The organism is Streptomyces sp. HNM0645 (assembly GCF_030056615.1).
GTDB lineage: Bacteria > Actinomycetota > Actinomycetes > Streptomycetales > Streptomycetaceae > Streptomyces > Streptomyces marianii.
In genome coordinates this window covers 169,699-227,119 of sequence record NZ_JASHLT010000002.1, presented here as the reverse complement: position 1 = coordinate 227,119, position 57,421 = coordinate 169,699, and the positions used below count along the sequence as shown (strand labels likewise).

General features: G+C 72.7%; 47 protein-coding genes and 1 pseudogene (2 of these 48 running past the window's edge). 28 read left to right on the top strand and 20 right to left on the bottom strand.

Annotated features, from left to right (window positions below):
- Window positions 1-459, bottom strand: partial view of a hypothetical protein gene (locus QMZ92_RS02190; protein WP_283295494.1) — the 5' portion only. The gene continues 222 nt to the left of window position 1, outside the view; only the first 459 of its 681 coding nucleotides appear in the window; its start codon is at window positions 457-459; its stop codon lies off the left edge, out of view.
- 163 nt (window positions 460-622) lie between these two features.
- On the opposite strand from QMZ92_RS02190, the gene QMZ92_RS02185 reads away from it, so the two are divergent.
- The 6 genes from QMZ92_RS02185 to der all read left to right on the top strand — a co-directional run bounded on the left by QMZ92_RS02185 (window position 623) and on the right by der (window position 5,707).
- Window positions 623-1,075, top strand: a complete 453-nt coding sequence (locus tag QMZ92_RS02185) for a YidB family protein (protein ID WP_283295493.1) — start codon at window positions 623-625, stop codon at window positions 1,073-1,075.
- Window positions 1,076-1,275: 200 nt separating this feature from the next.
- A complete protein-coding gene (aroH, locus tag QMZ92_RS02180) occupies window positions 1,276-1,638 on the top strand; it encodes a chorismate mutase (RefSeq protein ID WP_283295492.1) in 363 nt (120 codons plus the stop codon).
- The gene (locus QMZ92_RS02175; protein ID WP_283295491.1) at window positions 1,635-2,720 is read left to right on the top strand and encodes a prephenate dehydrogenase; all 1,086 of its coding nucleotides are present in this window, start codon (window positions 1,635-1,637) and stop codon (window positions 2,718-2,720) included. The genes aroH and QMZ92_RS02175 overlap by 4 nt, the downstream gene beginning before the upstream one ends.
- Before the next feature lie 143 nt (window positions 2,721-2,863).
- Window positions 2,864-3,544, top strand: a complete 681-nt coding sequence (gene cmk / locus QMZ92_RS02170) for a (d)CMP kinase (RefSeq protein WP_269731202.1) — start codon at window positions 2,864-2,866, stop codon at window positions 3,542-3,544.
- 53 nt (window positions 3,545-3,597) lie between these two features.
- Entirely contained in the window at window positions 3,598-4,185 is a 588-nt protein-coding gene (locus tag QMZ92_RS02165) for a lysophospholipid acyltransferase family protein (RefSeq protein ID WP_283295532.1), read from the top strand.
- A gap of 73 nt (window positions 4,186-4,258) precedes the next feature.
- Window positions 4,259-5,707 carry a ribosome biogenesis GTPase Der gene (gene der / locus QMZ92_RS02160; protein ID WP_283295490.1) on the top strand — a complete coding sequence of 483 codons (1,449 nt, stop codon included), beginning with the start codon at window positions 4,259-4,261 and terminating at the stop codon, window positions 5,705-5,707.
- Between the two features lie 177 nt (window positions 5,708-5,884).
- Here the strand turns inward: der and QMZ92_RS02155 are convergent, their stop codons facing one another.
- Both QMZ92_RS02155 and QMZ92_RS02150 read right to left on the bottom strand, forming a co-directional pair.
- Window positions 5,885-6,178, bottom strand: a complete 294-nt coding sequence (locus tag QMZ92_RS02155; protein WP_502961972.1) for a hypothetical protein — start codon at window positions 6,176-6,178, stop codon at window positions 5,885-5,887.
- 115 nt (window positions 6,179-6,293) lie between these two features.
- Entirely contained in the window at window positions 6,294-7,127 is an 834-nt protein-coding gene (locus tag QMZ92_RS02150) for a DUF8842 C-terminal domain-containing protein (protein ID WP_283295488.1), read from the bottom strand.
- 342 nt (window positions 7,128-7,469) lie between these two features.
- Here QMZ92_RS02150 and QMZ92_RS02145 point away from each other — a divergent pair.
- From QMZ92_RS02145 to QMZ92_RS02135, 3 genes and pseudogenes are all read left to right on the top strand, one after another.
- Window positions 7,470-8,752: pseudogene (locus QMZ92_RS02145) on the top strand (glycosyltransferase).
- Window positions 8,749-9,063: a hypothetical protein gene (locus QMZ92_RS02140; protein ID WP_283295487.1), complete on the top strand. Its 315-nt coding sequence runs from the start codon at window positions 8,749-8,751 to the stop codon at window positions 9,061-9,063. The pseudogene QMZ92_RS02145 and the gene QMZ92_RS02140 overlap by 4 nt, the downstream one beginning before the upstream one ends.
- Before the next feature lie 200 nt (window positions 9,064-9,263).
- Complete coding sequence (locus QMZ92_RS02135) at window positions 9,264-10,229, top strand: helix-turn-helix transcriptional regulator (RefSeq protein ID WP_283295531.1); 966 nt, start codon at window positions 9,264-9,266, stop codon at window positions 10,227-10,229.
- Here QMZ92_RS02135 and ctaD read toward each other — a convergent pair.
- On the bottom strand, window positions 10,180-11,904 hold the full coding sequence (gene ctaD, locus QMZ92_RS02130) for an aa3-type cytochrome oxidase subunit I (RefSeq protein WP_283295486.1): 1,725 nt from the start codon (window positions 11,902-11,904) through the stop codon (window positions 10,180-10,182). The genes QMZ92_RS02135 and ctaD overlap by 50 nt on opposite strands.
- 477 nt (window positions 11,905-12,381) lie before the next feature.
- Between ctaD and QMZ92_RS02125 the strand changes: the two genes are divergently transcribed.
- Window positions 12,382-12,597: an I78 family peptidase inhibitor gene (locus tag QMZ92_RS02125; RefSeq protein ID WP_283295485.1), complete on the top strand. Its 216-nt coding sequence runs from the start codon at window positions 12,382-12,384 to the stop codon at window positions 12,595-12,597.
- Between the two features lie 121 nt (window positions 12,598-12,718).
- Here QMZ92_RS02125 and QMZ92_RS02120 read toward each other — a convergent pair whose 3' ends face one another.
- Window positions 12,719-13,795, bottom strand: a complete 1,077-nt coding sequence (locus QMZ92_RS02120) for a phosphatase PAP2 family protein (protein ID WP_283295484.1) — start codon at window positions 13,793-13,795, stop codon at window positions 12,719-12,721.
- Window positions 13,796-14,206: 411 nt separating this feature from the next.
- Here QMZ92_RS02120 and QMZ92_RS02115 point away from each other — a divergent pair, with 411 nt between their 5' ends.
- Both QMZ92_RS02115 and QMZ92_RS02110 read left to right on the top strand, forming a co-directional pair.
- The gene (locus tag QMZ92_RS02115; RefSeq protein ID WP_283295483.1) at window positions 14,207-15,931 is read left to right on the top strand and encodes an MFS transporter; all 1,725 of its coding nucleotides are present in this window, start codon (window positions 14,207-14,209) and stop codon (window positions 15,929-15,931) included.
- Window positions 15,932-16,089: 158 nt separating this feature from the next.
- Window positions 16,090-17,280, top strand: a complete 1,191-nt coding sequence (locus QMZ92_RS02110; protein ID WP_283295482.1) for an acyl-CoA dehydrogenase family protein — start codon at window positions 16,090-16,092, stop codon at window positions 17,278-17,280.
- 39 nt (window positions 17,281-17,319) lie between these two features.
- Here the strand turns inward: QMZ92_RS02110 and QMZ92_RS02105 are convergent, their stop codons facing one another.
- On the bottom strand, window positions 17,320-17,754 hold the full coding sequence (locus QMZ92_RS02105) for a cell division protein SepF (RefSeq protein WP_283295481.1): 435 nt from the start codon (window positions 17,752-17,754) through the stop codon (window positions 17,320-17,322).
- A gap of 289 nt (window positions 17,755-18,043) precedes the next feature.
- Here QMZ92_RS02105 and QMZ92_RS02100 point away from each other — a divergent pair, with 289 nt between their 5' ends.
- From QMZ92_RS02100 to QMZ92_RS02090, 3 genes are all read left to right on the top strand, one after another.
- Window positions 18,044-19,282, top strand: a complete 1,239-nt coding sequence (locus QMZ92_RS02100) for a DUF5685 family protein (protein WP_283295480.1) — start codon at window positions 18,044-18,046, stop codon at window positions 19,280-19,282.
- A 1,083-nt stretch (window positions 19,283-20,365) separates the two neighbouring features.
- Window positions 20,366-21,271 carry a S1 family peptidase gene (locus tag QMZ92_RS02095; RefSeq protein ID WP_283295479.1) on the top strand — a complete coding sequence of 302 codons (906 nt, stop codon included), beginning with the start codon at window positions 20,366-20,368 and terminating at the stop codon, window positions 21,269-21,271.
- 446 nt (window positions 21,272-21,717) lie between these two features.
- The gene (locus QMZ92_RS02090; RefSeq protein WP_283295478.1) at window positions 21,718-22,197 is read left to right on the top strand and encodes a hypothetical protein; all 480 of its coding nucleotides are present in this window, start codon (window positions 21,718-21,720) and stop codon (window positions 22,195-22,197) included.
- Between the two features lie 150 nt (window positions 22,198-22,347).
- Here the strand turns inward: QMZ92_RS02090 and QMZ92_RS02085 are convergent, their stop codons facing one another.
- A complete protein-coding gene (locus tag QMZ92_RS02085) occupies window positions 22,348-23,280 on the bottom strand; it encodes a DUF4231 domain-containing protein (protein ID WP_283295477.1) in 933 nt (310 codons plus the stop codon).
- A gap of 205 nt (window positions 23,281-23,485) precedes the next feature.
- Here QMZ92_RS02085 and fxsA point away from each other — a divergent pair, with 205 nt between their 5' ends.
- The 5 genes from fxsA to fxsT all read left to right on the top strand — a co-directional run bounded on the left by fxsA (window position 23,486) and on the right by fxsT (window position 32,054).
- Window positions 23,486-23,650, top strand: coding sequence for an FxSxx-COOH cyclophane-containing RiPP peptide (fxsA, locus tag QMZ92_RS02080; protein ID WP_502961966.1), 165 nt, complete (start codon window positions 23,486-23,488; stop codon window positions 23,648-23,650).
- Window positions 23,651-23,700: 50 nt separating this feature from the next.
- Window positions 23,701-25,923, top strand: coding sequence for a radical SAM/SPASM protein FxsBH, inactivated beta-hydroxylase extension form (fxsBH, locus tag QMZ92_RS02075; protein ID WP_283295475.1), 2,223 nt, complete (start codon window positions 23,701-23,703; stop codon window positions 25,921-25,923).
- Window positions 25,904-26,680: an AAC(3) family N-acetyltransferase gene (locus QMZ92_RS02070; RefSeq protein WP_283295474.1), complete on the top strand. Its 777-nt coding sequence runs from the start codon at window positions 25,904-25,906 to the stop codon at window positions 26,678-26,680. The genes fxsBH and QMZ92_RS02070 overlap by 20 nt, the downstream gene beginning before the upstream one ends.
- A gap of 81 nt (window positions 26,681-26,761) precedes the next feature.
- A complete protein-coding gene (fsxC, locus tag QMZ92_RS02065) occupies window positions 26,762-28,138 on the top strand; it encodes an FxsC protein (protein WP_283295473.1) in 1,377 nt (458 codons plus the stop codon).
- Window positions 28,122-32,054: an FxSxx-COOH system tetratricopeptide repeat protein gene (fxsT, locus tag QMZ92_RS02060; protein WP_283295472.1), complete on the top strand. Its 3,933-nt coding sequence runs from the start codon at window positions 28,122-28,124 to the stop codon at window positions 32,052-32,054. The genes fsxC and fxsT overlap by 17 nt, the downstream gene beginning before the upstream one ends.
- Before the next feature lie 156 nt (window positions 32,055-32,210).
- Here fxsT and QMZ92_RS02055 read toward each other — a convergent pair whose 3' ends face one another.
- Entirely contained in the window at window positions 32,211-33,098 is an 888-nt protein-coding gene (locus QMZ92_RS02055; RefSeq protein ID WP_283295471.1) for an alpha/beta fold hydrolase, read from the bottom strand.
- 415 nt (window positions 33,099-33,513) lie between these two features.
- Here QMZ92_RS02055 and QMZ92_RS02050 point away from each other — a divergent pair, with 415 nt between their 5' ends.
- Window positions 33,514-34,599 (top strand): S1 family peptidase, encoded by a 1,086-nt coding sequence (locus QMZ92_RS02050; protein ID WP_283295470.1) that lies wholly within the window; start codon window positions 33,514-33,516, stop codon window positions 34,597-34,599.
- Window positions 34,600-34,815: 216 nt separating this feature from the next.
- Here the strand turns inward: QMZ92_RS02050 and QMZ92_RS02045 are convergent, their stop codons facing one another.
- Window positions 34,816-35,964 carry an AI-2E family transporter gene (locus QMZ92_RS02045; RefSeq protein WP_283295469.1) on the bottom strand — a complete coding sequence of 383 codons (1,149 nt, stop codon included), beginning with the start codon at window positions 35,962-35,964 and terminating at the stop codon, window positions 34,816-34,818.
- A gap of 403 nt (window positions 35,965-36,367) precedes the next feature.
- Here QMZ92_RS02045 and QMZ92_RS02040 point away from each other — a divergent pair, with 403 nt between their 5' ends.
- The 3 genes from QMZ92_RS02040 to QMZ92_RS02030 all read left to right on the top strand — a co-directional run bounded on the left by QMZ92_RS02040 (window position 36,368) and on the right by QMZ92_RS02030 (window position 42,137).
- Complete coding sequence (locus tag QMZ92_RS02040; RefSeq protein WP_283295468.1) at window positions 36,368-39,982, top strand: DNA polymerase III subunit alpha; 3,615 nt, start codon at window positions 36,368-36,370, stop codon at window positions 39,980-39,982.
- 134 nt (window positions 39,983-40,116) lie between these two features.
- Window positions 40,117-41,073, top strand: coding sequence for a DNA polymerase Y family protein (locus QMZ92_RS02035; RefSeq protein ID WP_283295467.1), 957 nt, complete (start codon window positions 40,117-40,119; stop codon window positions 41,071-41,073).
- Between the two features lie 206 nt (window positions 41,074-41,279).
- Window positions 41,280-42,137, top strand: a complete 858-nt coding sequence (locus QMZ92_RS02030; protein WP_283295466.1) for an esterase/lipase family protein — start codon at window positions 41,280-41,282, stop codon at window positions 42,135-42,137.
- A 180-nt stretch (window positions 42,138-42,317) separates the two neighbouring features.
- Here the strand turns inward: QMZ92_RS02030 and QMZ92_RS02025 are convergent, their stop codons facing one another.
- Together QMZ92_RS02025 and QMZ92_RS02020 are read right to left on the bottom strand one after the other, a co-directional pair.
- Window positions 42,318-43,328, bottom strand: coding sequence for a lytic polysaccharide monooxygenase auxiliary activity family 9 protein (locus QMZ92_RS02025; protein WP_283295465.1), 1,011 nt, complete (start codon window positions 43,326-43,328; stop codon window positions 42,318-42,320).
- Between the two features lie 331 nt (window positions 43,329-43,659).
- On the bottom strand, window positions 43,660-44,157 hold the full coding sequence (locus tag QMZ92_RS02020; protein WP_283295464.1) for a levansucrase: 498 nt from the start codon (window positions 44,155-44,157) through the stop codon (window positions 43,660-43,662).
- Window positions 44,158-44,408: 251 nt separating this feature from the next.
- Between QMZ92_RS02020 and QMZ92_RS02015 the strand changes: the two genes are divergently transcribed.
- Window positions 44,409-44,975 carry a hypothetical protein gene (locus QMZ92_RS02015; RefSeq protein WP_283295463.1) on the top strand — a complete coding sequence of 189 codons (567 nt, stop codon included), beginning with the start codon at window positions 44,409-44,411 and terminating at the stop codon, window positions 44,973-44,975.
- Between the two features lie 90 nt (window positions 44,976-45,065).
- Window positions 45,066-46,250 carry a methyltransferase domain-containing protein gene (locus QMZ92_RS02010; RefSeq protein ID WP_283295462.1) on the top strand — a complete coding sequence of 395 codons (1,185 nt, stop codon included), beginning with the start codon at window positions 45,066-45,068 and terminating at the stop codon, window positions 46,248-46,250.
- On the opposite strand, the gene QMZ92_RS02005 is transcribed toward QMZ92_RS02010, so the two are convergent.
- Window positions 46,231-46,725 carry a ribonuclease FAU-1 family protein gene (locus QMZ92_RS02005; RefSeq protein WP_283295461.1) on the bottom strand — a complete coding sequence of 165 codons (495 nt, stop codon included), beginning with the start codon at window positions 46,723-46,725 and terminating at the stop codon, window positions 46,231-46,233. The genes QMZ92_RS02010 and QMZ92_RS02005 overlap by 20 nt on opposite strands.
- Complete coding sequence (locus QMZ92_RS02000; RefSeq protein ID WP_283295460.1) at window positions 46,706-47,629, bottom strand: GNAT family N-acetyltransferase; 924 nt, start codon at window positions 47,627-47,629, stop codon at window positions 46,706-46,708. Before QMZ92_RS02000 ends, QMZ92_RS02005 begins: the two co-directional genes overlap by 20 nt.
- Before the next feature lie 99 nt (window positions 47,630-47,728).
- Here QMZ92_RS02000 and QMZ92_RS01995 point away from each other — a divergent pair, with 99 nt between their 5' ends.
- Window positions 47,729-48,103: a GntR family transcriptional regulator gene (locus QMZ92_RS01995; protein WP_283295459.1), complete on the top strand. Its 375-nt coding sequence runs from the start codon at window positions 47,729-47,731 to the stop codon at window positions 48,101-48,103.
- 84 nt (window positions 48,104-48,187) lie between these two features.
- On the opposite strand, the gene QMZ92_RS01990 is transcribed toward QMZ92_RS01995, so the two are convergent.
- From QMZ92_RS01990 to QMZ92_RS01975, 4 genes are all read right to left on the bottom strand, one after another.
- Window positions 48,188-49,282, bottom strand: coding sequence for a DUF5925 domain-containing protein (locus tag QMZ92_RS01990; RefSeq protein ID WP_283295458.1), 1,095 nt, complete (start codon window positions 49,280-49,282; stop codon window positions 48,188-48,190).
- Between the two features lie 95 nt (window positions 49,283-49,377).
- Window positions 49,378-50,166 (bottom strand): polysaccharide deacetylase family protein, encoded by a 789-nt coding sequence (locus QMZ92_RS01985; protein WP_283295457.1) that lies wholly within the window; start codon window positions 50,164-50,166, stop codon window positions 49,378-49,380.
- A complete protein-coding gene (locus tag QMZ92_RS01980; protein ID WP_283295456.1) occupies window positions 50,163-51,188 on the bottom strand; it encodes a glycosyltransferase family 2 protein in 1,026 nt (341 codons plus the stop codon). Before QMZ92_RS01980 ends, QMZ92_RS01985 begins: the two co-directional genes overlap by 4 nt.
- Window positions 51,185-52,060, bottom strand: a complete 876-nt coding sequence (locus QMZ92_RS01975; RefSeq protein WP_283295455.1) for a glycosyltransferase family 2 protein — start codon at window positions 52,058-52,060, stop codon at window positions 51,185-51,187. The genes QMZ92_RS01980 and QMZ92_RS01975 overlap by 4 nt, the downstream gene beginning before the upstream one ends.
- Window positions 52,061-52,846: 786 nt before the next feature.
- Between QMZ92_RS01975 and QMZ92_RS01970 the strand changes: the two genes are divergently transcribed.
- A complete protein-coding gene (locus tag QMZ92_RS01970) occupies window positions 52,847-53,656 on the top strand; it encodes an SGNH/GDSL hydrolase family protein (RefSeq protein ID WP_283295454.1) in 810 nt (269 codons plus the stop codon).
- Here the strand turns inward: QMZ92_RS01970 and QMZ92_RS01965 are convergent.
- The 3 genes in view from QMZ92_RS01965 to QMZ92_RS01955 are tightly spaced (at most 57 nt apart) and all read right to left on the bottom strand, a layout consistent with a single transcriptional unit that may run on beyond the window.
- Window positions 53,626-55,353, bottom strand: coding sequence for a serine/threonine-protein kinase (locus QMZ92_RS01965; RefSeq protein WP_283295453.1), 1,728 nt, complete (start codon window positions 55,351-55,353; stop codon window positions 53,626-53,628). The two genes, QMZ92_RS01970 and QMZ92_RS01965, sit on opposite strands and share 31 nt — an antisense overlap.
- Window positions 55,354-55,410: 57 nt before the next feature.
- Entirely contained in the window at window positions 55,411-57,375 is a 1,965-nt protein-coding gene (locus QMZ92_RS01960; RefSeq protein ID WP_283295452.1) for an urease accessory protein UreH domain-containing protein, read from the bottom strand.
- On the bottom strand, window positions 57,372-57,421 hold the 3' portion of the coding sequence (locus QMZ92_RS01955) for a tetratricopeptide repeat protein (RefSeq protein WP_283295451.1). Its footprint extends 1,267 nt past the window's final position; the window shows 50 of its 1,317 coding nt (coding positions 1,268-1,317); the start codon falls outside the window, past its right edge; its stop codon occupies window positions 57,372-57,374. The genes QMZ92_RS01960 and QMZ92_RS01955 overlap by 4 nt, the downstream gene beginning before the upstream one ends.

The window sequence follows — 57,421 nt, the reverse complement described above, 5'->3', positions numbered from 1 at the left end:
CGGATGGCCGGCGTTCTGGACCGTGACTGTTCCGTCGACCCGGTCCTCGTTCACGGTGCCGTCGAGCGTCGCCCCGGTCTTGCTCCGCAGCCGCATGCTCCCGTCCGCGGCCACGTCGCCGCGCAGCCACGCCTCCTGGGTGCGGCCGTCGCAGTAGTACGCGACCGCCTTCCCCTTGCGCAGCGTGATGGCGACGGAGGCCCGGTCGTCCTGGGTGCGCCCCGCGTACTTGGCGTCCGGGGGCGGCGTCGGGGACGGCGACCGGACCGCGGGCACCCTCGGCTGCACGGGCGGACTGGCCGGCGGGGTCGTCGCGGCAGCCGGGCTCGGGGGCGGGCTCACGGCCGACCGGTCGAGCGAGGTGGGAGCGGGTTCTCCGGTCGTGGCGTTGAACGACAGCATGAACAGGCCGAGCAGTAGTCCGGTGAACAGCGTGATCAGCGGCCCTGCGCGCTTCATCGGCGCCTCCCGCGGGGACGACCGGGCAGTGGGATGTCCATGCAAGCCGAGGTCACAGCCCGTGTCCAACGGGGCCACGCTCGGTGGTAGCCCGAGTGGCGGCGGGTGTCGCCGTGGGTGACATTGACCGTTGTCCACCATTTCCCGCGCGAAAGGCAGGACCATGGCGGGTAACGATCTCGGCGGCCTTCTGGGCGGTCTCCTCGGCGGCGGGCAGGGCGGGTCCTCCGGCGGGAACGTCCTGGGCGCGCTCATCGGCGCGCTCGCCGGTGACGGCAAGGCCGGACCGACGGGAGCGGCGGGAGTGGCCGCGGGCGGGGTCGACGGCAATCCGCTCGGCGCGCTGCTCGACGTGCTCGCCCGGTCCGGTCTCGCGGACCGGGCGCAGTCCTGGATCGGCACGGGACAGAACCAGCAGGTCAGCGGCGTGCAGATCGCCCAGGTGCTGCCGAAGGAGACCCTCGACAAGGTCGCCCGCGACACGGGAGTGACACCCCGGCAGGCAGCCGACCGGATCGCAGAGTCCCTGCCGCAGGCCGTCGTCAGGCTGACCCCGTCCGGGCAGCTGCCGCGGGGCGCCTCACTGGAGGAGATCATCCGGCAGCAGCGGATCTGACGGGGCGGAGCCCTCTCGCCGGTCCGCGGCGGCCGCGCCCCGCGTCTCGCGGGCCGGTCGCCCCGGTCCCGCGTCAGGGCGGCTGACCGGTGCCGCGTCTGCCGGGGTCCGCCCCGGCAGGCCCTGCCCGGCGCGGCACTAGGCTGATCGGAGCATCCGCGAATCTGTGGCCGCGGAGCGAGGCGCAGGAGGAGCACGAGGTGGCGGTACGAGCCGTCCGGGGAGCCGTCCAGCTGGAACGGGACGAGGCCGGGCACATGGAAGAGCAGGTCGGTGAACTGCTCTCCGCCATCCTGGAGCGCAACGGGCTCACGGCGGACGACCTGATCAGCATCTGGTTCACGGCCACGCCGGATCTCCACAGCGACTTCCCGGCCGCCGCCGCTCGCGGCCTCGGCATCGTCGACGTTCCCCTCATCTGCGCCCAGGAACTCGACATCGCCGGAGCGATGCCGCGCGTCGTGCGCATACTCGCCCACATCGAGTCCGACCTGCCCAAGTCCCGGATCGCGCACGTCTACCTCGGTGCCGCCGCCGCCCTTCGCAAGGACATCGCCCAGTGAGAACCGCCCTCGTCATCGGAACCGGCCTGATCGGCACCTCGGCGGCCCTCGCGCTCGCCGGGCGCGGGGTCACCGTCCACCTCACGGACCACGACCCAGCGCAGGCGAGGACCGCGGCCGCGCTCGGCGCGGGCACCGACGAGCCCCCCGAGGCCCCCGTCGACCTCGCTGTCGTCGCCGTGCCGCCCGCCCACGTGCCCGCGACGCTCGCCGAGGCCATGCGCACCGGGATCGCGCGCGGCTACCTCGACGTCGCCAGCGTCAAGGGCGGGCCGCGGCGCGAACTGGAGGCGCTGGGCGTCGACATGTCGGCGTACATCGGCACGCATCCCATGTCCGGCAAGGAGCGGTCCGGGCCGCTTGCGGCCACCGCCGATCTCTTCGAAGGGCGGCCCTGGGTGCTCACGCCGACCCGGGAGACCGACACCGAGGTGCTGAACCTGGCGCTGGAGCTGGTCGCGCTCTGCCGCGCCGTCCCCGTCGTGATGGACGCGGACGCCCACGACCGCGCGGTCGCGCTGGTCTCGCACACGCCCCAGCTGATCTCGTCCATGGTCGCTGCGCGGCTGGCCGACGCGGACGAGACGGCCGTACGCCTGTGTGGGCAGGGCATCCGCGACGTGACCCGGATCGCGGCCTCCGACCCCCGGATGTGGATCGACATCCTCTCCGCCAACCCCGGACCCGTCGCCGACGTCCTCGCGGGCGTCGCCGCGGACCTGGGCGAGACGGTGCGCGCCCTGCGCGCCCTGCAGTCCTCCGACGAGGACAAGCGGCGCGAGGGGGCGGGCGGGGTCGAGGACGTCCTGCGCCGCGGCAACACGGGCCGCGAAAGGGTCCCCGGCAAGCACGGCGCCGCCCCGGCCGTGTACGAGACCGTCGCCGTCCTCATCAGCGACCGGCCGGGTGAGCTCGCCCGCATCTTCGCCGACGCGGGCAGCGCGGGCGTCAACATCGAGGACGTCCGTATCGAGCACGCGACCGGGCAGCAGGCGGGTCTGGTCCAGCTCATGGTGGAGCCCTCGGCCGCCCCCGTGCTGGCGGCGGCGCTGCGGGAGCGGGGCTGGGCGCTGCGCCAGTGATCCCTGGGGCGGTTGCTTCCCGGGCCCTGTCGGCCGGTCCGGGAAGCGGTGCATGGGGCCCCTCGCGCACTCGGTAACCTTGTGCAGGGCACCTTGGCATTCCGGCCTGCCCGCACACCAGCTTCAGGAAGGTCTCCGACACCGTGGAATCCGTGATCGTCGCCATCGACGGCCCCTCCGGCACGGGCAAGTCGAGCACCTCCAAGGCGGTCGCCGCAGAGCTGGGTCTCAGCTACCTGGACACCGGCGCCCAGTACCGGGCGATCACCTGGTGGATGCTGACCAACGGCGTCGACGTGGACGACCCGGCGGCCGTCGCCACCGTCTGCGACAAGCCGGTGATCGAGTCCGGCACGGATCCGCTCGCCCCGACGATCAGCGTCGACGGCGCGGACGCCTCCGGCCCGATCCGTACCCAGGACGTGACCTCCAAGGTGAGCGCCGTCAGCGCGGTCCCCGAGGTGCGCGCCCGGATCACCGAGCTGCAGCGGACCATCGCCGGGGCCGCCGAGAAGGGCATCGTGGTCGAGGGCCGGGACATCGGCACCACAGTCCTCCCCGGCGCCGATGTGAAGATCTTCCTCACCGCCTCCCCCGAGGCCCGCGCGGCCCGCCGCAGCGGGGAGCTGAAGGGCAAGGAGGCGAGTGATGTCGCGTCCACCCGCGAGGCGCTGATCAAGCGGGACGCAGCAGACTCCAGCCGGAAGACCTCCCCGCTGGCCAAGGCGGACGACGCCGTCGAGGTCGACACCACCGATCTCACGCTCAAGCAGGTCATCGAGTGTGTCGTCGCTCTCGTTGAGGAGAAGCGGGCCGCGAAGTGACCGTTCCGTCCGCGAGAGGCGCCGCCGTCGGCCGGGGCATCGGCATCGGCCTCATGAACACGCTGTGGCGGCCCCGGGTGCTCGGCGCGTGGCAGGTGCCCGCCACCGGTCCGGTGATCCTCGCCGTCAACCACGCCCATTACATCGACGGGCCCATGCTCATGGGCACGTCGCCCAGGCCGGTGCACTTCCTGATCAAGAAGGAGGCGTTCGTCGGCCCCCTCGACCCGTTCCTGATCGGGATCGGGCAGCTGAAGGTGGACCGTTCGAGCCCGGACCGGACCGCCGTGACCAACGCCCTCGGTGTGCTGGAGAGCGGCGGCGTCCTCGGGATCTTCCCCGAGGGCACCCGGGGCGACGGCGACTTCACCTCGATCCGCGCCGGACTCGCCTACTTCGCCGTGCGCTCCGGGGCGCCGATAGTGCCGGTCGCCGTGCTGCGGAGCAGCGAGCGCGGAGGACGGCTGATACCGGCGCTGCCCCCGTTGCGCAGCCGCTGCGACGTCGTCTTCGGCGAGCCCTTCGAGCCCGGCGACGGCAGCGGGCGGCGCACCCGCAAGGCGCTCGACGAGGCGACCGTACGCATCCAGGAACGACTCACCGCCCACCTGGGAAACGCCAAGCGCCTCAGCGGCCGCTGAGCGAGACTTCAGTAGTGAGCCGCGGCCGCACGGGCCCGGTTCACCGACCACGAATGAACGAGGAACGGACTTCATGAACGACCAGCACGACCACGGGGCACTCGGCGACACCGAGTACACGGAGTTCATGGAGCTCGCCGCGGAGGAGGGCTTCGACCTCGAGGACGTCGAAGGCGCCATCGAGGAGGCCGGCCACGGCCCGCTGCCCGTCCTCGCCGTCGTCGGCCGTCCCAACGTCGGCAAGTCGACCCTGGTGAACCGCTTCATCGGGCGCCGCGAGGCCGTCGTCGAGGACAAGCCCGGGGTCACCCGTGACCGGGTCACCTACGAGGCCGAGTGGGCGGGCCGCCGTTTCAAGGTCGTCGACACCGGTGGCTGGGAGCAGGACGTCCTCGGCATCGACGCATCCGTGGCCGCCCAGGCCGAGTTCGCCATCGAGGCCGCCGACGCCGTCGTCTTCGTCGTCGACGCCACCGTCGGCGCCACCGACACCGACGAGGCCGTCGTGAAGCTGCTGCGCCGTGCGGGGAAGCCCGTCGTGCTGGCTGCCAACAAGGTCGACGGCCCGTCCGCCGAAGCAGACGCCGCCATGCTCTGGTCCCTGGGTCTGGGCGAGCCGTTCCCGGTGTCCGCGCTGCACGGCCGTGGCACCGGCGATCTGCTCGACGAGGTCCTCAAGGCCCTCCCCGACGCCCCCGCCCAGACCTTCGGCACCGCCGTTGGCGGCCCGCGCCGTATCGCTCTCATCGGCCGTCCGAACGTCGGGAAGTCGTCCCTGCTGAACAAGGTGGCGGGCGAGGAGCGGGTCGTCGTCAACGAGATGGCCGGCACCACCCGCGACCCCGTCGACGAACTCATCGAACTCGGCGGTATCACCTGGAAGTTCGTGGACACCGCGGGCATCCGCAAGAAGGTGCACCTCCAGGAGGGTGCGGACTACTACGCCTCGCTGCGCACCGCGGCCGCCGTCGAGAAGGCCGAGGTCGCCGTCGTACTGATCGACACCAGCGAGTCCATCTCGGTCCAGGACCAGCGGATCATCACCATGGCCGTCGAGGCGGGCCGTGCGCTCGTGATCGCGTACAACAAGTGGGACACCCTCGACGAGGAGCGCCGCTACTACCTGGAGCGCGAGATCGAGACGGAGATGCAGCAGGTCTCCTGGGCGCCGCGGGTGAACGTCTCGGCCGCGACCGGCCGGCACATGGAGAAGCTGGTCCCGGCGATCGAGACGGCACTGGCGGGCTGGGAGACCCGGGTGCCGACCGGCCGGCTCAACGCCTTCCTCGGCGAGCTGGTCTCCGCCCACCCCCACCCGATCCGCGGCGGCAAGCAGCCCCGGATCCTGTTCGGTACGCAGGCGGGCACCAAGCCGCCGCGCTTCGTGCTCTTCGCCTCCGGCTTCCTGGAGCACGGCTACCGCCGCTTCGTGGAGCGCAGGCTGCGCGAGGAGTTCGGCTTCGAGGGCACCCCGATCCACATCTCCGTGCGGGTCCGGGAGAAGCGCTCCAAGAAGAGGTGACGCGCGGGAGCGCGCCGCACGCAGGGTACGGCTGGTGCACAGCGCGCCCACCCGGTGCCCGGACGGTCCGAGGCGCGCGCACTCCGCCTCTCCCGCACGAATGCGGGGCGGCGCACTCGGCACACACGCGGAACGGCCGGGACGAATGCCGTCCCGGCCGTTCCGCATTGTGCCGCCTCACAGCCCCCTGCGGGGCGCGGGCGGCAGCGCGCGGGCGTGGAGCCCTGCTGCGTGCTGCCGGATCCCGGCCGGCCAGGGGCTGAGCCGACCGCCGGCGACGGAGCCGAGACCGGCGCCGTCGTCGTGCCTGCCGGTGCCGAAGCTCCTGAAGGCGAGATCCTCCTCGCCCGTACGGTCACCGGGCAGTGTCCGGAAGGCCCTTCGGTACTCGGAGTACAGCGCGTCGTAGATCGGGGTGGCCGAAGCGTTCCGGCTCTCGTACGGCCGGCGGGTGGGGTCGTCTGTGTGCACATAGGAGCCAACGACCCCGATCCCCGTCGGATGCGGGCCCATCCCGGAAAACGCAGTTCGGCGGGGGTACGGGGGGCGCACGCCCGGATCCGCCTCCGGCACCGGCCCGTAGTCCTCAGGTGCCCGCGAGCGGCATCGCCGCGGCGACCAGCCGACCGTTCGCAGCGGCCTTGTCGAGCGCGTCGCGGAGCAGGTCCTCGCGCGGCTGCTGGCCGATCGAACCGACCGGGGCGGCGAAGACGAGGACCTTGTGCGACTTGTTGGCGGCGGTGCGCCAGCCGTCCGTCACCTGCAGCGGCTGGTGGGCCTGCCACCAGGCGGCCTGGCCGCTCCCGCCGGTGCCCGGCTGGAGCACGGCGTGCAGCTGTCCCATCGCGAGCAGCACCGACCACCCGTGCAGCACGGGGGGCAGCTGGTCGACCGTGGAGACCGGCAGGAAGCCCTGCTCGATCAGCAACGGCAGGAAGTCGTCGCCGCCCTCGCCGAGGCTGCCGGGCCGGGCGATGGGTGCGGTCGGCTCCACGACGAGCGCGGGGTGCAGCTCGTCGCCGATCAGGACCAGGCCGCTGGTCACCCCGAGCACCGCCTGCTCCTGCGGCGCGGCCGGCATGCCGTGGCCGGGGTGATGGCCCGGGTGGACCGACTGTGGCCGGTGGGCGGCCGGGGCCGCGGCCTCGCCGGTGATGGAGCGGACGGCGCCCTTGAGCTGTTCCTCGGCGACCTGGACGACCTGGGAGGGGATGCAGCTGGCGTGGGCGAAGGCGAGGACGGCGGTCTCCTCACCGACGAACAGCACGGTGCTGGTCCGCTCCTGCTCGGAGTCGCCCGGGGTGCGGCAGGAGGTGCAGTCGTAGTTGCCCGGGGCGTTCTCGCCGGCGAGCAGCCGGTCGGCTTCTTCGTCGCCGATCTCGGCGCGTACGTCCTCGCTGACGTCGAGCATGCGCGGCACGGGTTGCTCCTCGGACTCGGTGCGTGGTGGTGCGCCGGGCGGTTCCCGGCTCGCAACGAGCACAACGGGAGACTCGGGGCAAGGGTCACGCGACGGGGTCCTCCGGCCGACAGATCGCCACGTAGATACATCGACAAATCGTGAACGACCGCCGCCCGGCGGCGACACGCCGGTCCGCGCCGCCCGTTACGCACGGCCACGGCATGCCGACAGGACGGGAGCGGCCGGATCGCCCACAGTGGGGACCGGACGGGGAACCCAGTACCCCGGCCACCCTCCGGATCCCCGGACCCGGGCGAAGTCCCGTCCCGGCCACCACATCGCCAGGGGGAGCGGCACCGCATGCACATCTCGTTCCTGCTCCACAACGCCTACGGAATCGGCGGGACGATCCGCACGACGTTCACCCTCGCCGCCACCCTGGCCGAGCGGCACGACGTGGAGATCGTGTCGGTCTTCCGCCACCGCGAGGAGCCGACCCTGGGCGCGCCGCCGGGTGTGACCATGCGTCACCTCCTCGACCTCCGGCAGGGCAGCCCCACCTACGACGGCACCGACCCCGATTACACCCGCCCCGCCCGGGTGTTCCCGCGAGGCGACGGACGCTGGAAGCAGTACAGCCGTCTCACGGACACGCGCATCGCCGCGCACCTGAGGTCCCTGCGGGCCGACGTCGTCGTCGGCACCCGCCCCGGGCTCAACGTCCACATCACCCGCCAGGCCCCCCGCGACCCGGTCCGCGTCGGCCAGGAGCACCTGACCCTGGACAGCCACGACTACCGGCTGCGCCGCGAGATCGCCCACCGGTACGCCCTGCTCGACGCGGTCACCACCGTGACCGAGGCCGACGCCCGGGCCTACCGGACGCGTCTGCGGCTGCCGGACGTACGGATCGAGGCCGTGCCCAACAGCGTGCCGGCGCCGGCCGTGCCCCCGCGGACGCGGACAGCACCTGGGTCGTCGCGGCCGGCCGGCTGCTCAAGGTCAAGCGCTACGACCTGCTCGTCAAGGCCTTCTCCAAGGTCGTCGCAGCGCGCCCCGACTGGCGGTTGCGGATCTACGGCGGCGGCGACGCCACCGGCAACGAGCGCGAGGCGCTGCTGGCCCTGATCGCCCGGCGCGGTCTGCACGAACACGTCTTCCTGATGGGGCCGGTCCACCCGCTGGAGCCGGAGTGGGTCAAGGGCTCCATCGCCGCGGTGACCTCGGACAGGGAGTCCTTCGGCATGACGATCGTCGAGGCGATGCGCTGCGGACTTCCCGTCGTCTCCACCGACTGCCCGCACGGCCCGCGCGAGATCATCGAGGACGGCGTCGACGGACTGCTCGTACCCGTCGGCGACGAGGACGCGTTCGCCGACGCCCTGCTCGCCCTGATCAACGACGACGAAATGCGGCGGAGGGCCGGGGCGGCGGCACGGAAGGCGTCCGGGCGGTTCGACCCGGCGCGGATCGCCGAGCGGCACGAGGCGCTGTTCGCCGAGTTGGTCGCCCGGGGCGCGCGCGTCCGCCCCCGCTCCGCGCTCCGGGACGTCGCGCACCGCTCGCGCGGCGCCGTACTGGACGCGGCGTACGCACTGCGGTACCGGGCGGCCGATGCCGTCCGCAAGGGGAGGCCGGCATGACCGCGCCCACCGGGGGAGGGGCGGCGCCGCGCACCGACTGCATCGCCGACGCGGCAGGCGGAGTCACCTTCGACATCGCCGGCACCGGTGCCCCGGACGCCTCGCTCGTCCTGCGCCGGCGCGGCGGCACCGCGGACACCGTCCGGCTCCCGCTCACCCCGGCGGGCGGCAGCCACTCCCGGACCGTGCTGCCCGGCACCGCCGAACTCGCGGAGGGCACCGGGACGCGTACACGGACGACGGATCGGCCGTCGCGCCCGGCATCCGCGATCTGCGGGCACTGGCCGGCCGGGTCCCGGAGGCTGGCCTGATCACCGCCCGGATCCCGTACCCGACCGCCGAGGGGCGGATGGCGGAGCGCTGCGTACGGGGACGAGTCCCCGCCTTGCGGTGCACCGCATCTGACGCCGCGCGCCGGTCCCCGGGGATTGCGGACAGCCTTGGACCGCGCCACCCGTGAGATCCCGTATCAGGACGGCGGATGTCCGCGATCGGCGGCAGACTCGCCCCCATGCTGGAGACCTCGGCGCGACTTCTGCGTTTGCTGTCCTTGTTGCAGGCCCACCGTGAATGGTCCGGGGCCGAACTCGCCGACCGGCTCGGCGTCACCGCGCGCACCGTGCGCCGGGACGTCGACCGGCTGCGTGAACTCGGCTACCCGGTCAACGCCAGCCCGGGCACCGGCGGCGGCTACCAGCTCGGAGCCGGTGCCGAACTGCCGCCCCTGCTGCTCGACGACGAGGAGGCCGTCGCCGTCGCCGTCGGGCTGCGCACCGCGGCGGGGAACGGCGTCGAGGGCATCGGGGAGGCCTCCGTACGCGCCCTGGCCAAGCTCGAACAGGTGCTGCCCCACCGGCTGCGCCGCCGGATCGGCGCGCTCAACGCCTTCACGGTGCCGATGCTGCGCGCACCGCGGGACCAGGCGGATCCCTCCGTCCTGACCGAGCTGGCGAACGCCTGCCGCGACGGCGAGCGGCTGCGCTTCGCGTACCGCGACCACAACGGCTCGACGAGCCGCCGGACCGTCGATCCCCACCGGCTCGTCTGCACCGAGCGCCGCTGGTACCTCGTCGCCTGGGACGTCGACCGCGAGGACTGGCGTACCTTCCGCGTCGACCGGGTCACCCCTAAACCGCCGCACGGGCCGCGCGTCCCGCCGCGCACCCCGCCCGCCGAGGACCTCGCCGCCTACGTGTCCCGGGGGGTGTCGACGGCGACGTACGCGGAGACGGCGGTGATCAGGCTGCTGGTACCCGTCGAGCGTGCGGCCGCGGTCGTGTCGCCGTCCACCGGGGTGCTGGAGGCCGAGGGACCGGGCAGCTGTCTGCTGCGCACCGGTGCCGGAAGCCTGGACGTGATGGTCGTTCACGTGGCCCTGACGGGCTTCGACTTCGAGGTGGTCGAGCCGGTGGAGCTGACCGGGCACATCAGGACCGTCCGGGACCGTCTGGGCCGGGCCCTGGACGCCGCCGGCTGACGTCGTCGTGCGGGGGCTCCGGCACGGCCGGACGCAGTGGGGCGAACTCCGGGTGGTGCAGGTCGAACGCGGGTGACTCGGAGCGCACCCGGGGGATGGTGGTGAAGTTGTGCCTCGGCGGCGGGCAGGACGTCGCCCACTCCAACGACCGGCCGAACCCCCACGGGTCGTCGACGGTGACCTTCTCGGCGTACTTCCGGGTCTTCCAGACGTTGTAGAGGAACGGCAGCGTGGACGCGCCGAGCAGGAAGGCGCCGATCGTGGAGACGGTGTTCAGCGCGGTGAAGCCGTCGGCGGCCAGGTAGTCGGAGTACCGGCGCGGCATGCCCTCCGCACCCAGCCAGTGCTGGACCAGGAAGGTGATCTGGAAGCCGAGGAAGAGCGTCCAGAAGTGGATCTTCCCCAGGCGCTCGTCGAGGAGCCTGCCGGTGAACTTCGGCCACCAGAAGTAGAAGCCGGCGAACATCGCGAAGACGACCGTGCCGAAGACCGTGTAGTGGAAGTGGGCCACGATGAAGTACGAGTCGGTCACGTGGAAGTCCATCGGCGGCGAGGCGATGATGACGCCGGTCAGCCCGCCCAGGAGGAACGAGACCAGGAAGCCGACCGCCCACAGCATGGGCGTCTCGAACGACAGCGAGCCCTTGAGCATCGTGCCGCTCCAGTTGAAGAACTTCACCCCGGTCGGCACGGCGATCAGGAACGACAGCAGCGAGAAGAAGGGCAGCAGCACGGCGCCGGTGGCGAACATGTGGTGGGCCCACACCACCACCGAGAGCCCGGTGATCGCCATCGTGGCCCCGACGAGGGTCAGATAGCCGAAGACCGGCTTCCTGGAGAACACCGGGATGATCTCCGTGATGATGCCGAAGAACGGCAGCGCGATGATGTAGACCTCGGGATGGCCGAAGAACCAGAACAGGTGCTGCCACAGCAGCGCGCCGCCGTTCCCCGCCTCGAAGACCACCGAGCCGAACCGCCGGTCCGACTCCAGCACCAGCAGCGCCGCCGCCAGGACCGGGAAGGCCACCAGCACCAGGATCGTCGTGAAGAGGATGTTCCAGGTGAAGATCGGCATCCGGAACATCGTCATCCCCGGCGCCCGCATCCCGATGATCGTCGCCAGGAAGTTCACGGACGTGAGGATCGTGCCGAAGCCGGACAGGGCGAGGCCCATGATCCACAGGTCGATGCCGGCGCCGGGGGAGCGTTCCAGGCTGTTGAGCGGCGCGTACGCGGTCCAGCCGAAGGCGGCGGGGCCGGTCGGTACCAGCAGTGAGCCGAGCACCATCAGCCCGCCGAAGAGGAACAGCCAGTACGAGAGCATGTTCAGCCGCGGGAAGGCCACGTCCGGCGCGCCGATCTGCAGCGGCACGATCTCGTTGGCGAAGCCCGCGAAGGTCGGGGTCGCGAAGAGCAGCAGCATGATCGTGCCGTGCAGGGTGAACGCCTGGTTGAACGTCTGGTTGGTGACCAGTTGGAGCCCGGGCCGGGCCAGCTCCGCCCGCATCAGCATCGCCATCAGCCCGGCGATCAGGAAGAAGACGAAGGACGTGACCAGATAGAGGTGCCCGATCTTCTTGTGGTCGGTGGTCGTCAGCCAGTCCACGACCACCCGGCCCCGCCGGCGCACCGGCGCCGGTGAGGCGGCGGCCTCGGCGGTGTCCGTGCGCATGCGCCGATGCTAGCCACGGGGCTCGGTACGAGCCGGTGGGACACGGAACGGGGCGCGGTGCGATACGCGTACGGGTGAGCGACCGGTTCGTCCGGGACCGTCACCTGTTCGTCCGGAACCGTCACCTGTTCGTCCGGAAGCATCACCGGTTCGTCCGGAAGTAGGACACGCGTAAAGCGTGATGAATTCGTGCTGCGTGGACGGCCGGGGAAAGTACGCGGCGGACGCAATTCACGGTCCCGGACGGGACGATGCGGCAATGGTTCGGAAATTCCGTGGGAATTTCTGTGCGAGCAACCCGGATTGCCCGTACTGATGATCGAGCCCGGGCTAAACGCATGTCGTGAACCTGTGACAGAAGCGTGACCGGTGGGGTATGTGGGGCGGGGGATGCGTGCGACACCGCTCTTCCGCGCCGCTTTTCGCCGGCCGCCGACGGGCCTTCCGTCACCGTCCGCTGCCGCCTACGGTGATTCCATGGCACCGACACCGACACCCCCAGGACAGCCAGACGACGCCCCGGAGTCCTATGTCGGCCTCGACGCCGACAGCGCGGAGCGGCGCGCCCGCGGCCGCGGCTGGGCCACCGTCAGATCGCTTCCGCCCGGCTCCGTCATCACCATGGAGTACCTCGAGGGTCGGCTGAACTTCGAGGTCGACGACGGCACCGTCCGCCGCTGCTGGAAGGGCTGACCACGCGGACCGGGGCGTGCCGCTAGCTCCCGGACGCGGATTCCGGCGGACGCGGCGAGGGCCCCGACCGAGGTCGGGGCCCTCGCCGTGGGAGCGTCCGCGGACGCCGCCGCGCGGGCCGTCAGCCGCCCACCGGGCGCGACCGGGGCGGGCGCCGGCTCCCGGCCGGTGCCGTGGTCCAGGACGCGTGCGGCGGATGCGGTGACCGCCCCACCGCGTGCGTGCGGGCCTGCCCGTGCCGGGCGGCCGCGGTCACGCCGGGCGTGACCGGTGCTCCGGCCTGCTGCTTCTGCCCGGCCGGCAGCGCGGCGCTGCCGACGGTGCTCCTCGTGCCCGCCGAACGGGCGGCGCTCGTCGCCCCCACCGGGCGGCGCACCGGCTCCCCGCCGTCCTCGGCCGGGATCCGCTGCGGGTACACGGCCGGCCGCGGGCCACCGGAGGCGACGGGCAGCGACGGCACCGGCAGCCGACGGGTGCGCAGCTGGTTCCGCAGCGAGAGGATCGTGTCCTCGACGCGTGCGATGAGCGGCTCGCACCACGGCAGGGCGAGCAGGATCAGCAGACCGGCGGCCCAGCCCAGCAGCACGTCGCTGAGCCAGTGCGTACCGAGGTAGACGGTCGTCAGCCCGACGCCCAGGGCGACCACCGCGGACAGCGCCGACAGATACCGCCTGGCGCGCGGCGTGGTGGCCAGGTAGGCGAGGATTCCCCAGGTCACGACGGCATTGGCGGTGTGGCCCGAAGGAAATATATCGCCGCCGGCGAAGAGCTCGGCGGAGCCGATCTGCGTCGCGTAGTGCGGGCCCAGCCGGCCCAGGCCCAGCTTGACCGCTCCCACCGTCGCGTTCAGCAGCAGCAGCGAGGCGCCCAGCACCAGCAGCGGACGCAGCGTGTGCTGCCGCCACGAGCGCCAGCCGAGCCAGGCGGCGACCATCACGGCCGTCGGTCCGCGCTGGCCGAGCACCACGAAGTAGTCCAGGAACGCGTGCAGTTCGGGCCACTGCTGATACGGCCGGAAGAGCATGACCTTCCAGTCGACGATCACCAGCCAGGACGAGATGAGCACGGCGACGACGATCGCGAGATAGAACGCCGAAGTCCCGCCGAAGAGGGCGAGACGGGTGCGGCTCATCCGCGGGATCTCTATCTTCGGCGGCTCCGGCTCCCGGTCCAGACGGGCAAAGATGTCGGTACGCACCCAATCGACGTTACAGCGAGTGAGCGTCCGTCCAGGCCGATCCAGGCTCTTCGTGATGACGATGTGATGTGGACTATGTCTCAGCGGTGCATTGAAAGACCGTCGCCGGCTAAATCCCGCGGGCCGCGATCCCTATTGCACGCACCGGTTTTCCGTAAGTGTGTTTGCAGGCGTCGGTAACACTTCACGGGATTGCCGAGCCGAATTCCGGGACCGTTCGGGGTACTCCCGGCGCCGCGTCGGCGTGGCGTACGCCACACCCGAGCGGCCTCCGAGGTGAGAGGTGCACCACGCGCCGCCGTCCGGGACTCGCGTACTCTGGCTGATCACTCGCCCGTCGATGCCGGGCCGCCCACCGGGCCAAGCCCCCGGCCGGGCCCACCGACGCGAGACCCAGCAGGAGGTACGTAGATGTTCGGGAGGACCACGGCCGGAGCACGCCCGCGTGCCGCCGGCGGCGGTGCCAACCGCTGGGTCGTCCTGCTCGTCCTCTGCGTGAGCCTGCTCCTGGTGGCGCTGGACGCGACCGTGCTGCACGTCGCCGTGCCCGCCGTCACGGAGGACCTCCGCCCGTCCGGGATCGAACTCCTGTGGATCGTCGACGCCTACCCCCTGGTGTGCGCCTCGCTGCTGATCCTCTTCGGCACCCTCGGCGACCGGGTCGGGCGCCGGCGCGTCCTGCTGCTCGGCTACGCGCTCTTCGGCGTCGCCTCGGCCGTCGCCGCGCTGGCCACCACACCCGAGGTGCTCATCGGGGCCCGGGCCATGCTCGGCGTCGGCGGCGCGATGATCATGCCGGCGACGCTCTCCATACTCCGGGCCGTCTTCCCGGACCGGCGCGAGCGCGCCACCGCCATCGGTGTCTGGACCGCGGTCGCCGCGGTCGGCGCCGCCACCGGTCCCGTCCTGGGCGGCTTCCTCGTCCAGCACTTCTGGTGGGGCTCGGTCTTCCTGATCAACATCCCGTTGATGCTGCTGATCCTGCCGATCGGCCGCTGGCTGCTTCCGGAGTCCCGGGGCGACCGCGGGGGGCCGTGGGACGTCCTCGGGGCACTGATGGCCGCAGCCGGAGTGCTCGGCGTCGTCCTCGGCGTGAAGCGGCTCGGCGCCGGCGACGCCCTGCTGGACCACCGCACGGCCGGCCCGCTGCTCGCCGGGGCCGTGCTCCTCGCCCTCTTCGTCCGCCGACAGAAGCGCCGCAGGCATCCGCTGATCGACATGCGGATGTTCGCCCGGGCGACCTTCTCCACCTCGGTCGGCTGCATCGTCCTCGCCATGCTGGCGCTCGTCGGCCTGGAGCTGATCGCCGTTCAGTACCTCCAGCTCGTGCTCGGGCTGAGCCCGCTGGAGACCGGTCTGCGGCTGCTGCCGCTCACCTTCGCCGCGATGGCCGCCGGAGCCACCGGCTCCCTCACCCTCCGCCGCCTCGGCCCCCGGCGGATGGTCGGCTGGGGCTTCGTGCTCACGGCCGCCGCCGTGGTGCTGCTGACCCTGATGGGGCAGCACGACCGGCCGCTGCTGCTCACCGCCGGATTCGTCCTCCTCGGCTTCGGGCTGCAGACCACGCTCTTCGGCGCGTACGAGTCGATGCTCAGCGAGGCCCCGCCCGAGCAGGCGGGCGGCGCCGCCGCCATCGGCGAGACCTCCTACCAGCTGGGTGCCGGCATGGGCATCGCGCTGCTCGGCAGTGTCATGAACGCCGCCTACGCCCCCGGCCTCGACGCCGCGAGCGCTCCGCCCGCGGCGCGCAGCGCCGCCGCACACTCGCTCGGCGAGGCGTACCAGGTGGCCCTCCAGCTGGGCGGCCCCGCGGGGGACGCGCTGCGGACCGCCGCCCGGCACGCCTTCGTCCACGGACTGCACGTCACGCTCTTCGTCAGCGCGGGGCTGCTGCTGCTCGGCGCGCTGGCCGCGCTTCGGCTGCCGAAGGTCATGGAGTGCGCCGAGCCCGACGACATCACGGGCCTTCCCGACGGGCAGCGGTCCCCGGGCGCCCGGTCCGGGCCCTCCGCGCCGGAGCCCGCCTCCGCGGGCACCCCGCTCCGGGAGCGCCTCCGGCCGGAGCCGGCGGTCCCCGCGCGCCGTGCGCCCGCGGAGGCGGGCGGCCCGGCACGCACTGGACGCGCGCCGCACTGAGCCGTAACGTCAGCGCCGAGCATTAACTACCACTGCTAGCCAGGGCTGTGGCCGGAGAGGTCCACCGGCAGACCTCTCCGGCCACAGCACTGGCTTTCCAGGACACCGGCTGCCGTCCGGACCCGGACAGCGCCGTGCGAGCCGCCGGAGGCACCCTCATGCCCGCACCCTCGAAGCTGCCGCCCTTCGACCCCGCCGATCCCCTCGGCGTCGACGACCTGCTGGAGCCGGAGGACCTCGCGGTCCGCGACACGGTCCGCTCCTGGGCCGCCGACCGCGTGCTGCCGCACATCGCCGAGTGGTACGAGAGCGGTGAACTCCCCGCCGTCCGCGAACTGGCCCGGGAGCTCGGCTCGATCGGCGCCCTCGGAATGTCGCTGACCGGTTACGGTTGCGCCGGCGCCACCTCCGTCCAGTACGGACTCGCCTGCCTGGAGCTGGAGGCCGCCGACTCCGGTATCCGCTCGCTCGTGTCCGTCCAGGGCTCGCTCGCGATGTACGCGATCTGGAAGTACGGCTCCGAGGAGCAGAAGCAGCGGTGGCTGCCGTCCATGGCGGCCGGCGAGACCATCGGCTGCTTCGGGCTCACCGAGCCCGACCACGGCTCCGACCCGGCAGGAATGCGCACCTACGCCAAGCGCGACGGCTCCGACTGGGTGCTCAGCGGGCGCAAGATGTGGATCACCAACGGCTCCGTCGCCGGCGTCGCCGTCGTCTGGGCCCAGACCGACGACGGCATCCGGGGCTTCGCCGTCCCCGCCGACGCACCGGGCTTCTCGGCCCCCGAGATCCGGCACAAGTGGTCGCTGCGGGCCTCCGTCACCAGCGAACTCGTCCTGGACGAGGTGCGGTTGCCGCGGGACGCCGTCCTTCCGGGCGTGACGGGACTCAAGGGCCCGCTCAGCTGTCTGTCGCACGCCCGATACGGCATCGTCTGGGGTGCGATGGGCGCGGCGCGCTCCAGCTTCGAGGCGGCGCTCGACTACGCGAGGACGCGGGAGCAGTTCGGAAAGCCCATCGGGGGCTTCCAGCTCACCCAGGCCAAACTCGCCGACATGGCGCTCGAACTGCACAAGGGAATCCTGCTCGCCCACCATCTCGGGCGGCGGATGGACGCCGGGACGCTCCGCCCGGAGCAGGTCAGTTTCGGGAAGCTGAACAACGTACGGGAGGCGATCGAGATCTGCCGCACCGCGCGCACGATCCTCGGCGCCAACGGGATCTCGCTCGAGTACCCCGTGATGCGGCACGCCACCAACCTCGAGTCGGTGCTCACCTACGAGGGCACCGTCGAGATGCACCAGCTCGTGCTGGGCAAGGCGCTCACCGGCCTCGACGCGTTCCGGTAGGCCGACCGTCCCGTTGCGGCCGGCCGGCGAGCGCCCTGCTCAGCTCTGGTTGAAGAAGCCGTCGCCCGGGCGGCCCGCGGACTCCCCGTTGACGATCTCCGTGTCGGCGGGGGTCAGCAGGAAGACCCGGGTCGCCACGCGCTCGATGGAGCCGCGCAGCCCGAAGGTCAGCCCGGCCGCGAAGTCCACCACGCGCTTGGCGTCCGAGGGTTCCATGGAGGTCAGGTTGACGATGACGGGAACGCCCTCGCGGAAGTGCTCGCCGATGCCGCGCGCGTCCCGGAAGCTGTCGGGGGAGACGGTGGCGATCCGGCGGCCCTGCTCCTCGGCCGTCTCGGAGGCCACGCGGACGCGCGGGTCGGTCACCCACTGGTCGCCGGCCCCCGTACCCTCGGCGTACTCGTCGTCGTAGTAGCGCTCGTCGTTGTCCTCGACGAGACCGAGCCATGCACTCGCCTTGCGCACCGATCCCATGGACGCCTCCTTTCGACCGCGGTCACTTGTGGTTCCGCATATCCCTATGGTCGTCCATAATGCGGATCGCGCGCCAAGTGGATAGTCGCCGCGCAGGGGATTCGTGACGGTACTGGTGCAGAACATGTGGCGGTTCGTCAAGATTCCTCCAGCGTATGGGCCCTGAAGGGGCTCATATCGAAGCAAAATATGAATGCCTCGGCAGACGGGTGAGCGTCGGAGCGTCCGGGTGAACGGGTCGGCCGGATACGATGCGGCCGCACACTTGAACGACACTCGGGGGAACGTCGTGTTCGGAATCGTCCGGCCCTGCACCCATCGCCTCACCGACGGGCTCAAGGCGGAGTGGATGGCCCATCTCTGCGGACTCTGCCTGGCGCTTCGCGCGGACCACGGGCAGTTCGCCAGGGTCGTCACGAACTACGACGGGCTCATCGTCTCGGTCCTGACGGAGGCTCAGACCGGGCGCACCCCTGCGCAGCGACGCACGGCCGGGCCCTGCCCCCTCCGCGCCATGCGCACCGCGCCCGTCGCCCGGGGCGAGGGGGCCCGGTTGGCCGCGGCCGTCTCGCTCGTCCTCGCCTCCGCCAAGGTCCGCGACCACGTGGCCGACCGGGACGGGGTGCTGGCCCGCGGGCCGGTGGCCGCGGCCGCGCGGCGGATCGCGAAGGGCTGGGACCGTGCCGGCGCCCGCGCCGGCGCGGCACTGGGATTCGACACGGCGGTGCTGGTCGACGCGGTGGACCGGCAGGCCGGGATCGAATCGCTGGCCGGCCCGGGCACGCCGCTGCTGGTCGTGACCGAGCCCACGGAGACGGCGACCGCGGCCGCCTTCGCCTACACCGCGGTCCTCGCCGGGCGCCCCGGCAACGCCGCGCCGCTCGCTGAGGCCGGCCGGCTCTTCGGACGGCTGGCGCACCTCCTGGACGCCGTGGAGGACCGGGAGGCCGACGCCGCATCGGGTGCCTGGAACCCGCTCGCGGCCACCGGCACGAGCCTCACCGAGGCCCGCCGCCTCGCCGACGACGCCCTCCACGGCATCAGGCTCGCCCTGCGGGACGCGGAGTTCGTCGACGACCGGCTGCTGCACGTGCTCCTCGCACACGAACTGCGGCGCTCCGTGGACCGGGCCTTCGGCTCGGCGGCCTGCGCGCACCGGGAAGACGGCGGCCGGCCCCCGCAGGGAGGCGACCCGTACGGCGGCCCCCACGGGGAAGGGCGGGGACCGTACGGTCCCGCCGAACCCCTCGGAGGCGGCGACCCGTACGGCGGCACCCCCTACGACGGCGGACCCGGCGGGAACGGGGGCGAGCCGCCCCGGTTCGGCTTCGGCGGCGAGCCCCCGAAGCCCAAGCCGCGCGGCTTCTGGGCCGGCTGCGCGGTGTTCATCGGGCTGTGCTGCACCTGCCGGATCTGCTGCGCCGAGCAGTACGAAGGCCCCTGGTCCCGCAAGAAGCGTGAGGGCTGCTGCCGCAAGTGCGACTGCGACTGCGACGGTTGCGACTGCTGCTGCCCCTGCGACGGCTGATAGGGCGAGGTTCGCCCGTCAGGGAGCGGCGTCCGGTGCTCGGGGTCTCCCCGGCCCTCCGGTCGAGGGAAGGACCGCCAGGCGCCGGATCGACCGCGTGGTGGCCTGCTCGGTTGATCCGGCAGCGCCGCGAGTCTCCGTGCCGGGCGTCGCGACGGGGCGGACGCCGCCTGACGCGGCTCTGGTGCCGGACGTTCCCGGCCGGAGGGGATTCCTCGGAAAACACCCCGGTGTTCGTGCCTCGCCTCCAGGAACGCGGGGCTTTCCGCACCGCGTGCGTGGGTACCGGGCGCCGGTCGCGTCTCGGCCTCGGCGGACTCCTCCGGCAGGGCCGAGCGACGGGCACCGGGCCACGCCGGGACCGGAGGAAGCGGCACGAGGACCGCGTCGCCCGGTCCCGGCCCCTACGGACCACTGGCCTTCACCGCCGCCTTCTGGCCCCGGGCCCACGCGGAAGGGCGAATTCCGGTCATCCCCGGGGTCTGGTGTGACGACGGTGGGGCCGTGGTACCGACGGCCGCGGCCGAGGACGGACTCCCCGTCGAGGGGTGTCCCACACCGGCGTCGCCCGGCTCGCCGGGGACACCACCCCGGCGGGGGACCTCGGGTTTCGCACGGCGAGCGGCGACTCGCCGTGGGCCGTCCTCGCCGGCATGACGAGCGGAAGGCGCGGGTGCCGCGGCCGGGACCGACGGCCCGGACGGCTCGCTCACCGTCGCGCCGGTCGGACCCTGCCGTCTCCCGTGGTCTTCGCTGCTCGCTTCGCCCGTCCGGGGCGGCGTACTCGCGGGCGAACTCCCCGACCACGGACGGAACGTGAAAGTCCGTTGATCCGTCCGACCCGCGACGGACCTCATCGGCTCCGGAGGAACCACTCCTCCGGAGCCGTCCGTCGTGCCTTGGCGTCGCACGGCCGAAAGGCGCCCTTGCGCGGCAAGTTGGCTCGTCGAATACTCCCGAAACAGCGCTTGTCAGGGGCACAACGTGACCGGAATCCGGACACATCCCCGCGCCCGCTGACTGCGCCTCACGGGCCCGTCACCCCACAGTCGGGTCCCCGATTCCCCTCGGGAGGAACGAGAAGTGAGGATCAAGCGCACCACCCCCACCCACGGCGCGGCCAGACGGACCCGTCTGCTCGCCGTGACGACCGGTCTCGTCGCCGCCGCCGCACTGGCCGTCCCCACCGCAAGCGCCGTCGAGGCCCCTGTCACCTTCAGCGCGTCCCAGCTCTCCGCCGCGAGCGACGCCGTGCTGACCGCCGATGTGGCAGGTACCGCCTGGCACGTCGACAAGGCGACCAACACCCTGGTCGTGACCGCCGACTCCACCGTCTCCAAGGCCGAGATCGCGCAGATCGAGCGGGCGGCCGGCGCGAACGCCGGTGCCCTCCGCATCGAGCGCACTCCCGGCAGGTTCAGCAAGCTCATCTCGGGCGGCGACGCCGTCTACGCCACCAGGTGGCGCTGCTCGCTCGGCTTCAACGTCCGCAACAGCGCAGGCACTTCGTACTTCCTGACGGCGGGCCACTGCACCGACGGAGCGGGCACCTGGTACGCGAACTCCGCCCGCACCACGGTCCTCGGTCCGACCGCGGGGTCCAGCTTCCCGGGCAACGACTACGGCATCGTGCGCTACAGCAACACCTCCATCTCCAAGCCGGGAACCGTCGGCAACGTCGACATCACCAGCGCCGCCAACGCGACGGTCGGCATGTCGGTGACCCGCCGCGGCTCCACCACGGGCACCCACAGCGGCACCGTCACCGGTCTCAACGCCACGGTCAACTACGGCGGCGGTGACATCGTCTACGGCATGATCCGCACGAACGTGTGCGCTGAGCCGGGCGACAGCGGCGGCCCGCTGTACTCAGGCAGCCGGGCCATCGGTCTGACCTCCGGCGGCAGCGGCAACTGCTCGAGCGGCGGTACGACCTTCTTCCAGCCGGTCACCGAGGCCCTGAGCGCCTACGGCGTCAGCGTCTACTGAACCGTCCCGCGGAGACCGGGAGCAACAGCGTTCGACAAGAGCCCCCGTCGTGCACCGGATGCCGTTCGTTGATTCGGGGTCTCGCCTGACGTCGGCCTTCAGGACCCGTCGTGGTCCTGAAGGCCGACGTTGTCGTACGGGGTGGGTGCCGATGCGACCGGGACGGGCCGGGCGGGGTTCCCGGCGGTGACGGTACGGGTGGCACGGGTCGCGTTGCCGCAGGGAAGTCCGGCGATCCGGGTCCGGGGCGAGTGGGGCCCGCTCTTCCACGACGAGGAGTTCGCAACCCGCCCCGGGGGCAGGACCCGTCGCTGGAGCCCTGGCCGAGAGAAGGGCAGCCCCGAATCGGCCAACCGCAACCGCATCTGCACTACGGCGGAGGCTCGACGTATTGCACTCTTTTGAGAGGATGGCTGAGCGGTCGGCCACAACGGATCGGGGGGCGGATGAAGCGCATCGGAGTGACCGGCCACAGAAGCATTCCGCCCGAGGCCATGCCCCATGTGCTGGCCGGGATGAAGGCGTTGCTGTGCGGCCGTGAGGGTGCTCTGGAAGCGCTCTCCAGCCTGGCCGAGGGGGCCGATCAGCTCTTCGCCGACATCGCCCTCGCCTGCGGCGCCGAGCTCACCGCCGTCATCCCGAGCGGGGACTACGAGGACGGCTTCGGCGACCCCGGTGCCCTGGCCTGCTACCGGCGGCTCCGGTGCCGGGCCAGCCAGGAGGTCCGGCTGGCGTTCCCTCACTCCACGGACGAGGCGTACTACGCGGCCGGTGCCTACATCGCCGACAACTGCGACCGGCTCCTCGCCGTCTGGGACGGCCGGCCCGCCCGCGGCCTCGGCGGCACCGGCGACATCGTCCGGTACGCGCGAGAGCGCGGCACGCCGGTGACGGTGGTGTGGTGCGACGGGGTCGAGCGGGACTGACACGCGTACCCGGTGCGGTGAAGGGCGGCCGCGCGGTCCGGCACCGGGCCGCTCACCGCACCCGGGACAGCCCCTCATTCCGATGTTCCGCGTCCGGTGCGGGCCTCGGGTTCATCCGCTCGGTCGGCCCTCGTGCCTCCGCGGCCTCCGTCAACTCCGGTGCTGCACCAGCCAGTCGGTGTGCTGGGGCGAGACGATCCGCTCGGTCTCGTACACCGCCGACGGCCACTGCTCCTCCGTCACCGAGGTCTCCATCGCGATGTGGATCGCGGCCAGGTCCTCCTCCACCAGGGAGTGCGCCGCGATCAGCGGCTGGTGGCGACGGATCTCGCTCCACGCCAGGCACGCCGCGGCCGCCGCCGACAGCAGCGGTACCGGCTCGGTCGAGTCAGTGACGGAGAACGTGCGCAGTACCCCGAACAGCAGGGCGAGCGCGGTGAGCAGACCGATCGTCACCGTCCACAGCGCGGTGGCGCGCCGGGAGATCTCCGCACGCCGGTGGTACCAGTTGCGCTGCTCGATCAGCCGGTCCCTCACATACGTCTCCTTGCGTACGCTGAAGACCTTCTCCCGCAGCAGACGCATCGGCGTGGTGATCAGCTCGCCGGAGGCCACGCTCCCGCCGTTCTCCCGAGGATCCACCCAGCCGACCTTGCGCAGTTCACGGAGACCCTCCTCCAGCCGGGTCGTGAACAGCCCCTCCGGATCGGGGGAGTCGGAGTCGAACGGTGCCCCGTGCACCGCATAGCGCCAGCACATGGACCGGATGAACTCCGCTGCGGAGCGGTTGAGTTGCCAGTGGGACTTCGCCCGGCGGCGTGTCCCGCGAAAGCTGACGACGAGCACCCAGGCGTACGCCGACGCGCTGAGCAGGCCCATGAGCTGGAAGGAGTCGCCGATCCTCCCGCGCCAGGGCAGCGCCGCGAACACCGAGCCCAGGACCAGGAGGAGCAGTTGCAGCCGGGTGCCCTTGACCGACTCCCGCTGCCGGTCGACGGCCGTCTCGTCCGCGTGGTGGAACAGCGCCGGCAGATCGGAATTTCGAAAGACCATGCTTTGCAGATGGCCGGGAATGCCGGTCATACGTGCCCCCCTCTGCGGATTTTGGCTTCACTCGTTCGATGGAATGGCTTGTTCCGTTCGGAGTGGGGCATACTCGCGCAACGCTTTCGTTTCAGCCCTCCGTGCCGAGTTGCTGCGGGTGGCCATGAGAGTAAAGTCGTGCCGCCGACACTGCAACGGTGCCCGGTGTTCCCCCATTAGCACAACATGACCTAGGACGGCCGTCGTGACCCTCCAGACTTCAGTCACCTTTGCTCCTGTGAAGAAGGATCGGGTGCCTCTCACCGAGATCGACGTTCGTGACGCCGAGGCGGCCAGGAAGCTGGGTCGCGTGCGTCCCGCCGGCGCCGACCGTTCCGTACGGATGTCCACGTTCAACTCCGCGCTCTAGTCCGGTTCCAGGCCGTCCGTACGACGGGCGGGCTGCCCTAGACTGGCGGAATGACCCGACCCGTGGTCCCGTTCCGCGAGATCGTATTGAAGGTCCACAGCAGATGTGATCTTGCTTGCGACCACTGCTATATCTACGAACACGCTGATCAGAGCTGGCGCACCCGCCCGAAGACAATCTCTGACGAGGCGATTTTCTGGACAGCTCTGCGACTGGCCGAGCATGCGAAGAAACATGCCCTGCCCTCCGTGTCAGTGATCCTGCACGGAGGGGAGCCTCTGCTCGCCGGCCCCACCCGGTTACGCCGGGTCTGTGAGGAACTCACCAAGGCCCTCGACGGTGTCGCCGCCCTCGACCTGCGCATTCACACCAATGGCCTCCAACTGGGCCCCCGCTATCTGGAACTCTTCGACGAGTTCGGCGTCAAGGTCGGCATCTCCCTCGACGGCGACAGGACCGCCAACGACCGCCACCGCCGCTTCGCGGACGGGCGCAGCAGCCACCCCCTCGTCCTGAAGGCCGTCCGACTGCTGAGCACGGACCGCTGGCGCCATCTCAACCTCGGCCTCCTGTGCACCGTCGACGTCGCCAACGACCCGGTCGCCGTGCTCGACGCACTGACGGAGCTCGACCCCCCGCGCATCGACTTCCTGCTGCCGCACGCCACCTGGGACGAGCCACCGCCCCGGCCCGACGGCTCTCCGACCGCCTACGCGGACTGGCTCCTCGCCGTCTTCGACCGCTGGGACCGGCAGGGCCGCCGGGTACCGGTGCGGCTCTTCGCCTCGGTCCTCTCCACCCTCTCCGGGGGCCCCGGGCTCACCGAGTCGCTCGGGCTCACCCCCACCGACCTCGTCGTGGTGGAGACCGACGGCACCCTGGAGCAGGTCGACTCGCTCAAGACCGCCTACGAGGGTGCGGCGGCCACCGGCTTCGACGTCTTCGCCCACACCCTCGACGAGGTCGCCGCCCACCCGGGCGTCCGGGCCCGGCAGCTCGGCCTCGCCGGCGTCTGCGACACCTGCCGCGAGTGCCCCGTCGTCCGCTCGTGCGGCGGTGGCCTCTACAGCCACCGCCACCGCTCCGGCACCGGCTTCGACAACACCTCCGTCTACTGCACGGACCTCGAGGCCCTCGTCCGCGGTATCGAGCACCGCACCGCCGCGCTGTCGGTGCCCGCCGCGGTCACCGACGACGGGGAGTTGCGGACCGAACAGCACGAGCTGACGCGGCTGCTCCTCGCCGACCTGCACAGGGAGCTTGACGGGCGCGGCGGCGAGCAGTGGGCCCGCGCCTGGGAACTGGCCGGCGCCGTCGACCGGCGTCCCGGTGTGCTCGACGCCGTGCTGACCCACCCGTACACGCGCGGCTGGCTCCTCGGCGCCCTCGACGCGCTGCACGAGGGCGTGCCCGGCGCCGTGCTGTCGCCGGCCGCCAGGCTGGCGTCGTCGGTGGCCGCCGCCGTCGTCCGCGGCGGCCTCGACCTCCCCGTGCCGGTCCCGTACGAGGGCGGGACGCTGCTGCTGCCCACGCTCGGCGAACTCCGCCTCACCGGGGCGGAACCGCGCGGCACGGCTGAGGTGCGGCCCGTCGAGAAGGGCCTCGTCGTACGGACCGGTGACGGCGAGCGGCGCATCCCCCGGCCCGACGAACCGGGCGCCGGCTGGCGGCCCGTCCGCCGGCTCGGCCGCGACGGGGCGCCCGACCTCGCGATCGACGACCTCGACCCGTACCGTGACTGCTTCGACGCCTGCGCGCTGCCCCGGCTCGGTCACGGCGAGGCGGCCGACTGGACGGACCGGCTGGCGCGCGCCTGGGGCCTGCTGCGTGCCCGTGTGCCCGAACAGGCCGCGGCCGCCGCCGCATCGCTCACCACACTGACCCCCGTCGACGGCTCCCGGCCCTCGGCCGGACGGCACGCACTCGGCGCCCTGGGCGTCCCACTGCGGGCCGGGGCCGGGGAGTTGGCTCCCCTGCTGCTGCGCGGCTGGCGCCGGACGCGCCTCCGGGCCCTGCTGGAGGTCACCGACCTCTACGCCGACGACGGCCTGTGGGCCCACCCGGCACCGTGGCAGGAGGCACCGGTCCCGGTGTCCGAACTGCTCGCGGGAGCGTACGAACGGACCGGGCTCCGCGCCTTCGACCCGGACGGCGCGGAGGCCGCCCTGCGGGCGCTGGACACCCTGGGCCGCGCCGCGGAACTCACCGTCGGCGGAAAGCGTCTGCTGGCGCTGCTGTGGGAAGAGGCGGACCGTGACCGGCACAGTCGATGAGCGCGACGGGCTCGCGCGGCAGCTGACGGAACTCGGGTTACGGACGGGGGAGACGGTCCTCGTCCACGCGGGGCTCGGCGGCACGGGCCTGGACGCCCCGCAACTCCGCGACGCACTGCTGCGGACGCTCGGTGCGGAGGGCACGCTCGTGGTCCCCGCCTTCACCGCCGAGAACTCCGACACGTCCGCCGCCCATCTGCGGCGAGTGGCGGGGATGACACCCACTCAGGCGGCGGCCTTCCGGGCCACGATGCCCGCCTACGACCCGGCCACCACACCGAGCGCCGGGATGGGCCGGTTGGCCGAGTGCGTACGGACCACCCGGGGCGCGGTGCGCAGCGCCCACCCTCAGACGTCGTTCGCCGCGCTCGGCCGCAGGGCCGGGGAACTCCTCTCCCGGCACCCGCTCACCTGCCACCTCGGCGAGGAGTCCCCGCTCGGGGCGCTCTACCGGGCCGGGGCGCGGGTATTGATGATCAATGTGGGTTTCTCCGTCTGCACCGCCTTCCACCTGGCGGAGTACCGAATCGGTGCGCCGCTGCGCCGGTACGCCTGTGTGGTGCGCGGGGCGCACGGCCCGGAATGGACGGAATACCGGGACGTCCAACTCGACGACGGCGATTTCGACGCCGTCGGAGCCGCCTTCTCCTGGAATCTCGAACAGAAGGGACAACTGGGAGGAACGACCGCATCCTTGTTCTCGATCACCGACGCGGTGGACCATGCAGTGGCATGGATGTCCGAAAAGCGGTGTTGATTGACCGAACGACCAGGTGATGGAGCAAGACCTGCTCCGGAATGATTGGTCCGCTCGCACCTCATTCACCATGGAGTGCGGGTGTTCATACAGGACGGGGGTCGTGTGCACGCGTCATCGCAGCAGCGAGCGGCGGACCATCGGCCGTACTTCTTCTTGAGCTATGCGCACACACCGAGGTACGGGGCGGGCGGGCCGGACCCCGACATGTGGGTCGAACGTCTCTTCCGGGATCTGTGCGGCCATGTGATGGCCATGACCGATCTCCCCGCCGGGGCCCGAGCGGGATTCATGGACCGGGAGATACGCTCCGGCGAGGGGTGGTCCGAGCGGCTCGCCGACGTCCTCGCCACCTGCCGGGTCTTCGTGCCGCTCTTCTCCCCCCGCTACTTCGCCAGCGAGATGTGCGGCAAGGAGTGGTACGCCTTCGCCCAGCGGGAGATCTACCACCAGGCCAAGAGCAACCGGCTCGCCGAGGCCATCGTGCCCGCGCTGTGGGTGCCGGTGCCGCCCGAGCAACTGCCCGGCCCCGCCGAGCGGTTGCAGTTCAACCACCGCGCCTTCGGTGACCGCTACGTCACCGACGGGCTCTACGGGCTGATCAAACTCCGGATATTCGCCGAGGAGTACGAGCGGGCTGTCTACGAACTCGCCAAACGCATCGTCAGCGTCGCGGACACCACCGGGGTGGGGCCCAGCCGACCGCTCGACTACCGGCAGGCCCCCAGCGCCTTCGGCGCCCCCGACCCGACCAGGCCGCGCAGCACCGGCCCCCGGCCCATCCAGCTGACCGTGGCCGCCCCGACCCGGCACGACCTGCCCCCGGGACGCGGCCCCGAGTACTACGGCGACATGCCGCAGGACTGGAACCCTTACTACCCGGAGGCGCACCGGCCGCTCGCCTACGTCGCCCGCGATCTGGTGCGGACCCTCAACTACCAGGCCACCATCGCCTCGTTCGACCACGACAGCACACCGCTCGACAGCAAGCAGCCTCCGACCAGGCCGGAGCTGCTGATCATCGACCGCTGGGCCCTGGAGGACGACGAGAGGCGCGAGCGGCTCGCCGCCTTCGACGCCGAGAACCGGCCCTGGGTCAGCGTCGTCGTCCCCTGGAACCGCGACGACCACCAGAGCCGCGGCGCCGAGAACGAGCTCAGCGCCAAGCTCGAACAGACCCTGCCGACCAAGCTCAGCCAGGGCCGCGCCGCCTGCCGCGCCGCCGCCCGCGGCGTACCGAGCATGGAGGCCTTCGGCCAGATCCTCCCCCAGGTCGTGGAGGCGGCCGCCCAGCAGTACCTGCGCCACGCCCAGGTCTATCCGCCCGCCGGCGGCAGCCACACCGAACGTCCGAGGCTGCGCGGCCCCATGGCGGCCGAGTACGCCACCACGCACTACATCCCCGACACGCTCGACCACGCGCCGGATGCGGAGGACACGGATGACAGCCAGTCGTGACGGACGCATCGTCACGTTCTACTCGTACAAGGGAGGCACCGGGCGGACGATGGCCATGGCCAACACCGCCTGGATACTCGCCGCCAACGGCAAGCGGGTCCTCGCCGTCGACTGGGATCTGGAAGCCCCCGGCCTGCACCGCTTCTTCCACCCCTTCCTCGACCCGTCCACGCTCGGCGCCACCACCGGTGTCATCGATCTGATCACCGAGTACGCCTGGGCCGCGACGAGCCCCGTGCAGCGTCCCGACGACTGGCACCGGGACTACGCCCGCATCCAGCCGCACGCCGTCTCCCTCACCCCCGAGAACCTCGGCTGGGAGTTCCCCGAGGGCGGCACCCTCGACTTCGTCTCCGCGGGCAAGCAGAACCGCGAGTACTCGGCGACCGTCTCGACCTTCGACTGGGACAACTTCTACGACCGGCTGGGCGGCGGGCACTTCTTCGACGCCCTGCGCGACGACATGAAGGCCAACTACGACTACGTCCTCATCGACAGCCGCACCGGTCTCAGCGACATCGCCGACATCTGCACCGTCCACCTCCCGGACGTCCTCGTCGACTGCTTCACCCTCAGCGACCAGTCCATCGACGGCGCCGCCGCCGTCGCCCGCCAGATCGACGAGCGCTACGGCGGCCGCGGTATCCGCGTCCTCCCCGTCCCCATGCGCATCGACGAGGGCGAGAAGGAGAAGGCCGACGCCGGACGGGCTCTCGCCCGGCTGAAGTTCGACCGCTTCCCCACCGGGCTCGCCGGCGACGAACTCACCTCCTACTGGGGCGCGGTGGAGATCCCGTACCGCCCCTACTACGCCTACGAGGAGACCCTCGCCACCTTCGGCGACGAGGCCGGACTCACCAACTCCCTGCTCTCCGCCTTCGAACGGCTCACGGCCGTCGTCACCGAAGGGGAGATCACCGCCATGCCCACCGTCGGCGAGGAGACCAGGCTCCGGATCAGGGACGCCTTCACCCGGCGCCGCCCCGCGCTGCCCGCCGACCTGTTCCTCAGCTACGTCGCCGAGAACCGCATGTGGGCCGACTGGATCGAGTCCGTCCTCACCCGCGCCGGTTTCCGGGTCGTCCCGCGCGACGTCTCCGCGGAACCGCCCGAGGACGGCTCCGCCGTCCTCGCCCCCGAGAACGCCGCCCGCACCGTCGTCCTCCTCTCCAGCGCCTACCTCAAGTCCGCCCGCGCCGTGGAGGTGTGGGAGCGGGCCGCGGCCGAGGACCCGGGCGGCGGCCGCGGCCGCCATCTGCTGCCGCTGCGCGTCGGCGACGTACGCCTCACCACCCCCTACATCGACCGCAACCCCGTCGACCTCTTCCGCCTCGACGAGGTGCACGCCACCAGCGCACTGCTGCGCGCGCTCGACCGCCCGGTCCAGCTCACCGACGGGGTCGCGCCCGGTCCGCGGTTCCCCGGCACCGTCCCCAAGATCTGGAACGCGCCCGCCCGCAACCCCGGCTTCACCGGCCGGTCCGTCGTCCTGGAGCGGATGCGCGACCAGCTCGGCGGCGGCATGGCCGTCGTGCTGCCGCAGCCGCAGACCCTGTACGGCCTCGGCGGCGTCGGCAAGACCCAGGTGGCGCTGGAGTACGTGCACCGCTTCATGGCCGACTACGACCTGGTGTGGTGGATCTCCTCCGAGCAGACCGACGACGTCGTCGCCGGGCTCGCCGAACTCGCCACCCGGCTCGGCGCCCAGGGCGGCGAGGACATGGCCGCCGCCTCCCAGGAGGCGGTCGACCTGCTCAGGCGCGGCGTACCGACCTCCCGCTGGCTGCTGGTCTTCGACAACGCCGACGACCCGGAGCAGCTGAAGCGGTTCTTCCCGACCGGCGGCCACATCCTCGTCACCTCCCGGAACCAGACCTGGTCCCAGTACGGCGACGCCCTTCCGGTCGACGTCTTCCTGCGCGAGGAGTCCGTCGAGCACCTCCAGCGCCGAGCCCCCGGGCTCACCCCGCAGGACGCCGATCAGGTCGCCGCCGCCGTCGGCGATCTGCCGCTCGCCGTCGAGCAGGCCGCGGCCTGGATCGCCGAGACCGCCACACCCGTCGCCGCCTATCTGGAGCAGCTCGGCCGGCAGGCGCCCAGCGTCCTCGCGCTCAACCAGCCCGCCGGCTACCCGGAGCCGGTCGCCGCGACGTGGAACGTCTCCATCGAACGCCTCAAGGAGCGCTCCCCGGCCGCCGTGCGGCTGCTCCAGCTCTGCGCCTTCTTCGCCCCCGAGCCGATCTCCGCGAACCTCCTCTACAGCAAGGAGATGATCGAGGCGCTCAAGCCGTACGACCCCTCCCTCCAGGAGAAGCTCGTACTCGGCCGCGTCATCCGCGAGATCGGCCGGTTCGCCCTCGCCAAGGTCGACCAGGTGTCCAACTCCATCCAGGTGCACCGGCTGGTCCAGGCCGTCATCCGGGCCCAGCTCAGCGACGAGGAGCAGCGGGACGCCCGGCACGCGGTCCACCGCATCCTCGCCGGCGCCCGCCCCGACGACGACGAGCCGATCGACAACCCCGAGACCTGGACGCGGTTCAACACCATCTGGCCGCACCTCGGCCCCTCCGAGGCCCGCTACTGCAAGGAGCCGGAGACCCGCCGGCTCCTCATCGACCGGGTGCGCTACCTCTGGAAGCGCGGCGACTGGCAGGCCGCCGGAGCCCTCGGCGACGATCTGCGCGAAGCCTGGCGGGAGATGCTCGGCAACGACGACCTGCAGTACCTGTACCTGCGTTTCCACCTCTCCAACATCTTCCGCTCGCAGGGCCGTTACATGGAGGCCAGGGAGCTGGACGAGGTCACCCTGGAACGTCAGCGCGCCGTGCTCGGCCCGTCCCACCCGCACACGTACATGACCACCAGCGGTCTGGCGATGGACCTCGGCACGCTCGGCCAGTACGGCAAGGCGATGGAGCTGGCCACCGAGGCGCACGAGGGGTTCAGCCAGATCTTCCACGAGTCCCATCCGCGCACCCTGGCCGCCGCCAACAACCTGGCGCTGAACCTGCGCATGGTCGGCCAGTACGCACGGGCCCGCGAGATCGACCAGGACGTCTTCGACCGCCGTACCGAGGTGCTCGGCCCCGACCACCCGTACACGCTCTCCTCGGCCACCTCACTCGCCCGCGACCTGCGCGAGGTCGGCCGGTACGAGGACTCCGTCAGCCTGCTCGGCCGCACCTACGAGAGCTACAAGCAGACCCTCGGCCGTGCCTTCCCCGGCACCCTCGCCGCGGGCAAGAGCCTCGCCGTCTCCCTGCGGCGGGCCGGCCGGCTGGAGGACGCCCGCCGGCTGACGACGGCCACCCGCAACCGCTACCGCGCCAAGTACACCTCGGCCAACCCGGACTCGCTCGCCTGTGATCTGAACCTGGCGGCCGACCTGTTCGCGGCCGGGGAGCCGGTCGCGGCCCGGGACCTCGCCCAGGAGGTCGTCGACCAGTACACGAAGGTGCCGGGCGAGAAGCACCCCTACACCCTCGCCGCGATCAACAACCTCGGCATCTACCAGTGGGGCTGCGGCGACCCGGAGACCGCGGAGCGGCTGCTCGTCGCCGCCGTCCGCCGGATGACCGACGTCCTCGGCTCGGCGCATCCGCACACGCTGTTCTGCACCGTCAACCTCGCCAACGCACGTGCCGACCTGGGCGAGCTGGAGTCGGCGCTGGAGACCGAGCGGCGGGCGGTGTCGAAGCTGCGCGAGGTCCTCGGCGTCCACCACCCCGAGGTCCTCGCGGTCTCCTCCAACATCGCCGTCACCCTCGGCGGGCTGGGCCGCAAGGACGAGGCGGCGGCCCTGCGGACGGAGACGGCGGAGGAACTCGCGCGGCTGCTGGGCGAGGAGCACGCGCTGACCCGGATCGCCCGTGACGAGCGCAGGACCCACCGCGACCTGGAGCCGCTGGCCGTCTGACCGTTCGGGGCCCGCCCCTGCACGGGGTGGCGGGCCCCGAACGGTCAGGAAGGCGCCGGCCGCAGGCCGGCTCGCGACGCTGGGCGGCCTCCGCCGTCGGGCCCTCGCGGCCGTGCCGTGCCCGGTGGGCGCTCCCCGGTGGGCGCTCCGGCCGGCTCACGCCCCGGGGACCCCCGGGCGGTCCTCCAGTAGCCAGGTGAGGATCCGGGGAAGCGCGTGCAGCGCGTCGAAGTGGGCGGCCGCCGGTTCCAGCACGGCCGTCACCCCGGGAATGCGCTGCGCCAGCCAGCGGGAGTGGCCGACCGGCGAGAAGACGTCCTTCTCGCCGTGCCACAGGAGCACGGGCGCGGTGATGCCGGCGGGATCGAAACCCCAGGGGCTGCAGAAGGCAAGGGCGTCGTCGATCCAGCCGTACGCCGAAGTGCGCAGCGCCTCCTGGTAGTTGCGCAGCAGCATCGACCGTACGCCGGCGTCCGCGACGACCATCCGGTCCGAGTCGGTGAGCTCCCTGCGCAGATCGTCGAGGAGCCGGACCGGGTCGCGCCGGATCTCCGCCGAGCGCATGATGAAGCGCGCCGTGAGCCCGTCCGGGTCGACGGAGGCCGTCGTGTACTCGAGCACGTTCGACGCGGCCATGCCCTCGAACCAGTCCAGGCCGTCCGCGTCCCGCGGTGCGAGCGTCACCAGCGCGGCGGCCCTGGTGACGCGTTCGGGCAGCAGCGCCGCACAGGCCAGGGCGTGCGGTGCGCCGCCCGAGCGGCCCACCACGGCGAACCTGTCGAGCCCCAGCGCGTCGGCGATCGCCCGTACGTCCTGGGCCACGTCCGCCACACTGCGGCCGGCCAGCCGGTCGGAACCGCCGTATCCCGGCCGGTCGTGGGCGATCAGCTGCATTCCGCGCTGGTACAGCACCATGCCGCGCGGTGCCGGTCCGAGGCGGCTGCCCGGGGTGCCGTGCAGCAGGAAGACCGGTCTGCCCCGCGGGTCCCCCAGGCGCTCCACCATCAGACGCCGCCCGTCCGACGCGTGCACCCGACGTCGCACCCGCAGCCTCCTTCGTCGTGGGCCTGCGTGGATCAGAACATTGCCGCACATTCCGTAAGTGCCGTGCACATGTGCCATGTACAGCAATACTGTCCTGGCATTCCCTGCCCCCTTGATGATTACCCGTCGGGGCGAGGCCGGCGTAAGTCGCCAATGAGCCCGTTCGGCGTGGGGATCCGGACAGGACTAGTCCTTACGTGCCGCCTATGGGCCGGTAGCGGCGGGTGTTCGCAAACGGAACCGACCTGTACGGACCCGGGGGTCGTGAAGAAGCAGAGGGCGCATTGTCGGCGTCGTGTGCGCGTCCTGAAGTCGACCTTGTGTGCTACCAGCGCGTATCGGAATAGTGGGCGCCCAATCCTCCGTGTCCGGGCACCCCACTTGCCCGTTCACGGCCCCCCACAGGAGGTCCTACGTGAAGCACCGACGCATACCCAAGAGGCGCGCGGCGATGGCAGGTGGAGCCGTCGCCGCTCTCGTCGCGGCCGGCGTCACCTTCCAGACTGCGAACGCCAGCGAGGACGCGCCCGCGGTCACGGTGAAGACGCTCTCCGCGTCGGCGGCCGGAAACCTCGCCTCGACGCTCAACAAGAGCCTGGGCGGCGACGCGGCCGGCGCCTACTACGACGCCGAGGCCAAGGCCCTCGTGATGAACGTGGTGGACGAGGCGGCGGCGGCCGCCGTCCGCGAGGCCGGAGGCAAGGCGAGAGTCGTCGAGAACTCGCTGGCCGAGCTGAAGACCGCCCGGCAGACCCTCACAGAACGGGCCACCATCCCGGGCACCTCGTGGGCCACCGACCCGGTGACCAACAAGGTGGTCGTCACGGCCGACCGCACGGTCGAGGGCGCGGACCTGACGAAGCTCCAGGCGGTCGTGAAGGGCCTCGGGTCGAAGGCGGAGCTGAGGAAGACGGCCGGGGAGTTCAGGCCCTTCGTCGCCGGCGGCGACGCCATCCACAGCGGCGGCGGCCGCTGTTCGCTCGGGTTCAACGTCGTCAAGGACGGCGCCCCGCACTTCATCACGGCCGGGCACTGCGGTGAGACCGGCAGCGAGTGGTCGGACTCCGCGGGCGGCGCCGCGATCGGCAGCATGGTCGACTCGCAGTTCCCCGAGAACGACTTCGCGCTCGTCAAGTACAGCGGTGACACCGCTCACCCGAGCGAGGTCAACCTCTACGACGGCAGCACGCAGCAGATCACCGAGGCGGGCGACGCGACCGTCGGTATGCAGGTGACCCGCAGCGGTTCGACCACCCAGGTCCACGACGGCGAGGTCACCGGCCTCGACGCCACCGTGAACTACGGCAACGGTCAGATCGTCAACGGCCTCATCCAGACGAACGTCTGCGCCGAGCCCGGCGACAGCGGCGGTTCGCTCTTCGCCGGTGACGCCGCGATCGGTCTGACCTCCGGCGGCAGCGGCGACTGCTCCGCGGGCGGCGAGACGTTCTTCCAGCCGGTGACGGAGGCGCTGCAGGTGCTCGGCGCCGAGATCGGCTGACCGGACCGGTACGGCGCCACTGACAGGTGCCGATCGGCCGACCCCGACGGTCACGGCGCCACTGGCGGGCGCCGTCCGGCTGAGCACCAACCCGCAGAGGCAGCCCTTCTTGCCGGAGCGCGTCCGGCAGAGCGGCCTGCGGACGGGCTCCGCCCGGCGGAGCGACCTCTCACGGAGCATCACCTGGCACGGCAGCCCGGGGCCCGGTCCGTACCCTCAGGGGCGGGCCGGGCCCTGGCCGTTGCGCGCGCGCAGCGCCTGGCGCACCGACCAGACGACCGACACGAGCGGTACGGCCACCACCGCTCCGATCACCCCGGCGGCGATCGCCCCCGCGACGACCGAGAGTGCCACGACGAGGGGATGCAGCCGTACGGCCCAGCTCAGCACGATCGGATGCAGCACATGCCCCTCGATCTGGCCGATGACCACGATCAGTGCGGCGACGACGGCGGCGATGACCGGGCCCTGGGACGCCAGCGCCACGACCGCGGCGACGGCGAGCGCGATGGGCGAGCCGATGAGCGGGATGAACGCGGCGAAGAACTCCAGCAGCGCCAGCGGCACGGCGAGCGGCACGCCGAGCGCGTACAGCGCCACGCCGACCAGGACCGCGTTGGTCGCCGCCACCAGCACGATGCCGTGCGTGTAACCGGTGAAGGTGCGCCACCCCGCACGGCCCGCCACCGACACCCGGTCCCGCGCGGAGAGCGGCAGCTGGGCGCAGAACCAGTGCCAGTGCCGGTCGCCGGAGTGCAGGAAGAACACCGCGCAGAACAGCCCGAGCGCCAGTGTCGTCAGCACCTCCACCAGCCGGCCCGCGCCGCTGAGGGCCGTACTGATCACTGTGGAGCGGTGGCTGGAGAGGAACCGGCCGATCCGTGACTGGAGATCGTTGAGCGCCTCCGGGTTCAGCCGGAACGGCGGCTGCTCCAGCCAGCGCTCGATCCTCTCGATCCCGGCGCCGAACTCGTGCTGCAGCACGGTCCGCTCACCGGCCACGGTCTCCGCCACCAGGGCCAGCACGCCGAGGGCGAGGGCGATGCTGCCGATCAGCGCGATGGTCACGGCGAGGGGCCGCGGCAGCCGGCGGGTCAGCAGATCGACCACCGGCCGGAGCATCGCGGTGCCGACGAGACCGAGGAAGACGGCCACGCCGATCTCGTGGAACCGCCCGAGGACCGAGAAGACGGCGTACACGAGGGTGCCGACCACCAGCAGTCGCCAGGCGTAGGCGGCGGCCGTCCGCAGGACGGGTGCCACCGGCGGCTCGGCCGCGGCGGGCGGGCCGGGCGCCGGGCGGGCGTCACCGCGCGCCGCGCGGATCCGGCGCCGGGGGCGGGGGCGGGTGGATCGTGTGGGCATTGCCCGGACTGGTACCACCGGCGGGCGCGAGGCCAACGCGCACGGGCCTTCATTCGCCCGAAGGCGCGGGTTCGCGCGTTCCGGAGGCTCCGGCGCGCCGGCCCGGGTGGGCGGTCGGTGTCCGGGTGGTCGTCGTGGCAGTGCGGCCAGGGCTCCCCGGCCGGCCGGAACAGGGGCCCGCCCACCGAGCTGTTCGGCACGCCGGGCGCCCGGCGTGCGGGCGCAGCCGTATCGCCTCCTTGCGGTACGCGGCGACCTCGGGGAACTGCGTTTCCACGTCCACCGGGCTCGGGGGAGCCGTACGGATCATGGTCCCGGATCGTAGCCGGGCCCACCCCCATGGGGGTCGTACGAATGTTCGAAATTTGGTCTATGGTGGAGGCGAGGGGGAGGTGAGAGCGGATTGATCCAGGAGGTGCGGGTGCCCGGTTTCACGCATCTGCACACCGTGTCCGGTTTCTCCGTGCGGTACGGGGCCTCGCACCCGGAGCGGCTGGCCGAGCGCGCCGCCGAGCGGGGCATGGGCGCACTCGCCCTGACCGACCGCGACACCGTCGCCGGTGCGGTCCGCTTCGCCAAGGCCTGCGCCCGGGCGGGAGTCCGGCCGATCTTCGGGGCCGAGCTCGCCGTGCGCGAACGGGCCGCAGGTGCCGGGGGCCCGGCCGCCCGCGCCGAACGCCGGCGCACCCCGGTCCGGGGCGGCGCCTTCATCGACGAGTCCGCGCCCCGGGTCACCTTCCTCGCCCGTGACGGGGTCGCGGGGTGGGCGGAGCTCTGCCGGCTGATCACCGCGGCCCACACGGCCGACGGCCGCCCGGTCCTCGACTGGGACGCCCTTTCCGGAGCCGGAGCTTCCGGGGCCGGAGTCGGAGTCGGGGCTTCCGGTGCCGACGGGCTCACCGTGCTGCTCGGCCCGGCCTCCGAGGTGGGCAGGGCCCTCGCCGCGGGTCGCCCCGACCTGGCCGCCCCGCTGCTCGCGCCCTGGCGGGAGCGGTACGGCGACGCGCTCCGTCTCGAGGTGGTGCACCACGGAACCGAGGGCACGGGCCCCGGCTCGCTCCGTCTCGCCGCCCGTACCGCGGGCTTCGCCGCAGAGCAGGGGGTGCGGGCCGTCCTCAGCAACGCCGTGCGGTACGCCGATCCCGGCCAGGGCTCCGTCGCCGACGTCCTCGACGCGGCCCGCCGGCTCGTCCCCGTCGACCCCGCCCGAGGGCTGGACGGCGGCGAGCGCTGGCTCAAGGGCGCCGGCGACATGGCCCGCGCGGCCGAGCGGATCGCCGAGGCGGCCGGTTGGCGCCGCGACGCCGCGCACCGGCTGCTCGCCGTCACCGAGGAGACCGCCGCCGAATGCCGCGTCGACCCCGAGCGGGACCTGGGGATGGGCTACGCCTACTACCCGGAGCCGCATCTCGTGGGCGCCGCAGGGCGCGGCGCCCAGCGGGTCCTCGCCTCCCGCGCGGCCGCCGGGATGGTGCTGCGCGGCTACGACCGGCTGCCGCCGGCACGGGCCCGCGCATACTGGGAGCGGATGCATTCCGAGCTGGATGTCATCGCCTTCCACGGCAACGCGACCTACTTCCTGACGGTGGCTCAGGTCGTTGACGACGTAAGGGGGATGGGCATCCGGGTCGCGGCCCGCGGCTCCGGCGCCGGATCCCTCGTGAACCATCTCCTCGGCATCGCGCACGCCGACCCGGTCGAGCAGCACCTGCTGATGGAGCGCTTCCTGTCCAAGCGCCGGTTCGCGCTGCCCGACATCGACATCGACGTCGAGTCCGCCCGCCGGCTGGAGGTCTACCGCGCGATCCTCGACCGCTTCGGCAGGGAGCGGGTCGCCGCCGTCGCCATGCCCGAGACCTATCGGGTGCGGCACGCGATCCGGGACGTGGGCGCCGCGCTGAGCATGGACCCGGCCGAGATCGACCGGCTGGCCAAGGCGTTCCCGCACATCCGCGCCCGCGACGCCCGCGCGGCCATGGAAGAGCTGCCCGAACTGCGCGACGTGGCCCGGCGGAAGGACCGCCACGGCAGGCTCTGGGAACTGGTCGAGCAACTGGACGCGCTGCCGCGCGGTGTCGCCATGCATCCGTGCGGGGTGCTCATCTCCGACTCCTCGCTGCTGCGGCGCACCCCCGTGGTGCCGACCAGCGGCGAGGTCCCCCACGGCTCTTCGGGCACGGGAGGGTCCCCCTTCCCGATGTCGCAGTTCGACAAGGAGGACGTCGAGGACCTCGGGCTGCTCAAACTCGATGTGCTCGGCGTGCGGATGCAGTCCGCGATGGCGCACGCCGTCACCGAGATCGAGCGGGCGACGGGTCGGCGGATCGATCTGGACGACGCCGGCCAGGTGCCGCCCGGCGACCCGGAGACGTACCGGCTCATCCGCTCCGCCGAGACGCTGGGCTGCTTCCAGATCGAGTCGCCGGGCCAGCGCGATCTCGTCGGCCGACTGCAGCCCGAGGGCTTCCACGACCTGGTCGTCGACATCTCGCTGTTCCGGCCGGGGCCGGTCGCGGCGGACATGGTGCGGCCGTTCATCGAGGCGCGGCACGGGAGGGCGCCGGTCCGCTTCCCGCACCCCGATCTGGCCGGGCCGCTGGCGGAGACGTACGGCGTCGTCGTCTTCCACGAGCAGATCATCGAGATGGTGGACATCATGACCGGCTGCGGCCGGGACGAGGCCGACCGGGTGCGGCGCGGGCTCTCCGACCCCGGGTCGCAGGAACGGATCAGGACGTGGTTCGCCGCGCAGGCGGAGCGGAAGGGGTACACGGCCGAGGTGATCGCGCGGACCTGGGAGATCGTCGAGGCGTTCGGCTCGTACGGCTTCTGCAAGGCCCACGCCGTCGCCTTCGCCGTGCCGACGTACCAGTCGGCGTGGCTCAAGGCGCACCACCCGGCGGCCTTCTACGCGGGGCTGCTCACACACGACCCCGGGATGTACCCGAAGCGGCTGCTGTTGGCGGACGCGCGGCGGCGGGGGGTGCCGGTGCTTCCGCTCGATGTGAACCGGTCCGCGGTCGCCCATCGCATCGAACTGGTGTCCGATGTGGCGGCCGGGGAGCCCGGGGCCTGGGGCCTGCGACTGGCGTTCTCCGACGTCCACGGCATCGGCGAGGCGGAGGCGGAACGGATCGAGGCGGCCCAGCCGTATTCCTCACTGCTGGACTTCTGGGAGCGGGCCCGCCCCGGACGGCCGGTCGCGGAGCGGCTCGCGCAGGTCGGTGCGCTGGACGAGTTCGGCGCCAACCGGCGCGACCTGCTGCTCCACATCGCCGAACTGCACCGCGCCCAGCGGAGTTCGGTCTCCCGCCGCGGCCACGGCGGGCAGCTCCCGCTCGACGGCGGCCGCAGGACCGCGTCCGTCGGGCTGCCCGACCTCAACGAGGCCGAGCGGCTCAGTGCCGAGCTGGGCGTCCTCGGCATGGACGCGTCCCGCCATCTGATGGCGGACCACCACGTCTTCCTGGACGAACTCGGCGCGATCCCCGCGAAGCGGCTGCGTGAGGTGGAGCACGGTGCGACGGTGCTGGTCGCCGGAGCCAAGGCGGCCACCCAGACGCCGCCGATCCGCTCGGGGCGACGGGTCGTCTTCACGACCCTGGACGACGGTACGGGCCTGGTCGACCTGGCCTTCTTCGACGACAGCCACGAGGCGTGCGCCCACACCGTCTTCCACTCCTGGCTGCTGCTGGTGCGCGGTGTCGTCCAGCGCCGTGGACCGCGCAGTCTCAGTGTGGTCGGCTCCGCGGCCTGGAACCTCGCGGACCTGATCGAACTCCGGCGCGCGGGCGGCCTGGACGCGGTGGCCGGGCGGCTCGCCGCGGTGGGTGCGGGAGGAACCGGTGGGGACGGCGAAAGGGGCGTGGGTGGGGTCGGCGTTCCGGCCGGTGGGGGCCGCCGCATCCGGATGTCCACCGGGTACGAGATGAACGCCTGGGCCGATCTCCGCCCCGCGGGTGAAGGGGCGGCACCCGCACGGAAGTTGTGGCACCGGAGCCCGGGGAGCGCGGGATGACGAAACGGCGGGGAAACGCGCTTCCTCCGCGCGGCGACGCCGCGGCGGACGGGGCGGATGCACCCGTGGCCGCGCCTGCGTCCGCGTCCCCACCTGCGCCCGCGCCCGTCCCGGACGCGTCGACCGTCCTGTACGTGCGTTTCCGCGGTGCCGGCGGAGAGGCGCCGGACGGTGCCGCCTACGCGGGGCTGCTCGGGCTGCTCGGTGCGTTCACCCCGGTGGTGGAGGCGGTCGGTCAGGACGGCGCGCTGGCCGATGTCCGGGGCGCGCTGCGGTACTTCGGCCGGGACGTCGCCGGGCTCGCCGCGGTGATCCGGGTGCGGGCCCTCGCCCTGTACGGCGTCGACTGCGTGATCGGGGCCGGGTCCAACCCGCTGCTCGCCAGGATGGCGGCGCGGGAGGCCGGCCCCGGTACGACCCTGGTCGTGGGTGACGCGGCGGAGTTCCTCGCCGGCCGCCCGGTCGCCGCGCTGCACGGCGTCGGCCCCGCGACGGCCCGCACGCTCTGCGGCTACGGGCTCGACACCGTCGACCGGGTCGCCGCCGCCCCTCTCGCCGTGCTCCAGCGGATCCTCGGTGCGCGCACGGGGCGAGAGGTGCACGAGAAGGCCCACGGCGTCGACCGGGCCCGGGTCGTACCCAACGCGGCGGCCCGCTCCGTCGCGGCCGAACGCACCTTTCCCCGGGACGAGCTGGACCGCGACCGCCATCGCCGCGCGCTGCTCTCGCTCGCCGGAGAGCTGGGGGCGAGGATGCGCGGGGAGGGGCAGGTGTGCCGTTCCCTGACGCTCACCGTGCGCTACGCCGACCGCACCACGACCACCAGGACCCGCGCCCTGACCGAGCCGACCGCGCACTCCGCGTCGCTCACCGGTGCCGCGTACCGGCTCCTGGACGCGCTCGGCCTGCAGCGCGCCCGGGTACGTGCCCTCGCCCTGCGCGCCGAAGGGCTGATCCCCGCCGAACGGGCCGCGCATCAGCTCACCTTCGACCCCGCCGATGACAAAGCACGCCGGCTGGAGGCGGTTGCCGACCGTGCGCGGGCCAAGTTCGGCCCCCGAGCGGTCATTCCGGGTTCCCTCGCCGCGTAAGCCCCGCCTCTGGGTTTCTGTGAGTAACCACACCATCACGAATCTTGACGGTAATTCAGTTTTTACCGACGCGTAACTTCCCGGGCTTGGTTACTCGTGCGTACGTTTGACATGAACACCCCCTTCTTGTGGTCCGGGCCGCAGGGTGAATCCCCACATCCCCACATCAGCCTCGCATTTCCCTTGAGCCGCAAGGAGATCGCACGATGCTGTCCTGGAAGCGTGCCCTCAGACCGCTGACCGCCGCCCTGCTGGCGGTGGCGATCGGCCTCGCGCCGGCCGCCACCGCCCACGCAGCCGCTCCGTCGAGCGGCTGGAACAACTGGTCCTGCAAGCCCTCGACCGCCCACCCCCGCCCGGTGGTTCTCGTCCACGGAACCTTCGGGAACTCCGTCGACAACTGGCTCGCCCTCGCGCCGTACCTCGTCAAGCGCGGCTACTGCGTCTTCTCGCTCGACTACGGCCAGCTCCCGGGCGTCCCGTTCTTCCACGGCCTCGGCCCCATCGCGAAGTCGGCCGAGCAGCTCGACACGTACGTCGACCGGGTCCTCGCCGCCACCGGAGCCGGCGAGGTGGATCTCGTCGGTCACTCCCAGGGTGGCATGATGCCGCGTCACTACCTCAAGTTCCTCGGCGGCGCCGACAAGGTGAACGCCCTCATCGGACTCGCGCCCGACAACCACGGCACGACCCTCCACGGGCTCACCCGCCTGCTCAAGTACTTCCCGGGCGCGGCGGACCTGCTCGACTCCGCGACCCCCGGCCTGGCCGACCAGATGGCCGGCTCCGCGTTCCTCACCAAACTGAACGAGGGCGGCGACACCGTCCCAGGCGTCCGGTACACCGTCATCGCCACCAAGTACGACGAGGTGGTCACCCCGTGGCGGTCGGCCTTCCTCGACGGACCGAACGTGAAGAACGTGACGTTGCAGGACCTGTGCGCCATCGACCTCTCGGAGCACGTGGCCATAGGGCTGTTCGACCGGATCGCGTACCACGAGGTGGCCAACGCCCTCGATCCGGCGAGGGCCACTCGGACGACCTGCGCGTCGGTGTTCGCATGACCTGACGGCCGGCCCTCGGCCTGCCGGGTCTACCGAAGGCCGGCACGCGCACGGGCCGTCCCGTGCGGAGCCGCGGTGGCGATCCCGCCGCGCTCGCCCGCACCATCTGCTCCAGAAACGGCGGAGGTGCCGCCGCGGACACACCGCGGCGGCACCTCCGCCATGTCCTGCGCCTCCGGCTCAGCGGCCGGACCTGCGGCGGGCGGTCGCGAACACCACGGCCGCGCCGAGCGCGAGCGCCGCGGCACCGCCCACGGCGAGATAGGGGGTGCCGCCGTCACCGCCGGTCTCGGCGAGGTTCTCCCCGGCGCCGTCGGCCTCGGGGGTGTTGCCCCCGGGGGCGGTCTCAGCGCCCGCGGCGCCGTCCGTCTCCGTCTCCGTCCGTGCGGCCGCCTTCGGAGTGGCGGGCCCGTTCGCGGCCGGGGCCTCGGAGTGGTCGTCACCGCCGTGGCCGCCGTGGTCGACGGTGGACTTGTCCGCACCGTCCTCGATCTGCTCGTCCGAGGGGGCGGACGCGGCCGGCGCCGGGGCGTCGCCTCCCGCGCCACCGCCGGTGTCCTGGCCGAAGACCACGTCCGAGCAGGTGTAGAAGGCCTCGGGGGAGTCCGACCGCTGCCAGATCGAGTAGACCAGGTGCCGCCCCGACCTCGCGGGCACCGTGCCGTCGAAGACGTACTCCCCGTTCACCAGCTTCGGGTCGGTGACCTCGGCGAACGGCCGTGCCTCCAGGTCGGACCAGGTGAGCGGCTCGGACGGGTCGTAACCGTCCTTCGTGATGTACAGCTCGAACGAGCCCTTGTGCGGGGCGGTGGCCTTGTAGCGGAACGTGTGCTTGCCGGCCGCGAGCCTCGACGCGGGCCAGTCGGTGCGCGGCAGGTCCAGGCCCTTGTACTTGTCCCGGTTCGCGCTGCACAGCTTGCCGTCCGGGACCAGCGACCTGTGGTTGCCCGCGGCGTTGGCGATGTTGACCTCGTTCCAGTCGTAGAACGCCTGCGCGCCACTGGCCGCGACCGCCGCCTTGCACGCCGCGGACTTCGGGCTCTCCGGCCCCTCGGCATAGCACGCGGACACCCGGCTCACCGGATCCGTCATCGACCCGTGCGCGACGGCCGGCGAGGCGGCGAGCGCGGTGAGCGCGAGCGGCGCGATCCCGAGCGCGGCGACGGTGGCGGCCCTGCGGCGAGCGGTCATGGTGAGGATCTCCTTCAAGAGCGTCGTAGGGGGAGGGGGCCCGGGCACCGGCCCGCACCGCGGTGCAGCCCCCGATCCCCCAGCGGCACCGACGCCCGGACCCCGCCCGGCGATCAGCAAGCTAGCCCGTCGAAACGCCGAAACGGCCTGCTGGGGCAGGGGAACGGCGATCCTTATGGTCGCTTTAAGGGCGGGGTAAGAAGGGGCTCAGGAACGGTGCGGAGCGTGCCGGAGCGGGCACGTGTGGTGGCACGGGGCCGGTCACGCCGTGCGCGTCGCGCCTCCGTCGCTCGGGAGCCGGGTCCCACCGCTGCTTCCCGAAGTTCCGGCGCTACTTCTGGAAGTAGCGCGTGCCCTTGTCGACCATGTGGGAGGCGTAGACACGTCCCAGTGCCGGAGTACCCCGGTAGAAGCCCACATGACCCTGGGACATGTCCACCACGACCGGGCGGGCGAAGCAGGCGAACCGGTTGCGCTGCTGTTCCTGGGCCCAGGCCATGGCCGCGGGGTCGACGCGCTCGCTCACCAGGACGGGGAAGGCGGCGACGCCGGTCTGCAGGCCCACCGGCAGTCCTCCCTTGTTGGCGCGGGCGTAGTCCAGGACGCGCCAGGTGAACGCTTCGACGGCCGGCACGGTGATCTCCGGCGCGGCGGCGACCGCTGTGAAGAGATGCAGCTTGGTGGCGGCCCACTGCAGCCGGAAGTCGGCGCGCCGGCCGACGAGCACGGGGGCGCCGTGCCACTGCTCCCAGCGCGGCGCGCAGCCGTCGGCCGTGAGCCGGTGCTCGACGAACTGCAGATAGGTCTGGACTGCGGTTGCTTCGGTCATGCGCAGATCATCGCCGAGCGCCCCGGCACGGCCGTCGACGGGGGTCTGGGAGTGGCGCGGCGCGGGAGGAGCCCGGCTGCCGGCCCCGTCCGCGTCCTTCCGACACCCGGGTCCGAGCCGTTTCGCTCGTGCACGACTCGCGTGCCCTGTCAAGCGACGAGCTCCCGGGACTGCCGGTGTCCCCACCGACCGCAGGACGCTGGGTCCCCCGGCCGCGGCACCAGCGGCCGCCGGCGCACCTGGGAGGCGCCATGTCCGTACTCGACCGGGCGGCCGCGCTCCGCCTCCTCGCCGTTCTGCTCGTCCTCGCCGCGGCGGTGGTCGTCCTGCGGCGGTCGCCGCCGAGCTCTCCCGCGCTGCTCGTCGCGGCCGGGCCGGCGCTCGTCGGCTTCTTCGTCCTCGTACGGCGTCGCCTGCGGCGGTACTGGTCGGAGAGCCGGTGGGACGAGTGGCTCCGGACCGCGGCCGGGCTCGCGTGGCGGGACCGGATGGATCTCTTCGGGGCCACCGCCCGCGGGCGTTCCGTGCCCGATCCGCGGCTGTCGGCCCTGGCGGCGCAGCGTGCGGAACGCCTGTGCGCGCTGCTGGACGTCAGCAGGCCGGGACGTGAGGTGAGCTGGTCCCTGCTCGGCGCGGCCGCGGCGCTGCTGCCCGCGGTGTGGCTGATGCCGACCCGGGAGCGCGTCGCCTGGACCTCGTTCGGCTGCGCGGCCCTGCTGGTGACGGTCTGCCTGGCCGGCCTGCTCGTCAACCGCCGCCGTGCCCGCCGCGCGCGGCGGTGCCTGCGGGCCAACCGCCCTTCGGCGACACGTCGATGAGCCCGATCGCCCATGGCGGCCCGGCGCCGCCCGACGCAGGCCCCTTCGCCGACCGGCCCGTTGTCAGTGGTGGCTGCCACGATCGGACGCATGACGACGATCGACTGGGACGCCGCCGCGGACACCTTCGACGACGAGCCCGACCACGGGCTCCGCGACCCCGCGGTCCGCGGGGCCTGGGCGGAGCGCATGCGGCACTGGCTGCCGCCCGCACCGTCCGACGTGCTCGACCTCGGCTGCGGCACGGGCAGCCTCGCCCTGCTCGCCGCCGGGCAGGGCCACCGGGTGACCGCCGTCGACCTCTCGCCGCGGATGGTGGAGGCCGCGCACCGCAAACTCGCGGGCACGGGGGCCGAGGTGCTGACGGGCCCCGCGGAGCGGCCCCCGGTGGGGGACCGGCGGTACGACGCCGTGCTCGTGCGCCATGTGCTGTGGGCGATGGAGGACCCGGAGGCGGCTCTCACCCACTGGACCTCCCTGCTGCGCCCGGGAGGGCGGCTGGTGCTGGTCGAAGGGGTGTGGGAGGGCAGCGGACTGCCGGCGGCCCGCCTGATCGCCGCCCTCGGTCCACTCTCCCGGAGGATCGACCACGAACGGCTGTCGGACGTGCCCGGCCTGTGGGGAGGGCCCGTGCACGACGAGCGGTACGCCCTGGTGGCCCGGATCGCCCCGGCCGGGCCCGCCCGGGGCCCGGACGGCGAGGACACGGGGGTCACCGCCGTGCGGCGGGGCGAGGACGCCCACGCGGTCCCGGCCCGGCACAGCGAGGTCGTCGACGTCCATCTCGTCCTGCGCCGCGGTGACGAGGTCCTGCTCGCCCGCCGGGCCGGGACGGGCTACGGGGACGGGCTGTGGAACGGCCCCTCGGGTCACGTCGAGGAAGGTGAGGACGTGCGCGCGGCCATGGTGCGCGAGGCGCGTGAGGAGATCGGCGTCGAGTTCGCGCCGGAGGATCTGCGCGTCGCGCTGGTGATGCAGCACCGGGGGCCCGGAGATCCTCCGCGCACGGGCTGGTTCTTCGAGGCAGACGGCGCCCGCGGCGGCGAGCCGTACAACCGGGAGCCCCACAAGTGCTCGGAGCTGGCCTGGCACCCCCTCGCCGCGCTCCCGGACGACATGGTCGCGTACTGCAGGGCCGGGTTCGAGGCGTACCGGAGAGGCGAGCGTTTCGTCCTCCACTGGCACGAGGACGACGACCCGATCGCCCACGACCCGGGTCTCCCGGACCGTGCGGTGCCGCTGCCGGCGACGCGCGTCAGTCCAGCAGCCGGGTGAACCGGCCCTGGCGGGCGAGGAGTTCCAGGGTGTCCAGGGCTCGTTCCGCCTCCTCGGCAGCCCGGGGGTCCCGCTCGGCGAGACCGCTCGCTGCGAACTCGTCCTCGTCCAGCCGCAGGACCAGCGTGCCGTCGGCCGACACCCACAGGTCCAGGTCCAGGTCCTCCACCACCAGTTCGTCCCGGGACACCAGGGCGGGCCGGGCGATGTCGGCGTACCAGCCCTTCAGCGCCCCGTCGCCCGCACGGACCTCCTTGACCGCGTACCAGCGGTCGCGCCAGTAGTGCTCGGTGAAGACGTCACCCGGTTCGAAGCGGACGAACCCGAAGTCCTTCACGCCCTCACCCGCCCACGGCGCACGGACGGTGATCCGGGTGCCGTCGTCCGCGACGACCGCCGCCGGGTAACGGATCTTCGTACGCCCGGCCTTGACCAGGGCCACGTCGACCCAGGACTCACCCCAGCGTGCGGACATGGCGCACCTCCGTCGCGCAGATCTCGTAGCCGAACCACTCGTTGACGGCAAGCATCGGGGCGTTGCCCGCGTCGTTGCCGGTGAACGCCTCGGTGAAACCGGCGTCCCGCGCCCGGTGCAGCGAGTCGTTCTTCGCCAGCTTGGCGAGCCCGCGGCCGCGGTGGGCCCGGGCGGTGCCGGTCATGGCCGTCCCGTAGCGGGTCGAGCCGTCCGTACGGGCCGCGCTGAACGCCACCGGGCGCCCGCCCACGACGACGACCGACGTCAGTTCCGGGCTGAACAGCGGATGCCTCCACGTCTCGTCGAGCCAGTGCCCGTAGCCCGTGAACTCCGCCGCCACGTCGCCCGGTTCGTCCGCCGTCGTCTCGGCGTCCAGTTCGAAGAGCGGTCGCGGGTCGCCGGCGAACTCGGACGCCGGGACGATCCGCACCCCGTCCGGCGGGGTCCGCAGCGGCGGCAGCGCCCCTGCCGCCAGATCGAGACGGAGGAAGTGCGCCGTGCGCCCGGCCCGGTAGCCCAGCCGCTCGGCGAAGGCGCGATGCCCGGGTTCGTCCAGCACCCAGGTGTGGACCCTGGTGGCACCGGCGCCGGCCAGATATTCCTCGGCGGCGCGCACGACCGCCGAGCCCGCGCCGCGGCCACGGCGCTCGGGGTGCACATAGATGTTGGCGTAGCCGACCCCCGGCTCGGGGCTGTCGTGCGCGAGCCCCACCTGCGCCGTGCCGATGATCTCGCCGTCCTCCTCGGCGACCAGCGGCCGGTACCGGGCGAGCGGATGCGCGTGCTCCGTCTCGAACACCAGGGACTCGGGGGTGACCAGCATGAACGGCAGGGCGGCGCGCCGGATCCGGGCGACCGGCTCGGCGTCTCCGGGCGCGCGGAAGGCGCGGACGATCACAGTCATGACGCGGCACGCTACGCGCGCGCCCCCGCGCACGCCTCTCAATTTCCCGAGGGCCCCGAGCGGCGTGCCCGAGGCCCGGAAGTGGGGGACAATCACGTGGTGACCTTGAAAATCGTCATCGACACGGACGACGCCCGCGCGCCCTACGAGCAACTCCGCTCCCAGATCTCGGCCCAGGCGCGCTCGGGCGCCCTGCCCGTCGGCTACAAACTCCCCACCGTGCGGGGCCTCGCGGAGGAACTCGGCCTCGCGGCCAACACCGTCGCCAAGGCGTACCGGGCCCTCGAGGGCGACGGCGTGATCGAAACCCGGGGCCGGAACGGCACGTTCGTCGCGGCGGCCGGGGACGCGGCGGAGCGTCAGGCGGCGAATGCCGCCCAGGCGTACGCCGAACTGGTCCACCGCCTGGGCCTGTCCCGTGCCGACGCGCTCTCCGCGGTGCAGGACGCACTGCGCGCCACCTACGGGAAGTGAGTCCGCGCGGCCGACCGGGCCGCGCCGCAGCCACTCCCACGAGAGCTACGGCCCGGCCGCCGGCCACTGGATCCGGGACAGCCCTCAGAGGTACAGCCCTGCGTCCGCCCCGCCGTGCTGGGACGGCACGGACGCCGGCGCCGTTCCCCGGCGCACGGCGTACAACTCCGCCAGCGTCGCGCCCTCGCGGCCGACACCCTCCTCGGTACCCAGCCAGGACACGGCCTCCTCGCGGGTGAGCGGGCCGACCTCGATCCGTGCAAGGCAGCGGCCCGGCCGGACGACGGCGGGGTGCAGCCGCTCGAGGTCCTCGTTGGTGGTGACGCCCACGAGGACGTTCCGGCCCTGGCCGAGCAGCCCGTCCGTCAGGTTCAGCAGCCGGGAGAGCGCCTGCCCCGCGGCGTGCCGTGCCTCGCCCCGGATCAGTTCGTCGCAGTCCTCCAGGAGCAGCAGCCTCCAGCGCCCCTTGGCCGTGCCCTCGTCCTCGCCGATCGCGATGTCCATCAGATAGCCGACGTCGTTGAACAGCCGCTCCGGATCGAGGACGCAGTCCACCTGGCACCAGTCGCGCCACGAGCGGGCCAGCGTCCGCAGCGCGGAGGTCTTCCCCGTGCCCGGCGGACCGTGCAGCAGGAGAAGCCGGCCCGCGATGTCGTCCGGTGTCACCTTCATCAGCCGGTCCATCGCCTGAGCCACCGGGGTCGTGTAGTTGGGACGGACCTCGTCCCAGGTGCCGGCGCTGATCTGGCGGGTCGTGCGGTGCGGGCCGCGGCGCGGGGAGACGTACCAGAACCCCATGGTGACGTTGTCGGGCTGCGGCTCGGGCTCGTCCTGGACGCCGTCCGTCGCCTCCCTGTGCACGTTCTCGGCGAGTTCCGGGCTGACCGCGGTGACCGTGATGTCCGCCCCGCGGTTCCACCGCGAGATCAGCAGGGTCCACCCCTCGCCCTCGGCGAGCGTCGCGCTCCGGTCGTCGTCACGTGCGGCGCGCAGCACCCGGGCGCCCGGCGGCAGCAGTGTGGCGCCGGGCTTGACCCGGTCGATCGTCGAACTGTGCGAATACGGCTGCTCGCCCGTCGCGAAGCGGCCGAGGAACAGCGCGTCGACGACATCCGACGGCGAATCGCTGTCGTCGACGTTGAGCCGGATCGGCAGAGCATGCTCAGGGGTGGCGGTCATGGCGCCATGATCCGGCACGTCGGCCGTCGGTGCACGGCCTTTTGGGGCGTGCCGCCGCTCTCCCGCCCGCACTCGGGTGCACCGCTCCGGGTCACTCATGTACGCAGCAACCGCAACGCCCTCCTCGTCCGGCGGACGACGGCGTACCCCTTGGTGAGGGCCCGGTCCCCGGCGAAGTCGCGGGCGAGTCCCCGGCCCTCGACGAGCCGTTCGAACTGCTCGGCACCCGTGGAGCGGCGCACGGTCACGCGCTCCAGGGCGTACGGCCCCTGGCGGCGGCGGGCCAGAGCGTTCCCCACGGCCAGGGACTGCGCGAAGCCGGCCGCGCGCACCGCCTGCCGGACCCGGCGGTTGGAGTAGCCGTACGGGTAGGCGAACGAGACCGGCGCGTCGCCGAGTTCCGCGGCGATGATCTCCCTGCAGCGCAGCGACTCGAACCGGAGCCGTCGGTCGTCCAACTGGTCCAGCTGCGGATGAGTGTGCGAATGGCCGCCGATCTCCGTGCCCGCCGCGGCCAGTTCCCTCACCTGCCCCCAGTCCAGCATGGTGTCGGGAGCGCCGCCCTCCCCGTGCGCGCCCCGCAGCCAGCCGGTCGACACGAAGAGCGTCGACGCGAAGCCCAGCTTGTCGAGCACGGGAAGGGCGTGCCGGTGCACGCCCTCGTAGCCGTCGTCGAAGGTGATCAGTACCGGCCGGGGCGGCAGGGGTTCACCGTGCCGCCAGGCCCGGCCGAGCCCGGCGGTCGTGACCGGGGTGAACCCGCGCTCGCCGAGCAGACCCATCTGTTCGGCGAAGGCCTCCGGCGCCACGGAGAGGCCGTGGACCGCCGGGGCGGGCCGGTGCGCTATCGCGTGGTACATGAGGATCGGCACGGCGGCGTTCATGGCGTGCCGCCTTCCAGACGCGGTGCGTACGCGGTGATCGGGCCGTGCGAGAACGCCACCCCGGACCGGGCGCGTGCCCGCGCCACCGCGTACCCGGCCGCGGCCGCGGCGACGCCCGCGACGATGGCTCCGACGCGGCCGGCACCGCCCGGGCGGCCCAGCAGGGCGTCGCGCAGCCCGCGCACGACGCCCGCCGGGAGCACACGGGTGGTGTACCGGCGCTCGGTCTCGAGGCCCTTGCCGATGCCGACACTGTGCGAGACGAGTGCCTTGGACAGCCCTTCGGCGTAGGCGCGGGTGCGGAAGTAGCGGAAGCGCTCCCGCTGCGCGGGGACCCTGTGGTGGATGACGGCACGGTCGTCGATCAGCAGCACCGCGTCCGGGAGGGCCCGGCCGAGCCGGATGCAGAGCTCGGTCTCCTCGCAGCCCAGGGGCCGTCTGTCGCCGTCCCTTCCGATGCCGGTGGCGAATCCCCCGGCGGCGTCGAAGGCGGTGCGGCGGAAGGACGCGTTGCCGCCGAGGACGTTCCGGACCGGGACGCGGCCGGGAGGAAGCCCCCGGTACGTGCACCCGACGACCCAGTCGAACTCCTCGGGGAACCACGCCGGCCTGCGGCCCGAGGCCCAGAGCGGCAGGGTCCTGCCGCCGACGGCCATGACCCGGGGGTCGTCGTACCCCTCGGCGAGGTGCCGCAGCCAGTCGCGCTCGGCCATGGCGTCGTCGTCGAGGAAGGCCACGAACTCGCCGCGGGACAGGGCGATACCGGTGTTGCGGCCGGCGGAGAGGCCGCGGGGGCCCGCGTTGGCGAGCACCCGCACCTCCTCTGCCGGTGACGCGGTGCCCCGGCCGGCGCTGAGCTCCTCGGTGAGACGGTCCAGCAGCCGGGGGTTGTGGTCGACCACGACCAGCGTCTCCAGTGCCGGGAGCGACTGCCGGCGCACCGACTCCACGGCCTTGAGGATGTCCGTCCAGCGTTCCTCGGTGTAGACGCAGATCACCACGGAGAACGTCCGGTGCTTCAAGAGACCTCTCCTCGCGGGGCGTTGAGGCCGGCTGCGGGACCGCGGCGGGAGGCCCGGCGGACGCCCTTCTCCCTGAGGATCACTTTGAGCACCCGTAGACCGTCGCGGACGGCCCTGAGGTTGCTCATGCCGTGGATGCGGAGGTACTCGTGGCTGGGGACCTCCTGGACCCGCAGGCCGGCCTTGACGACCCGGATGTTCATCAGGGTCTCGATCTCGAAGCCGGTGCAGTCCAGGGCGATGCTGTCCAGGCAGTGGCGCCAGAACGCGTTGTAGCCGTAGCAGAGGTCGGTGTAACGGGCGCCGAACTTGGCGTTCACGATGCCGCACAGGACGCGGTTGCCGAGCTTGCGGACGGGGGTCATGTCGTCGGTGCCGCCGCCGTTGGCGAAGCGGGAGCCCTTGGCGAAGTCGGCGCCGCCGACCAGGGCGGAGACATAGCTGACGATCTCCTGGCCGTCGGCGGAGCCGTCCGCGTCGACCATGACGATGATGTCGCCGGTGCAGGCCGCGAAGCCGCTGATGAGAGCGTCCCCCTTGCCCTCGCCGGCCTGCTCGACGACCTTGACGCCGGGCCACAGCGCGCGGGCGACGTCCACCGTGTCGTCCGTGGAGTTGCCGTCGACGAGCACGACTTCATGGACCCACTCGGGCAGGGTCCCGAAGACGTGCGGGAGGTTCTTGGCCTCGTTCATCGCCGGGATCACGACGCTGACCGGCGGTGCGATGGCGAGGTGGGAGGAGATCGGACGGTACTGGGCCGGTACTCGGCCGAGCGTGGCCGTGGCCGTCGCCATGACCGGTGCGGGCGCGCCGGCCGTGGCCGTCGGATCGTGAGGACCCGGGACCGCCGGGCGCAGGAACGAGCTCATGAGTCGGTTTCCCTCTCGTCCGGTGGACCGCCCACCCCCGGGCGGTCCGGATGAGTGTCCGGTTCGAAAGGGGGGTTGTTCTCACCCCGGCCGGGACGGCATGGATCTCCGTACAGGCTGGGCGAGCCGGCATAGCTGGCCGCGCGGTACGCGACTCGGCACGAGTGCGACCGAGCACGGCACCCCCCTACCGCGCCCCGCCACGGACCGTCGCGACGTCAGACCCCTCCCCAGGAGTCGCCTTTGATGGTCCGTTGCGGGCGGATGTACGACGGTATTGATGATTGGGACTGTATGACAAGACCTGGCCGTAGGGCGCACTTTTCTCCTTGTTTTGCCAGCGCGTACTGAAATGCACAAACCTGTTACGCAATGCGGTGCCTGAGGGATGGGAAGCAATCGCCGTGACGGCTGGGATGAGCGCTTTTCGGACGGAGGGGTGCTCAGTCCGTACCGGCCGTGCGGCGGGAGGGTGTGAAGGGCGCGTAGGGGACTGATCCGATTGCCGCGAGCGCCTCTGCCGCGGCCCCCCGGGCGGAGTGCGTCGGTGTGCGCCCGAGGCGGCGAGTGGGTGCCGGGGGATCTCTGCCCCGGCGTGTTTGCGCGGAGATGCGGCGCATTGCCGGAATGCTGGGCTCCGCCCCAACCGTCGTTCCGGACGGGCCGTCAAGAACAACCGCGCAACACCCCTGTTGTCCGGTCGTATTGTTTTTGGCATGGACACTTCCGGTGAACAAAGGGGCATGCTACGACAGTTGAGCAGAGATCCTGCTAATGGGAGGTTCCATGAAACTGTCCCGAATCGCGGCAATCTCATCCTCACTCCTCATCGGCGCCGCCCTCGCCCTCACCGGCGCGGGTCAGGCCCAGGCCGCACAGCCCGCGGCCGCGGTCGACTACGTGGCCCTCGGCGACTCGTACTCGTCGGGTCTCGGCGCCGGGGCCTATCTGGGCGACAGCGGCTCGTGCAAGCGCACCAACCGCGCCTACCCCGCCCTCTGGGCGGCCGCCAACTCACCCTCGTCGTTCGCGTTCACGGCCTGTGCGGGCGCTCGTACGGGTGACGTCCTGGCCGGCCAGCTCGCCCCCCTCAACTCCGGGACCGACCTCGTGTCCATCACCATCGGCGGCAACGACGCGGGCTTCGCCGACGTGATGACGACGTGTGTCCTGCAGTCCGAGAGCACCTGCGTCGCCCGGGTCCAGGAGGCGAAGCGCTTCGTGGACACGACCCTCCCGGCCCGGCTCGACTCGGTGTACTCGACCATCAGGTCCAAGTCGCCGTCCGCCCGGGTCGTCGTCCTCGGCTACCCCCGCATGTACAAGCTCAACGGCAGCTGCTTCGCCGGACTCACCGAGAATGAGCGCGCCGCGATCAACAGCGGAGCCGACCACCTCAACGCCGCGATCGCCAAGCGCGTCGCCGACCACGGCTTCACCTTCGCGGACGTCGTGCCGTCCTTCACCGGGCACGAGATCTGCTCGGGCGCCTCATGGCTGCACAGCGTCAACTGGCTGAACATCGGCGAGTCGTACCACCCGACCGCCTCCGGACAGTCCGGGGGCTATCTGCCGCCGTTCCGGTCGGCGGCCTGACCGGACCCCTCCGAGTACGACGGCCGACCCGGCGAGGACGGCGTGCCCGACGGGGACTCCTCCTCGCACGTCACCGAGAACGCCACCCACTGCGACCGAGCCGCGACCGGACTCCCGATCTCCAGCCGGATCCGGTCGTGGTGCACCGCACCCTCGGTGTACGTCAGTTCCACATGGTCGATCTCGCGCGACTTCCCCTCGCCCGAGGGGAAGTCGAGCGTCTTCCAGCCGCCGTCGGAACTCCGTCCGCTCCCGGTCACCCAGCGGTACCCCACGGAGACCGGGACGCTTCCGACGGTGACCGCCGCCCGGAACGCGGGGGCCTTCGCCTCGAGCGGGGGACACGCCCCGCGGTACTCCGCACGGATCGCGTGGACCCGCACGTGCACGCTCTGCCGCGGCCGCTCCGTGGGCGAGGGGGCGCCACCGGTCGCTGACGCCCCGCCGTCGCCCGACGCCGCAGGGCCCTCGCCGGAGGGCGTCGCCGGACCGGACGCCGAATCGCTGCCGACCGTCGTACCGCCGCTCCCGGAACCGCCGTTCGTCCCCCTGCCGTTCGTCCCCCCGGCCCCGGCCCCGGCCCCGGCCCCGGCCCCGCCGCCCCCGCTTCCGCCGTTCAGCAGGGCGTAGGTGAGGCCGCCCAGCGACAGGACCAGGGCGGCGACCCCGGCGGCCAGCACGACGGCCGCGCGCCGCGGGCGGTCCGGTGACGGCCCGCGACCACCCCCGGCCGGGACCGCCGTCGTATCCGTGGGAGGGCCGAACACCCCGGCCGGTGCGACAGGGGCGACCGGCGCGGCGGAGACCGCGGTGGCCGCGTAGGGACCGGAGCCCGCCGGGGAACCGGTGCGGGGCGTGCCTCCCGCGCCGACGACCCGGAGCAGCCGTTCCGCCTCCTCCGCGGACATCCGCTCCGCGGGCTCCTTCCGCAGCAGGCCGGCGATCACCGGCTCCAGCGCACCGGCCCGGCGCGGTGCGGGCGGTTCCTCGTCGACGACCGCGCGGAGCGTGCCGAGCGGTGTGTCCTTGCGGAACGGCGACCGCCCCTCGACCGCCGCGTACAGCAGGACCCCCAGCGACCACAGGTCCGATGCGGGCCCCGGGGTGCGGCCGAGTGCCCGCTCCGGGGCGAGGAACTCGGGCGAGCCGACGAGTTCGCCGGTCAGCGTCAGTCCGGACGTGCCCTCGACGGAGGCGATCCCGAAGTCCGTCAGCACGACGCGGCCGTCGTTGCCGAGCAGCACGTTGCCCGGCTTCACGTCCCGGTGCAGTACGCCGGCCCCGTGGGCCGCGCGCAGGGCCGTGAGCACCTCCGCCCCGATGCGGGCGGCGCGCTGCGGGGCCATGGGCCCCTCCGCGGCGAGCGCATCCGAGAGCGAGAGTCCGCGGACGAACTCCATCACGATCCACGGCCGTCCGTCCTGCACCGCCACGTCGTAGACCGTGACCACGTTGCGGTGCGAGATCCGAGCCGCGGCCCAGCCCTCGCGCTCCAGCCGGGTGTAGAGCCGCCGCACCTCGGCCGTCCCGAGCCCGGCGGGGGCACGGACCTCCTTGACCGCGACCTCCCGTGCGAGCAACTCGTCGCGGGCGCGCCAGACGACGCCCATCCCGCCCTCGCCCAGCCGGGCGAGCAGGAGGTAGCGCCCCGCCACCCGGGTCTCGCCGTCCAGTCCGCCGCCCGGCACCTCGCTCATGACGAGCCCCCATCCGCCGCAGAGCGACCATCACGGTGAAAACCCTTCCAAGCTAGCTCAACTCATCGCTCCTGCGGCCCCCCTGAGCGCCAATCCGCATCCCAGGACGACCACGGTGAGCGCCGTGCCGATCGGTGCCGACCGCTGCACGAGACCGGCCAGCCTCCCGGCCGCCCGCCGCCGTGCCAGCCGCGTCGCGATCCGGCCCCCGAGGCGCACGACCGCGAACCCGGCCGCGGTGAGGGTGAGGGCCAGTCCCGCCCCGTACGCGACGACGAGGAGCAGCCCGAACCAGGCGTGGCCCAGTGCCGCGGCACCGACGAGTACGACCACGGCGGAGGGGCTGGGGACGAGGCCGCCCGCGAGACCGAGCAGGATGCTGCGGCGCAGGGGCCGCTGCCGCTCGGAGCCGCGGCCGGGGTGGTGCCCGTGCTTGTGTTCCGGCTCGTGGTCGTGCCCGTGCTCCTCGGCGCCGCCGTGGGCCCGCTCGTGACCGTGGTCATGAGTGTGGCCGTCGCCGTCGCCGGTGGGGTGCGTGTGCGTGTGCGTGCGGAAGCGGCCGCCGCCGAGCCAGTGGACGTGCGTGTGCCCGCGCCCGTGCGCCCGGTCCTGCCACGCCCGCCGCGTCAGCAGCGCACCCGCCACCGCGACCAGGATTCCGCTCGCCATGCCCAGCCAGCCGACGACGGCCGGAGTGACGGCCGACCCCGCGACGATCAGGGCGCCCAGGGCGAGGACGCCGAGGGTGTGGGTCACGGTCACCGAGGCGCCGAGCGCCAGCACCTCGCGCAGCGAGTTCCGGCCGCCCGCCGCTGCCGCCGCGGCCATCAGGGTCTTCCCGTGGCCGGGGGCGAGCGCGTGCAGGGCCCCGAGCCCCAGGGCGACGACCAGGGCGAGCGCCCCGAACGGCACGGTGAGGTCGCGCCGTTCGACCAGACCCGTCAGGGCCTGGGTCCAGCGGTCGACCCCCCGCGGCAGCACGGACGGGGGCGCCACCGCTGCCGCCTCGCCGAGCGCGGGCCCGCCGGGTGCGGCCGTGAGCCGTGCCGAGGTGCGGGCCGGCGGGGACTCCAGCAGCCGCTGCGGGTAGGCGGACAGCCGGCGTGAGACGGACTCGCCGGGTACGTCGGACGATGCCAGTGTCGTGCGGTCGCCGCGTGCCGTGATCTCCCGCCAGCCGGCACCCTCACCGGGTGCGGCCGTGAACGCCAGATCCGCCCTGCCGCCCGGCAGCGGCGCGCGCATCGCGCACTCGACGCGGAGGGTGGGCAGCCCCGCCTGGCCGGGTCGGACGGAGGCCCGCGCCGGCCCGGTCTCGAGCGGCACGGCGCGGCCGTCCACGAGCAGCCGGGCCTCCCGCGCCGCGACGGCGCAGCGGTCCTCCGCCCAAGCCGCCAGCGCGGCGGGCGCAGTCTCCCGGGGCCGGATCCGCGCGGTCGGGATCTCCGCGAGGTCCTCGACATGGTCGACGCGCAACTCCCGCTCGGCTACGACGAGTCCGTCGTAGCGGTTCACGGAGAAGTTCCCCAGAGGGTGGGCCGCGGCGGGCGCCCCCGTCCCGACGAGCAGGGCGGCCGTCCCGGCCGCCACCAGTAGCGCGGTCCCGGCCGCGTGCCCCCGGCCGCGCCCCCGTACGCCCTCCGGCCCTCCGTGTGCCGACCGTTCACGCGCTGCCCGTTCGTCCCCGGTGCCGGAGGTCCCCGGCCGCGACCCGGACACGCGTTCGCGCATGACGTGTTCCCCTATCGCGCGTACGGGCCTCGTGGGCCGCGCCGCCCGCTCGCGCCGCCGGCCGCCGGGGCCTCCCGGCCGCGTCCCGGACGCGCGGCCGATCGCCGTCGGCGCGGGGCGTGGGTGAGGGACCGCCGTCGCCTGCCGTGCGGGGGCCGTGGGCTCCTCGGTGACCCGCACCGCCCGGTCCGTCCCTGGCGTGCGGACGCGGGTCAGGCACCCTCGTGCCCCGGCGATCAGCGCGAGGACCGCGAGCAGCGCCGCGAGGGTGTTCGACAACGGATCGGTCATGATGCCTCCAGACCGTCGAGCGCGCGGCGCGCCTCGCGCGCGCCGA

What these genes read in the sequence shown, in the direction of transcription:
- QMZ92_RS02185 (WP_283295493.1), top strand. Translation starts at nt 623, where the DNA reads ATGGCGGGTAACGATCTCGGCGGCCTTCTGGGCGGTCTCCTCGGCGGC.
- QMZ92_RS02165 (WP_283295532.1), top strand. Translation starts at nt 3,598, where the DNA reads ATGAACACGCTGTGGCGGCCCCGGGTGCTCGGCGCGTGGCAGGTGCCC.
- der (WP_283295490.1), top strand. Translation starts at nt 4,259, where the DNA reads ATGAACGACCAGCACGACCACGGGGCACTCGGCGACACCGAGTACACG.
- QMZ92_RS02140 (WP_283295487.1), top strand. Translation starts at nt 8,749, where the DNA reads ATGACCGCGCCCACCGGGGGAGGGGCGGCGCCGCGCACCGACTGCATC.
- QMZ92_RS02135 (WP_283295531.1), top strand. Translation starts at nt 9,264, where the DNA reads ATGCTGGAGACCTCGGCGCGACTTCTGCGTTTGCTGTCCTTGTTGCAG.
- ctaD (WP_283295486.1), bottom strand. Translation starts at nt 11,904, where the DNA reads ATGCGCACGGACACCGCCGAGGCCGCCGCCTCACCGGCGCCGGTGCGC.
- QMZ92_RS02125 (WP_283295485.1), top strand. Translation starts at nt 12,382, where the DNA reads ATGGCACCGACACCGACACCCCCAGGACAGCCAGACGACGCCCCGGAG.
- QMZ92_RS02115 (WP_283295483.1), top strand. Translation starts at nt 14,207, where the DNA reads ATGTTCGGGAGGACCACGGCCGGAGCACGCCCGCGTGCCGCCGGCGGC.
- QMZ92_RS02110 (WP_283295482.1), top strand. Translation starts at nt 16,090, where the DNA reads ATGCCCGCACCCTCGAAGCTGCCGCCCTTCGACCCCGCCGATCCCCTC.
- QMZ92_RS02105 (WP_283295481.1), bottom strand. Translation starts at nt 17,754, where the DNA reads ATGGGATCGGTGCGCAAGGCGAGTGCATGGCTCGGTCTCGTCGAGGAC.
- QMZ92_RS02090 (WP_283295478.1), top strand. Translation starts at nt 21,718, where the DNA reads ATGAAGCGCATCGGAGTGACCGGCCACAGAAGCATTCCGCCCGAGGCC.
- QMZ92_RS02085 (WP_283295477.1), bottom strand. Translation starts at nt 23,280, where the DNA reads ATGACCGGCATTCCCGGCCATCTGCAAAGCATGGTCTTTCGAAATTCC.
- fxsBH (WP_283295475.1), top strand. Translation starts at nt 23,701, where the DNA reads ATGACCCGACCCGTGGTCCCGTTCCGCGAGATCGTATTGAAGGTCCAC.
- fxsT (WP_283295472.1), top strand. Translation starts at nt 28,122, where the DNA reads ATGACAGCCAGTCGTGACGGACGCATCGTCACGTTCTACTCGTACAAG.
- QMZ92_RS02045 (WP_283295469.1), bottom strand. Translation starts at nt 35,964, where the DNA reads ATGCCCACACGATCCACCCGCCCCCGCCCCCGGCGCCGGATCCGCGCG.
- QMZ92_RS02030 (WP_283295466.1), top strand. Translation starts at nt 41,280, where the DNA reads ATGCTGTCCTGGAAGCGTGCCCTCAGACCGCTGACCGCCGCCCTGCTG.
- QMZ92_RS02025 (WP_283295465.1), bottom strand. Translation starts at nt 43,328, where the DNA reads ATGACCGCTCGCCGCAGGGCCGCCACCGTCGCCGCGCTCGGGATCGCG.
- QMZ92_RS02020 (WP_283295464.1), bottom strand. Translation starts at nt 44,157, where the DNA reads ATGACCGAAGCAACCGCAGTCCAGACCTATCTGCAGTTCGTCGAGCAC.
- QMZ92_RS02015 (WP_283295463.1), top strand. Translation starts at nt 44,409, where the DNA reads ATGTCCGTACTCGACCGGGCGGCCGCGCTCCGCCTCCTCGCCGTTCTG.
- QMZ92_RS02010 (WP_283295462.1), top strand. Translation starts at nt 45,066, where the DNA reads ATGACGACGATCGACTGGGACGCCGCCGCGGACACCTTCGACGACGAG.
- QMZ92_RS02005 (WP_283295461.1), bottom strand. Translation starts at nt 46,725, where the DNA reads ATGTCCGCACGCTGGGGTGAGTCCTGGGTCGACGTGGCCCTGGTCAAG.
- QMZ92_RS02000 (WP_283295460.1), bottom strand. Translation starts at nt 47,629, where the DNA reads ATGACTGTGATCGTCCGCGCCTTCCGCGCGCCCGGAGACGCCGAGCCG.
- QMZ92_RS01990 (WP_283295458.1), bottom strand. Translation starts at nt 49,282, where the DNA reads ATGACCGCCACCCCTGAGCATGCTCTGCCGATCCGGCTCAACGTCGAC.
- QMZ92_RS01985 (WP_283295457.1), bottom strand. Translation starts at nt 50,166, where the DNA reads ATGAACGCCGCCGTGCCGATCCTCATGTACCACGCGATAGCGCACCGG.
- QMZ92_RS01975 (WP_283295455.1), bottom strand. Translation starts at nt 52,060, where the DNA reads ATGAGCTCGTTCCTGCGCCCGGCGGTCCCGGGTCCTCACGATCCGACG.
- QMZ92_RS01970 (WP_283295454.1), top strand. Translation starts at nt 52,847, where the DNA reads ATGAAACTGTCCCGAATCGCGGCAATCTCATCCTCACTCCTCATCGGC.
- QMZ92_RS01965 (WP_283295453.1), bottom strand. Translation starts at nt 55,353, where the DNA reads ATGAGCGAGGTGCCGGGCGGCGGACTGGACGGCGAGACCCGGGTGGCG.
- QMZ92_RS01960 (WP_283295452.1), bottom strand. Translation starts at nt 57,375, where the DNA reads ATGACCGATCCGTTGTCGAACACCCTCGCGGCGCTGCTCGCGGTCCTC.